This is a genomic window from Arenimonas sp. (assembly GCF_036275555.1).
Lineage (GTDB): Bacteria > Pseudomonadota > Gammaproteobacteria > Xanthomonadales > Xanthomonadaceae > Arenimonas.
In genome coordinates this window covers 1-46,488 of the sequence record NZ_DASUDO010000042.1, presented here as the reverse complement: position 1 = coordinate 46,488, position 46,488 = coordinate 1, and the positions used below count along the sequence as shown (strand labels likewise).

General features: G+C 70.5%; 49 protein-coding genes and 4 tRNA genes. 41 read left to right on the top strand and 12 right to left on the bottom strand.

Features of this window, described 5'->3' with window-relative positions; genetic code table 11:
- A partial coding sequence (locus VFV21_RS11435) for a GDSL-type esterase/lipase family protein (RefSeq protein ID WP_329669547.1) occupies window positions 1-269 on the bottom strand: 269 nt, incomplete at its 3' end.
- A gap of 38 nt (window positions 270-307) precedes the next feature.
- Between VFV21_RS11435 and VFV21_RS11430 the strand changes: the two genes are divergently transcribed.
- Both VFV21_RS11430 and VFV21_RS11425 read left to right on the top strand, forming a co-directional pair.
- Window positions 308-1,027: an ABC transporter ATP-binding protein gene (locus tag VFV21_RS11430; protein ID WP_329669546.1), complete on the top strand. Its 720-nt coding sequence runs from the start codon at window positions 308-310 to the stop codon at window positions 1,025-1,027.
- Complete coding sequence (locus tag VFV21_RS11425; RefSeq protein WP_329669545.1) at window positions 1,024-3,522, top strand: ABC transporter permease; 2,499 nt, start codon at window positions 1,024-1,026, stop codon at window positions 3,520-3,522. Before VFV21_RS11430 ends, VFV21_RS11425 begins: the two co-directional genes overlap by 4 nt.
- Window positions 3,523-3,526: 4 nt before the next feature.
- On the opposite strand, the gene VFV21_RS11420 is transcribed toward VFV21_RS11425, so the two are convergent.
- Together VFV21_RS11420 and VFV21_RS11415 are read right to left on the bottom strand one after the other, a co-directional pair.
- Window positions 3,527-4,015 (bottom strand): DUF456 domain-containing protein, encoded by a 489-nt coding sequence (locus VFV21_RS11420; protein ID WP_329669544.1) that lies wholly within the window; start codon window positions 4,013-4,015, stop codon window positions 3,527-3,529.
- Between the two features lie 292 nt (window positions 4,016-4,307).
- Window positions 4,308-4,817: a fasciclin domain-containing protein gene (locus tag VFV21_RS11415; RefSeq protein WP_329669543.1), complete on the bottom strand. Its 510-nt coding sequence runs from the start codon at window positions 4,815-4,817 to the stop codon at window positions 4,308-4,310.
- A 206-nt stretch (window positions 4,818-5,023) separates the two neighbouring features.
- Between VFV21_RS11415 and VFV21_RS11410 the strand changes: the two genes are divergently transcribed.
- Window positions 5,024-5,860, top strand: a complete 837-nt coding sequence (locus VFV21_RS11410) for an alpha/beta fold hydrolase (protein WP_329669542.1) — start codon at window positions 5,024-5,026, stop codon at window positions 5,858-5,860.
- Here the strand turns inward: VFV21_RS11410 and VFV21_RS11405 are convergent.
- Window positions 5,850-6,248 carry a hypothetical protein gene (locus tag VFV21_RS11405; protein ID WP_329669541.1) on the bottom strand — a complete coding sequence of 133 codons (399 nt, stop codon included), beginning with the start codon at window positions 6,246-6,248 and terminating at the stop codon, window positions 5,850-5,852. The genes VFV21_RS11410 and VFV21_RS11405 overlap by 11 nt on opposite strands.
- 60 nt (window positions 6,249-6,308) lie before the next feature.
- Window positions 6,309-6,779 (bottom strand): glycine zipper 2TM domain-containing protein, encoded by a 471-nt coding sequence (locus VFV21_RS11400; protein ID WP_329669540.1) that lies wholly within the window; start codon window positions 6,777-6,779, stop codon window positions 6,309-6,311.
- Window positions 6,780-6,902: 123 nt separating this feature from the next.
- On the opposite strand from VFV21_RS11400, the gene VFV21_RS11395 reads away from it, so the two are divergent.
- Complete coding sequence (locus VFV21_RS11395) at window positions 6,903-7,697, top strand: tRNA threonylcarbamoyladenosine dehydratase (protein ID WP_329669539.1); 795 nt, start codon at window positions 6,903-6,905, stop codon at window positions 7,695-7,697.
- Here the strand turns inward: VFV21_RS11395 and VFV21_RS11390 are convergent.
- On the bottom strand, window positions 7,675-8,454 hold the full coding sequence (locus VFV21_RS11390) for a TatD family hydrolase (RefSeq protein WP_329669538.1): 780 nt from the start codon (window positions 8,452-8,454) through the stop codon (window positions 7,675-7,677). The genes VFV21_RS11395 and VFV21_RS11390 overlap by 23 nt on opposite strands.
- Window positions 8,451-8,684, bottom strand: coding sequence for a DUF6116 family protein (locus VFV21_RS11385; protein WP_329669537.1), 234 nt, complete (start codon window positions 8,682-8,684; stop codon window positions 8,451-8,453). Before VFV21_RS11385 ends, VFV21_RS11390 begins: the two co-directional genes overlap by 4 nt.
- 139 nt (window positions 8,685-8,823) lie before the next feature.
- On the opposite strand from VFV21_RS11385, the gene VFV21_RS11380 reads away from it, so the two are divergent.
- The 4 genes from VFV21_RS11380 (at window position 8,824) to VFV21_RS11365 (ending at window position 14,037) form a co-directional block, all read left to right on the top strand.
- On the top strand, window positions 8,824-9,507 hold the full coding sequence (locus VFV21_RS11380; RefSeq protein WP_329669536.1) for a glycine zipper 2TM domain-containing protein: 684 nt from the start codon (window positions 8,824-8,826) through the stop codon (window positions 9,505-9,507).
- Window positions 9,508-9,630: 123 nt separating this feature from the next.
- Window positions 9,631-10,794, top strand: coding sequence for an acyl-CoA dehydrogenase family protein (locus VFV21_RS11375; RefSeq protein WP_329669535.1), 1,164 nt, complete (start codon window positions 9,631-9,633; stop codon window positions 10,792-10,794).
- 22 nt (window positions 10,795-10,816) lie between these two features.
- Window positions 10,817-13,084 (top strand): thiamine pyrophosphate-dependent enzyme, encoded by a 2,268-nt coding sequence (locus tag VFV21_RS11370; RefSeq protein WP_329669534.1) that lies wholly within the window; start codon window positions 10,817-10,819, stop codon window positions 13,082-13,084.
- A gap of 56 nt (window positions 13,085-13,140) precedes the next feature.
- Window positions 13,141-14,037, top strand: a complete 897-nt coding sequence (locus tag VFV21_RS11365; protein ID WP_329669533.1) for an adenylate/guanylate cyclase domain-containing protein — start codon at window positions 13,141-13,143, stop codon at window positions 14,035-14,037.
- A 110-nt stretch (window positions 14,038-14,147) separates the two neighbouring features.
- Here the strand turns inward: VFV21_RS11365 and VFV21_RS11360 are convergent, their stop codons facing one another.
- The gene (locus tag VFV21_RS11360) at window positions 14,148-15,029 is read right to left on the bottom strand and encodes a phosphate/phosphite/phosphonate ABC transporter substrate-binding protein (RefSeq protein ID WP_329669532.1); all 882 of its coding nucleotides are present in this window, start codon (window positions 15,027-15,029) and stop codon (window positions 14,148-14,150) included.
- 67 nt (window positions 15,030-15,096) lie between these two features.
- Entirely contained in the window at window positions 15,097-15,912 is an 816-nt protein-coding gene (locus VFV21_RS11355; RefSeq protein ID WP_329669531.1) for a folate-binding protein, read from the bottom strand.
- 81 nt (window positions 15,913-15,993) lie between these two features.
- Between VFV21_RS11355 and VFV21_RS11350 the strand changes: the two genes are divergently transcribed.
- The 25 genes from VFV21_RS11350 (at window position 15,994) to VFV21_RS11230 (ending at window position 36,526) form a co-directional block, all read left to right on the top strand.
- A complete protein-coding gene (locus tag VFV21_RS11350; protein ID WP_329669530.1) occupies window positions 15,994-16,173 on the top strand; it encodes a DUF1674 domain-containing protein in 180 nt (59 codons plus the stop codon).
- Window positions 16,174-16,231: 58 nt separating this feature from the next.
- The gene (sdhC, locus tag VFV21_RS11345) at window positions 16,232-16,627 is read left to right on the top strand and encodes a succinate dehydrogenase, cytochrome b556 subunit (RefSeq protein WP_329669529.1); all 396 of its coding nucleotides are present in this window, start codon (window positions 16,232-16,234) and stop codon (window positions 16,625-16,627) included.
- The gene (sdhD, locus tag VFV21_RS11340; protein WP_329669528.1) at window positions 16,624-17,001 is read left to right on the top strand and encodes a succinate dehydrogenase, hydrophobic membrane anchor protein; all 378 of its coding nucleotides are present in this window, start codon (window positions 16,624-16,626) and stop codon (window positions 16,999-17,001) included. Before sdhC ends, sdhD begins: the two co-directional genes overlap by 4 nt.
- A 7-nt stretch (window positions 17,002-17,008) precedes the next feature.
- A complete protein-coding gene (gene sdhA, locus VFV21_RS11335) occupies window positions 17,009-18,799 on the top strand; it encodes a succinate dehydrogenase flavoprotein subunit (protein ID WP_329669527.1) in 1,791 nt (596 codons plus the stop codon).
- Window positions 18,800-18,895: 96 nt separating this feature from the next.
- On the top strand, window positions 18,896-19,678 hold the full coding sequence (locus VFV21_RS11330; RefSeq protein ID WP_329669526.1) for a succinate dehydrogenase iron-sulfur subunit: 783 nt from the start codon (window positions 18,896-18,898) through the stop codon (window positions 19,676-19,678).
- 74 nt (window positions 19,679-19,752) lie between these two features.
- Window positions 19,753-19,950, top strand: coding sequence for a succinate dehydrogenase assembly factor 2 (locus tag VFV21_RS11325; protein ID WP_052575178.1), 198 nt, complete (start codon window positions 19,753-19,755; stop codon window positions 19,948-19,950).
- On the top strand, window positions 19,913-20,356 hold the full coding sequence (locus tag VFV21_RS11320; RefSeq protein WP_329669525.1) for a hypothetical protein: 444 nt from the start codon (window positions 19,913-19,915) through the stop codon (window positions 20,354-20,356). Before VFV21_RS11325 ends, VFV21_RS11320 begins: the two co-directional genes overlap by 38 nt.
- Before the next feature lie 6 nt (window positions 20,357-20,362).
- The gene (locus tag VFV21_RS11315) at window positions 20,363-21,607 is read left to right on the top strand and encodes a lipoprotein-releasing ABC transporter permease subunit (RefSeq protein ID WP_329669524.1); all 1,245 of its coding nucleotides are present in this window, start codon (window positions 20,363-20,365) and stop codon (window positions 21,605-21,607) included.
- The gene (gene lolD / locus VFV21_RS11310) at window positions 21,600-22,313 is read left to right on the top strand and encodes a lipoprotein-releasing ABC transporter ATP-binding protein LolD (protein WP_034211320.1); all 714 of its coding nucleotides are present in this window, start codon (window positions 21,600-21,602) and stop codon (window positions 22,311-22,313) included. Before VFV21_RS11315 ends, lolD begins: the two co-directional genes overlap by 8 nt.
- Before the next feature lie 55 nt (window positions 22,314-22,368).
- Window positions 22,369-24,768 (top strand): DNA internalization-related competence protein ComEC/Rec2, encoded by a 2,400-nt coding sequence (locus tag VFV21_RS11305; protein WP_329669523.1) that lies wholly within the window; start codon window positions 22,369-22,371, stop codon window positions 24,766-24,768.
- A 3-nt stretch (window positions 24,769-24,771) separates the two neighbouring features.
- Window positions 24,772-25,422 carry a MotA/TolQ/ExbB proton channel family protein gene (locus VFV21_RS11300; protein WP_329669522.1) on the top strand — a complete coding sequence of 217 codons (651 nt, stop codon included), beginning with the start codon at window positions 24,772-24,774 and terminating at the stop codon, window positions 25,420-25,422.
- On the top strand, window positions 25,419-25,841 hold the full coding sequence (locus VFV21_RS11295) for a biopolymer transporter ExbD (protein WP_329669521.1): 423 nt from the start codon (window positions 25,419-25,421) through the stop codon (window positions 25,839-25,841). The genes VFV21_RS11300 and VFV21_RS11295 overlap by 4 nt, the downstream gene beginning before the upstream one ends.
- Entirely contained in the window at window positions 25,838-27,595 is a 1,758-nt protein-coding gene (gene msbA / locus VFV21_RS11290) for a lipid A export permease/ATP-binding protein MsbA (RefSeq protein ID WP_329669520.1), read from the top strand. Before VFV21_RS11295 ends, msbA begins: the two co-directional genes overlap by 4 nt.
- A complete protein-coding gene (gene lpxK / locus VFV21_RS11285) occupies window positions 27,592-28,590 on the top strand; it encodes a tetraacyldisaccharide 4'-kinase (protein ID WP_414638565.1) in 999 nt (332 codons plus the stop codon). The genes msbA and lpxK overlap by 4 nt, the downstream gene beginning before the upstream one ends.
- Window positions 28,577-29,350 carry a 3-deoxy-manno-octulosonate cytidylyltransferase gene (gene kdsB, locus VFV21_RS11280; protein ID WP_329669519.1) on the top strand — a complete coding sequence of 258 codons (774 nt, stop codon included), beginning with the start codon at window positions 28,577-28,579 and terminating at the stop codon, window positions 29,348-29,350. The genes lpxK and kdsB overlap by 14 nt, the downstream gene beginning before the upstream one ends.
- A 17-nt stretch (window positions 29,351-29,367) precedes the next feature.
- Window positions 29,368-29,835, top strand: a complete 468-nt coding sequence (locus tag VFV21_RS11275; protein WP_329669518.1) for a low molecular weight protein-tyrosine-phosphatase — start codon at window positions 29,368-29,370, stop codon at window positions 29,833-29,835.
- A 27-nt stretch (window positions 29,836-29,862) separates the two neighbouring features.
- Complete coding sequence (locus VFV21_RS11270; RefSeq protein ID WP_329669517.1) at window positions 29,863-31,287, top strand: redoxin domain-containing protein; 1,425 nt, start codon at window positions 29,863-29,865, stop codon at window positions 31,285-31,287.
- Window positions 31,284-33,152, top strand: a complete 1,869-nt coding sequence (gene uvrC, locus VFV21_RS11265) for an excinuclease ABC subunit UvrC (protein ID WP_329669516.1) — start codon at window positions 31,284-31,286, stop codon at window positions 33,150-33,152. Before VFV21_RS11270 ends, uvrC begins: the two co-directional genes overlap by 4 nt.
- 10 nt (window positions 33,153-33,162) lie before the next feature.
- Window positions 33,163-33,723 (top strand): CDP-diacylglycerol--glycerol-3-phosphate 3-phosphatidyltransferase, encoded by a 561-nt coding sequence (gene pgsA, locus VFV21_RS11260; RefSeq protein ID WP_034211306.1) that lies wholly within the window; start codon window positions 33,163-33,165, stop codon window positions 33,721-33,723.
- A gap of 54 nt (window positions 33,724-33,777) precedes the next feature.
- Window positions 33,778-33,853 (top strand) — tRNA-Gly (locus tag VFV21_RS11255).
- A 90-nt stretch (window positions 33,854-33,943) separates the two neighbouring features.
- Window positions 33,944-34,017, top strand: a tRNA-Cys gene (locus VFV21_RS11250).
- 324 nt (window positions 34,018-34,341) lie between these two features.
- Window positions 34,342-34,428 (top strand) — tRNA-Leu (locus tag VFV21_RS11245).
- A 24-nt stretch (window positions 34,429-34,452) separates the two neighbouring features.
- Window positions 34,453-34,755, top strand: coding sequence for a hypothetical protein (locus VFV21_RS11240; protein WP_329669515.1), 303 nt, complete (start codon window positions 34,453-34,455; stop codon window positions 34,753-34,755).
- A 14-nt stretch (window positions 34,756-34,769) separates the two neighbouring features.
- On the top strand, window positions 34,770-36,398 hold the full coding sequence (locus VFV21_RS11235) for an FMN-binding glutamate synthase family protein (protein ID WP_329669514.1): 1,629 nt from the start codon (window positions 34,770-34,772) through the stop codon (window positions 36,396-36,398).
- 53 nt (window positions 36,399-36,451) lie between these two features.
- A tRNA-Val gene (locus VFV21_RS11230) sits at window positions 36,452-36,526 on the top strand.
- A gap of 71 nt (window positions 36,527-36,597) precedes the next feature.
- On the opposite strand, the gene VFV21_RS11225 is transcribed toward VFV21_RS11230, so the two are convergent.
- Window positions 36,598-37,110: a YegJ family protein gene (locus VFV21_RS11225; protein WP_329669513.1), complete on the bottom strand. Its 513-nt coding sequence runs from the start codon at window positions 37,108-37,110 to the stop codon at window positions 36,598-36,600.
- A 26-nt stretch (window positions 37,111-37,136) separates the two neighbouring features.
- Window positions 37,137-37,994, bottom strand: coding sequence for a hypothetical protein (locus VFV21_RS11220; protein WP_329669512.1), 858 nt, complete (start codon window positions 37,992-37,994; stop codon window positions 37,137-37,139).
- Window positions 37,995-38,130: 136 nt separating this feature from the next.
- Here VFV21_RS11220 and VFV21_RS11215 point away from each other — a divergent pair, with 136 nt between their 5' ends.
- Window positions 38,131-38,439: a hypothetical protein gene (locus tag VFV21_RS11215; protein WP_329669511.1), complete on the top strand. Its 309-nt coding sequence runs from the start codon at window positions 38,131-38,133 to the stop codon at window positions 38,437-38,439.
- Window positions 38,440-38,574: 135 nt separating this feature from the next.
- Here the strand turns inward: VFV21_RS11215 and VFV21_RS11210 are convergent, their stop codons facing one another.
- Window positions 38,575-38,868, bottom strand: coding sequence for a DUF1244 domain-containing protein (locus VFV21_RS11210; RefSeq protein ID WP_329669510.1), 294 nt, complete (start codon window positions 38,866-38,868; stop codon window positions 38,575-38,577).
- Between the two features lie 95 nt (window positions 38,869-38,963).
- On the opposite strand from VFV21_RS11210, the gene folD reads away from it, so the two are divergent.
- The 7 genes from folD to guaA form a co-directional block, all read left to right on the top strand.
- Window positions 38,964-39,836, top strand: coding sequence for a bifunctional methylenetetrahydrofolate dehydrogenase/methenyltetrahydrofolate cyclohydrolase FolD (folD, locus tag VFV21_RS11205; protein ID WP_034211292.1), 873 nt, complete (start codon window positions 38,964-38,966; stop codon window positions 39,834-39,836).
- A gap of 28 nt (window positions 39,837-39,864) precedes the next feature.
- Window positions 39,865-40,740: a TRAP transporter TatT component family protein gene (locus VFV21_RS11200; RefSeq protein WP_329669509.1), complete on the top strand. Its 876-nt coding sequence runs from the start codon at window positions 39,865-39,867 to the stop codon at window positions 40,738-40,740.
- 10 nt (window positions 40,741-40,750) lie between these two features.
- Window positions 40,751-41,752, top strand: a complete 1,002-nt coding sequence (gene dctP / locus VFV21_RS11195) for a TRAP transporter substrate-binding protein DctP (protein WP_329669508.1) — start codon at window positions 40,751-40,753, stop codon at window positions 41,750-41,752.
- The gene (locus VFV21_RS11190) at window positions 41,752-42,246 is read left to right on the top strand and encodes a TRAP transporter small permease (RefSeq protein ID WP_329669507.1); all 495 of its coding nucleotides are present in this window, start codon (window positions 41,752-41,754) and stop codon (window positions 42,244-42,246) included. Before dctP ends, VFV21_RS11190 begins: the two co-directional genes overlap by 1 nt.
- Entirely contained in the window at window positions 42,243-43,523 is a 1,281-nt protein-coding gene (locus VFV21_RS11185) for a TRAP transporter large permease subunit (protein ID WP_329669506.1), read from the top strand. Before VFV21_RS11190 ends, VFV21_RS11185 begins: the two co-directional genes overlap by 4 nt.
- A 141-nt stretch (window positions 43,524-43,664) precedes the next feature.
- The gene (guaB, locus tag VFV21_RS11180; RefSeq protein WP_329669505.1) at window positions 43,665-45,122 is read left to right on the top strand and encodes an IMP dehydrogenase; all 1,458 of its coding nucleotides are present in this window, start codon (window positions 43,665-43,667) and stop codon (window positions 45,120-45,122) included.
- A gap of 115 nt (window positions 45,123-45,237) precedes the next feature.
- On the top strand, window positions 45,238-46,488 hold a 1,251-nt coding region (guaA, locus tag VFV21_RS11175; RefSeq protein ID WP_329669504.1), incomplete at its 3' end, for a glutamine-hydrolyzing GMP synthase.

Below are 46,488 nucleotides of genomic sequence, written 5' to 3'. Positions count from 1 at the left end.
CCGCGCAGGGCGTCGTTGGCCCCGAGCGCGATCAGCACGACGTCGGGGCGGTGGCGCTTCAGGTCCTCGGGCAGGCGCCGCAGGCCCCCCGCCGTGGTCTCGCCCGAGATGCTTGCGTTCACGACGCGCCAGCCGTGGCTGCGGGCGCGCTCGCCGAGCAGGTGCACCCATCCCTGGTTGGTGGAAAGGCCGTAGGCGGCCGAGAGGCTGTCGCCGAAGACGAGCAGCGTGCGCGCGGCGAAGGCCGGCGCCGCGAGCACCAGCAGCACGGCAGGCAAAACGCAGCGAAGGAAGCGAAGAAGACGAGATGAACGCACTGAGGGATTCAAGGCAGGAGCAGGCGGATTCGAGCCCGGCAAGCCCCATTGTGCGGGCAGAGGCGCTCACCAAACAAGTCGCCACGCCGGACCACGAGCTCACGATCCTCAAGGCCGCCACCTTCGAGGTGCGCGCGGGCGAGGCGGTGGCGATCCTCGGGCCTTCCGGCTCGGGCAAGTCCACGCTGCTGGGGCTGCTCGCGGGGCTGGATTCGCCCAGCTCGGGCAGCGTGCGGATCGGCGGCCAGGACCTCTTCTCGCTCTCCGAGGACGGGCGCGCGAAGCTGCGCGGGCAGATGGTGGGCTTCGTGTTCCAGTCCTTCCAGCTCATGCCGGCGCTCACCGCGCTGGAGAACGTGATGCTGCCGCTCGAGCTCGCGGGCGGCGCCGGCGCCCGCGCCCGCGCGCGCGCCGTGCTGGAGCGCGTGGGCCTCGCCGAGCGCCTCGGCCACTACCCGCGCCAGCTCTCCGGCGGCGAGCAGCAGCGCGTGGCGCTGGCCCGCGCGTTCGTCACGCGCCCGGCGGTGCTGTTCGCCGACGAACCCACGGGCAACCTCGACACCACCACCGGCCAGGCCATCGTCGAACTGCTGTTCAAGCTCAACCGCGATTCCGGCACCACCCTGGTCCTGGTCACCCACGACGAGCGCCTGGCCGCGCGCTGCGGCCGCATCCTGCGCCTGGACGGCGGCCGGCTGGTGACGGCATGAACCGGATCGCACTGGCCTGGCGCCAGCTCCGCCGCGACCTGGCCTCGGGCGACGTCCGCATCCTGCTGGCCGCGCTGGTGCTGGCGGTGATGGCCGTGACCTCGGTGAGCTTCATCACCGACCGCGCCGAACGTGCGCTGGCGCTCGAGGCGAACCGGCTCCTGGGTGGCGACGCCGTCGTGCGCAGCGATTCGCCGATCGAGGGCGACCTGCGGGACGCCGCCGCCGCGCCCGGCCTCACGCTGACCGAGACGCTCAGCTTTCCCAGCATGGTGCGCGCCGGCGACGCCCTGCGCCTGGGCGAAATGAAGGCGCTGGGCGAGGGCTTCCCGCTGCGCGGGACGTTCCGCCTGCTGGATCCCGCGACGGGCGGTGAGCGCGACGCCGAAGGCATTCCCGCGCCCGGTACGCTGTGGCTGAGCCGCGCCGGCGCCGACCAGCTCGGGGCGAAGGTGGGCGACACCATCGGCGTGGGCAACAGCGAACTGACGCTGGCGGCCCTGGTCGTGCAGGAACCCGACGCCGCGCTGGACTATTTCAATACCGCGCCGCGCGTGTTCCTCAATCTGTCCGATGTGCCCGCCACCGGCCTGGTGCAGGAGGGCAGCCGCATCGGCTACCGCCTGGTCGTGGCGGGTGACTCCGGCGCGGTCGAGAAGTTCACCAACTTCGCGCGCGACAACCTGGGCCGCGGCCAGCGGCTGGAAACCGCCGGCGACGCGCGGCCGGAGATACGCCGCGCGCTGGATCGCGCCGATCGCTTCCTGGGACTGGCGGCGCTGGTGTCGGTGGTGCTCGCCGCGGTGGCGGTGGCCATGGCGGCGCGCCGCCACAGCGCGCGCCACCTGCAGGGTTCGGCCGTCATGCGCTGCCTCGGCGCCAGCCAGGGCACGCTGGTGGCGATCCACGCCGGCGAGCTGCTGCTGCTCGGGATGATGGGTTGCGCGCTAGGCGTGGCGCTGGCGTTCGGCCTGCAGTGGGTGGTGGCCGACTGGCTGATGGCGGCGCTCAAACTCTCGATTCCGGGCGCCGGCTGGCGGCCGGTGCTGGAAGGCTTCGGCGTCGGCCTGACCGTGCTGCTGGCCTTCGGCGTGCCGCCGGTGCTGGCCCTGCGCCGCGTGCCGGCCCTGCGCGTGCTGCGCCGCGACCTCGACCCGACCGAGCCCAGCGCCGTGCTGGTGGCGCTGGCCGGCCTGGGCGGGCTGGCGCTGCTGCTCTGGTGGAAGGCCGGCTCGGCCGAAGTGGGTACCGCGATGCTGCTTGGCATCCTCGGCACGCTGGCGGTGCTGGCGGGCCTGGCCTGGACGCTGATCGCCGTGCTCAAGCGCGTGCGCTCGCGCCTGCGCGGGCCCTGGCGCTACGGCCTGGCCAACGTCAGCCGGCGCGCCGGCGCAAGCATCGCGCAGGTGTCGGCGCTGGGACTGGGCCTGATGGCGCTGCTGCTGCTGACCTTCGTGCGCACCGACCTGCTCGACCGCTGGCGCAACGCGCTGCCGGCCGATGCGCCCAACCGCTTCATCGTCAACGTGCAGCCCGACCAGGTCGCGCCGGTGCGCGAGTTCCTGGCCGCGCAGGGCGTGGTCGATCCGGTGCTGTACCCGATGATCCGCGCCCGCCTGCTGGAGGTGAATGGCAAGGCGGTGACCGGCGACAGCTTCCCCGAGGAGCAGGGCCGCGCCCGGCGCATGGCCGAGCGCGAGTTCAACCTCTCGCAGGTCGATTCGCTGCGCGCCGACAACGAAGTGACCGCCGGCCAGTTCTGGACCGGCGTACCGGCCTCGCCCGAGCTTTCGGTGGAGGAGGAGTTCGCGCAGACGCTGGGCTGGAAGCTCGGCGACGAGGTCAGCTTCGACATCGCCGGCTCGCGCTTCAGCGGCCGCGTGACCAGCCTGCGCAAGGTGGACTGGGAGAGCTTCCGCCCGAACTTCTTCGTGGTGGCCTCGCCGGGCTCGCTCGATGGTTTCTCGGGCAGCCACATCACGGCGGTGAAAGTGCCGGCCGAGCGCACCCGCTTCACCGCCGAGCTGGTCGCGGCGTATCCGAACCTGTCGGTGGTGGACGTGGACGCGGTGCTGGACCAGGTGCGCGGCACGGTGGAACAGGTCTCGACGGTGGTCGAGGCGGTGTTCTATTTCTCGCTGGCGGCCGGCGTGCTGGTGCTGCTGGCGGCGGTGAGCGCCAGCCAGGACGAGCGCCTGCTCGAGGGCGGGGTGATGCGGGTGCTCGGCGGCAGCCGGCGCCAGCTGCGCTGGGCCCAGGTCTCGGAATTCAGCGCGATCGGCCTGCTGTCGGGGCTGGTGGCGGCGATCGCGGCGACGGTGCTGGCCGGCGTCATCGCCGACCTGGCCTTCGACCTGCCGTGGACGGCGAACCCGAGGCTGGCGGCCACGGGCGCGATCATCGGCACGCTGGCGGCGCTGGCCGCCGGCCTGTTCGCCACCCGCGGCGTGGTCAACACGCCGCCGTCGGTGACGCTGCGGGAGCTGCAGGGCTAACCGGTCAGTCGAGCCAGAGCGCCAGGCCGAAGACGCCGAGCATCGTGAACGCGAGCGCCACCTTCAGGGCGGCGCCCAGCGCCAGCCCGACCCAGGTGCCGAAGCCGACCCGGGAGGCATCGCGCCATTCCTTGCCGTTTGACATCTCGCCCATCGCCGCGCCCAGGAAGGGCCCGGCGACCAGGCCCGGCAAGCCGAAGAAGATGCCGACCACGCCGCCCAGGCCTGCGCCCCACAGCGCCTTGTTCGAGGCGCCCACGCGTTTGGCGCCGACCACGCTGGACAGCAGGTCCACGGCGATCGACAGCACCACCAGCACGCCCAGCACCACCAGCGTAAGCACGCCGATGCGCTGGAAGTCGTCCGTCCAGGCCGCGAGCAGCATGCCGGCGAACATCACCGGCAATCCCGGCAATACCGGCAGCACCGTGCCCAGCAGCCCGATCAGGATCAGCGCGCCGGCAACGAGGTAGTACGCAGTCTGGGTATCCATGCGCGGAGCATACCGCGTGGCGGGGTTTCCTGTGGCAAATGCGTTTTGAACGCGGATCAGAGCGGATGGGCGCGGATAAACGCGGATAGGGCAGAAACAATTAAGGGGTTGGTCACGCGAGTAGCTTTTGTCCGGCGAGAAGACTCACAAAATTTTCTTCCGCTCTATCCGCACTTATCCGCGTTGATCCGCTCTGATCCGCGTTCATAGCGTTTCAACTTGTTTCCCGCATGCCCCAAAAGAAACGACCCGCCACGGGGGCGGGTCGTTGGGCTGCCGTTGGAGGGAGGGATTACTCCGGCAGGATGACGGTGTCGATGACGTGGATGACGCCGTTGCTGGCGCCGATGTCGGTCGCGGTGACGGTGGCCTCGTCGATCTTGACGGTGCTGCCGGCCACGGTGACGTCGGCGGCGGCGCCGTTGACGGTGGTGGCGGTGTCGAGCTTGACCACGTCGGCCGCGGTCACCTTGCCGGCGACCACGTGGTAGGTGAGGATCGCGACCAGCTGGTCCTTGTTCTCGGGCTTGAGCAGGTTCTCGAGCGTGCCCGCCGGCAGCTTGGCGAAGGCGTCATCGGTCGGCGCGAACACGGTGAACGGACCTTCGCCGCTCAGGGTCTCGACCAGGCCCGCGGCCTTGACGGCGGCGACCAGGGTCTCGAAGTCCGCGTTCGACGCGGCGACGTCAACGATGGTGCCGGCCGGCTTGGCCTTGCCTTCGCTGTGGTGGCCCGCGAAAGCGGGGGTGGCAACGACGGCGGTCATCATCGCGACGAGCAGGCTCTTGCGGAAAATATTCATCGTGGGCTCCATGGAATGGGGTGGGGTGCCTGGGGCACGGGGCCACGATGCAACGCGGGCCGTCGCGACGGCGTGCGCGGCGCGTCAATGGCGCGTTGTTTCCACGTGCAGGGGAAGTGATTGCCGCCGGGCGGTGGCGGGTTCGGCCCTGCCAGCCGCGGGGCTCAGCCGATATGCTTCGCGCGGCGACAACAAAGGTGGATGGAATGCAGATCGAAGAACGCCGGATCGCGGCCAGCGACGGCCACGTTGCGCACCTGCGCGTGCACCACGCCCGGGCCGGCGCGCCCGGGCTGCTGTGGTTGCCCGCGCTGGGCGTGCCGGCCAACAAGTACGACGCGTTCGGCCAGGCGTTGGCGCGGCGCGGCATCCGCTGCGCCGTGCACGAATGGCGCGGCAACGGCAGCAGCTCGCTGCGCGCCGGGCGGGGCAGCGACTGGGGCTATCGCGAACTGCTGCAGCACGACCTGCCCGCCAGCATCGCGGCACTGGAGCCGGGCGAGTGGCGTTTCGGCGGCCACAGCCTGGGCGGGCAACTGGCGGCGATGGCGGCGGCGCGACAGCCGTCGGCTTGCCGCGGACTGGTGCTGGCCGCCACGGGCGTGCCGGACACCCGCACCTTCCGCGGCCGGCAGCGCCTGGGCATATCGCTGTTCGCGCGCAGCATTCCGCTGGTCACCGCCCTGGCGGGCTATTACCCGGGCCATCGCCTCCGGTTCGCCGGCCAGGAGGCCGGGCGCCTGATGCGGGACTGGGCCGCCACCGTGCGCAGCGGCCGCTACGCGGATTACGGCGACGGCGAAGCGATGGACGCGATGCTGGCGCGGCTGGCGCTGCCGACGCTGGGCCTGCGCTTCAGCGACGACTGGCTGGTGCCGGACGCCTCGCTGCGCGCCCTGGTCGCCAAGCTTGGCGAGGGCGAGCACCGTGATGAAGTGTTCGACGCGGCGCGGCTGGGCGAGAGGCCCGACCACTTCCGCTGGATGCGGCAGCCCGAGGCCCCGGCGGCCGCCATCGCCGACTGGATTGGCCTCAGCCCTTGAAGTCGCGGTGGCAGGCCTGGCAGCCCGAACCCACGCGGTCGATCACGACGCGGGCGGCGGCACAGTCCGCCGGCGGCGCCGCCAGCGCGGCATCGAGCGCCGCGCGCAGCTCGCTGGCGTGGCCGATGAAACGATCGTCATCGGCCGTCGGCAGGAAGGCGGGTTCGAGGTCATTGCCCAGGAAGCGCAGCGTCTGCAGGCGCGGCGTGAGGTCGGCGCTGGTGCAGCGGTTCTGCTTGAGCGACTGGTCCAGGCCCTTCATCTGGGCGGACATCACGGCCATCACGCCGTTGGGGTAGGCGGTGCCCTGGCGCAGGGCATTGAGCAGGATCAGGGTGCACAGGGCGCCGACCAGCAGGCCGATGACGCCGACGATCAGGGAACGCATGGGCTGCTCCGGAAGTAAGCCGCCGCGAAGATATCACGGCGACTTACCCGGGCAAGCCGGTCAGCGCAGGGCGGAGATGCGGTTGCCGTCGACGCGGACGTAGGCGCCTTCACGGATGTCGGCCGGCAGGCGGTTGGTGTTGATGACGACGCGGCGGCCGTCGTCCATGCGCACGTGCACGTCGAAGGTTTCCTCGTTCACCTTGTTCTCGATGGCATTGCCGGCGACGGCGCCGGCGACTGCGCCGGCCACGGTGGCGGTGTTCCGCTTGCCGTCGCTGCCGTGCTTGGGGATCTCCCGGGCGGCGACGGCGCCGACCAGGCCGCCGAGCACGGCGCCGGTGCGGCTGTTCTCGCGCACGCCGTAGACCTGCTCGATGCGCTCGACGCGGCCGCAGTCGTAGCAGCGCTGCGGCTGGGAGTAACCGTAGCCGCGGTCGTTGTAGCCATAGCCGCTGTTGCGCGGGGCCGTGGAGCAGGCCGCCAGGCCGGCGGTGGCGAGGGTGGCGACGATCAACAGGTGGCTCTTCATGGCGATTTCCTCGGGTGGGACACTCGGGGCCGACGCTAGCCCCGGCCGCCTGAACGGCCCCCGACCCGGACCGCCGGGGCTGAAGCGCGGTTCATCGGTGCGGCCGTGCCCTAAAATGCCGGCATGACACAAACCTCCCAGCGATTCGCCGGCATCGACCGGCTGTACGGACGCGGCGCCGCCGAGCGGCTGGCTGCGGCCCAGGCCTGCGTCGTCGGGCTGGGCGGGGTCGGCTCCTGGGCAGTGGAGGCACTGGCGCGCAGCGGCGTCGGCCGGCTGGTGCTGATCGACGCCGACGAGGTCTGCGTCAGCAACACCAACCGCCAGCTGCACGCGCTCGACGGCCAGTTCGGCCGCGGCAAGGGCGAGGTGCTGGCCGAGCGCTGCCGGGCCATCAACCCGGATATCCGGGTCGAGGTGGTGCAGGAATTCCTGTTGCCCGCCAACCTCGAGGCGCTGCTCGACCGCGGCCATGACGTGGTGCTCGACGCCTGCGACAGCTTCCGCAGCAAGCTCGAGATGATCGCCTGGTGCCGGCGCCGCAAGCTCCCGATCGTGGTGTGCGGCTCCGCGGGCGGGCGCACCGATCCGACCCTGGTGCGCGTGCGCGACCTTTCGCGCACCGAGCAGGACGCGCTGCTCGCGCTGGTGCGCAAGCAGCTGCGCGCCGGCTTCAAGTTCCCGCGCAACCCCGATCGCTACTTCGGCGTGCCGGCGGTGTACTCGCTGGAGAACGTGAAGTACCCGCAGTTCGACGGCAGCGTCTGCGGCGTGCGGCCGAAGTTGGGCGCCGACGAATCGCTCAAGCTCGACTGCGGCGCCGGGCTCGGCGCGGCCACCCACGTCACCGGCAGCTTCGGCTTCGCGATGGCGGGCAAGGCGATCGAGCTGCTGCTCAAGCCGCGGCCGGCCGCCTGACGAACAGCTTGCGCGCGTTGGCGGTGGTCGCCGCGGCGATGGCCTCCGGCGATCCACCGCGCAGCTGCGCCACCACCGCCAGCACCTCCGGCAGGTAGGCCGGCTCGTTGCGCTCGCCGCGGTGGCCGGCGCCGGGCTGGTCGGGTGCATCGGTCTCCAGCAGCAGGAACTCGATCGGCATGCTGGCCACCGTGCGCCGCAGCCGCTGGGCGCGTTCGAAGGTGACCGGGCCGCCGATGCCGAGATGGAAGCCAAGGTCGAACAGCTGCCGCGCCTGCTCCTCGCTGCCCGACCAGCTGTGCACCACGCCGCGCAGGCCGCCGGTCCGGTGCAGGCGGGTGATCACCTCGTCCACGGCGCGGCGCGCGTGCAGCACCACCGGCAGGTCGAATTCGCGGGCCAGGTCCAGCTGGGCCTGGAAGAAATGGCGCTGGCGCTCCGGATCCAGCCCTTCGACGAAGTAATCCAGCCCGCACTCGCCGACGGCGGCCGGGCGCTCGGTCGCGAGCCAGTCGGCCAGTTCATCGAGGTGTTCGTCGCGGTGCTGGTCCAGGTACATCGGATGCAGGCCGTAGGCGGGCAGCAGCCCCGGGTCCAGGGCGCAGGCATCGCGCAGGGCGGGCCAGGCCGCGCGGGACACGGCGGGCACCAGCTGCCACTGCACGCCGGCCGCGCGGGCCCGCGCCACCACCGCCGGCCGGTCCGGATCGAACTCCGGGGCGTCGAGGTGGCAGTGGCTGTCGTAAAGCGCGCTCATTCCCGGCGCGATTCGCCTTCGATCGGTTCGCGCGGGGTCGGCGGCGGCTCGCTGCGTTTCCAGTTCGCCAGCACCAGGGTCGCGAGCGCGGTGATGACCTCGTCCATGAAAGGCACGGGATCGGGCAGCAGCCAGCTCAGCACCATCAGCGCCAGCGTCACCTTGAACAGGGTAGGGAAGCGCAACCGGCTGGCGAAGCCGACCACGGGTCCGGTCATGGGGTGCGGCATGCTGGCCTCCTTTGACGATCCTTGCCGCGAAATTAACACGGCGCGGTGGGTAATCTTGGCTTGTGCCGCCGTTCAGGCTGGGGCGACCAACCTTGGGCCCGAGCGACGGACCCTGCCGCCGCCGAGAGAGGACATGACCATGAACAAGACCGTATTGGCTGCCGTGGCCGGCATGCTGGCCGCCGGTGGCGCCATCGCCGCCTACCAGACCTTCGCGACGCCTTATGCGGACGTCGTGTCGTCCACCCCCATCATCGAGAAGGAGCCGATCTACGGCGACGTGGTGTCCAGCACCGCCGTCACCGAGATGCGCACCGGCTCGCGCCAGGTCTGCGAGGACGTGGCGGTCGAGAAGCGCCGCGAGGAGCGCTTCGGCGACAAGGACGGCATGGTGGTGGGCGCCGTGGTCGGCGGCCTGCTGGGCAACCAGGTGGGCGGCGGCGACGGCAAGAAGCTGGCCACCGTCGCCGGTGCCGTGGGCGGCGCCTTCGCCGGCCGCGAGATCGACCGCCGCCACACCGGCGGCCAGAGGTACACCGAGGTTGAGCAGCAGTGCCGCACCGTCACCGAGCCGCGCGAGGAAGTGATCGGCTACGACGTGCAGTATCGCCGCGACGGCGAGGTGGCCACGACCCGCGTCGACGAGAAGCCGGGCGCCCAGATCCTGCTCGGCGAGCGCGACAAGGTCGTCGGCTACGACGTCACCTGGGAGTACGAGGGCCAGACCGGCAGCCTCGTGATGGACGAGGACCCGGGCAAGCGCCTGCCGATCAAGGACGGCGTGATCGCGGTCCGCTCGGCCGATACGCCGCCGCAGGGTTGATTCCTTCACCCCGATGAACCCCGGAAGGGCCGGCCATGCCGGCCCTTCCGCGTTGACGGGCTGCCTTATGGCCGCCGGGCGGGCTAAAATGCCGGACTTTCCCCGCCGACCGCAGACCGCCCCATGGCCCTGAATCCGACCGACCTGTTCGACATCCGCAGCCTGCTCTCCGAAGAGGAGCGCATGATCCAGGACAGCGTCGCCCGCTTCACCGACGAGCGCGTGCTGCCGATCATCGGCGACTGCTTCGACCAGGGCCGCTTCCCGTCCGAGCTGGTACCCGAGATCGCGGCCATGGGCCTGTTCGGCTCCTCCCTGCCCGAGAAGTACGGCTGCGCCGGCCTCAACGCCGTCAGCTACGGCCTGATCTGCCAGGAACTCGAGCGCGGCGACAGCGGCATCCGCAGCTTCGTCTCGGTGCAGAGCTCGCTGTGCATGTACCCGATCTACGCCTACGGCTCGGAAGAGCAGCGCCAGCAGTACCTGCCGGGCATGGCCCGCGGCGAGATCATCGGCTGCTTCGGCCTGACCGAGCCGCACGGCGGCTCCGACCCGGGCAACATGAAGACCACCGCCAAGCGCGACGGCGGCGACTGGATCATCAACGGCGCCAAGATGTGGATCACCAACGGCTCCATCGCCGACATCGCGATCGTCTGGGCGATGACCGACGAGGGCATCCAGGGCTTCATCGTCCCGAAGGGCACCAAGGGCTTCGACACCCAGGTCGTGCACAAGAAGATGAGCCTGCGCGCCTCGGTCACCTCGGCGCTGTTCTTCGACGGCGTGCGCGTGCCCGACAGCCAGCGCCTGCCGAACGTGAAGGGCCTCAAGGGCCCGCTGGGCTGCCTGAGCCAGGCCCGCTACGGCATCACCTGGGGCCCGATCGGCGCCGCCATCGCCAGCTACACCTCGGCGCTGGAGTACTCCAAGACCCGCATCCTGTTCAATCGCCCGATCGCGGCCACCCAGGCGGTGCAGCTCAAGCTCGCCGACATGGCCCGCCGCATCACGCTGGCGCAGCTGCTCAGCCTGCAGCTCGGCCGCCTGAAGGATTCGGGCAACCTGCAGCATTCGCAGGTGTCGCTGGCCAAGTGGAACAACTGCCGCATGGCGCTCGACATCTCGCGCGAGGCGCGCGACATCCTCGGCGGCGCCGGCATCACCACCGAGCACCCGCCGATCCGCCACGCCCTAAACCTCGAGTCGGTCATTACCTACGAAGGCACCGAGACCGTGCACCAGCTGGTGATCGGCCGCGAAGTCACCGGCATCAACGCGTTCTGACCCGCGAACTTCCGAGCCCTTCATGTCCGCAGCCACCCCGCTGATCCCCGCCCGCCACAAGGACGTCAATCGCGCGAAAGTCTGCGATGACAACTTCATCGAGTTCGTGTCGGGCTGGAGCGGGCGGCCGGAGCCGCGCCCGGCGCCGCACGAGCCGGTGCTGGAGGGCAGCGCCTGCACGGCGGAGGATTTCCTGGCGCTGTTCGACTCGCAGCTGGTCTCGCGCCACCTCGACCTGATGGCGCGCGTGCTGCGCGTGCAGCAGAAGGTGTTCTACACCATCGGTTCCTCGGGCCACGAGGGCAATGCCATGGTCGCGCGGCTGACGCGCCACACCGATCCCGCCTTCCTGCACTACCGTTCCGGCGGCTTCATGGCCGAGCGCTTCCGCAAGCTGCCGGGCATGGACCCGATCATGGATTCGGCGCTGAGCTTCGCGGCCAGCAGCGAGGACCCGATTTCCGGTGGCCGGCACAAGGTCTGGGGCAGCAAGCCGCTGTGGGTGCTGCCGCAGACGTCCACGATCGCCTCGCACCTGCCCAAGGCGCTGGGCACGGCGATCGCCATCGAGCAGGCGCGCCGCATGGGCCACGCGCTGCCGATCCCCGAAGACTCGATCACGATCTGCTCCTTCGGCGACGCTTCCAGCAACCACGCCAGCGCCCAGACCGCGTTCAACACCGCGCAGTGGACCGCCTACCAGAAGCTGCCGGCGCCGGTGCTGTACGTGTGCGAGGACAACGGCATCGGCATCTCGGTGAAGACGCCGGGCGGCTGGATCGCCAACGCCTTCCGGAACCGCGAAGGCCTGGACTACTTCTACGCCGACGGCCTCGACATCGCCGAAGGCTATGGCCAGGTGCAGGCCGCGGTGGAGCACTGCCGCCGCACGCGCCGCCCGACCTTCCTGCACCTGCGCACCACCCGCATCATGGGCCACGCTGGCACCGACTTCGAGATCGAGTGGCGCAGCTTCGAGGAGCTGATGGCGGTGGAAGCCACCGACCCGCTGCTGCGCTCGGCGGAAATCGCGCTGCAGTCGGGCCTGATGTCGAAGGACGAGGTGCTGACCAAGTACGAGGACACCCGCAAGCGCTGCTTCGCCGCCGCCGAGGAGGCCGACCGCCGGCCCAAGCTCGACGACCTGGCCGAAGTGATGCGGCCGCTGGCACCGTTCACGCCGGACAGGGTGATGGCCGAGGCCACCCGCGACGACTTCGCCGACAAGCGCCTGGCCGTGTTCGGCAGCGAGGCCAAGCTGCCCGAGAACCAGCCGCCGCGCCACCTGGCGATCCAGATCAACAACGCGCTGCACGACCTGTTCTGCAAGTACCCCGAGGCCCTGCTGTTCGGCGAGGACGTGGCGCAGAAGGGCGGCGTGTACACGGTCACCAAGGGCCTGCACAAGGCGTTCAAGAACGCCCGCGTGTTCAACACGCTGCTGGACGAAACCATGATCCTGGGCCTGGCCCAGGGCTATGCCAACGTCGGCATGCTGCCGATGCCCGAGATCCAGTACCTGGCCTATTTCCACAACGCCTGCGACCAGATCCGCGGCGAGGCCTGCTCGCTGCAGTTCTTCTCCAACGGCCAGTACCGCAACCCGATGGTGATGCGCATCGCCTCGCTGGGCTACCAGCGCGGCTTCGGCGGCCACTTCCACAACGACAACTCGATCACGGCCCTGCGCGACATCCCGGGCCTGGTGGTCGGCTGCCCCAGTCGCGGCGACGACGCCGTGGCCATGCTGCGCACGATGATGGCGCTGGCCAAGGTGGACGGCCGCGTCTGCGCCTACCTCGAGCCGATCGCGCTGTACATGACCAAGGACCTCTACGAGGCCGGCGACGGCCAGTGGCTCACCAGCTATCCGCCGAACGGCGAGGCGATGGTGCTGGGCGAGGAGCGCGTGTATTTCCCCGAGGCCCGCGACCTGGTGATCTTCAGCTTCGGCAATGGCCTGCCGATGAGCCTGCGCGCCGCGCGGGACATCGAAAAGAACCACGGCTGGAAGGTGAGGGTGGTGGACCTGCGCTGGCTGCAGCCGCTCAACGCGGAGGCGATCGCGCGCCACGCCGGCGAGTGCGCCCGCATCCTGGTCGTCGACGAGGGCCGCAAGTCGGCCGGCGTGGGCGAGGGCGTGATCACCGCGGTGGTCGAGTCCGGCCACGGCGCCAAGCCACTGCGCCGGGTGGTGGGTGCCGACACCTACACGCCGCTGGCGGGCGCCGCCTTCCTGGTCATTCCGAGCGAAGCCGACATCGTGGCGATGGCCGCCGAACTGGCCTGAGCCCGTTAAACCGGGGCATGAATGACGCCCCCGTTGGCTTCGCCTAGACTCGCCGCATGAGCCCGTCCCGGCCCCAGACCATCCTGTTCGCCGACGTCAGCGGCAGCACGCGGCTGTTCGAGAACAAGGGCGACCAGGAGGCGCGGCGCCTGATCGCCGCGGTGCTCGAGGCGCTGACCCAGGTCTGCCGGCAGCACGGCGGCCGGGTCATCAAGACCATCGGCGACGAGATCATGTGCACCTTCCCGGCGGCGCTCAACGGCGTGCTGGCGGCCTGCGACATGCAGCGCCGGATGGGCCGCGACATCGACTTCGTGCGCGACAACCTCGCGGTGCGCATCGGCCTGCACCACGGCGACGCGCTGGAGGAAGAGGACGGCGACGTCTATGGCGACGCCGTGAACACCGCGGCGCGGATGGCCTCGCTGGCCAAACGCGAGCAGATCGTCACCACCGCGGCGACGTACGACAGCCTGTCGGGCAAGGTCCCGGAAGCGCGCGGCCTGGGCAAGGCGCGGGTCAGCGGCAAGCTGCTGCCGATCTCGATCGTGGACCTGGTCTGGCAGGAAGACACCTCCGGCATGACCATGGTGCAGTCGGCGGTGCGCGGCGGCGACGCGGCGCAGGCCGGCGAGGTGCTGCGGCTGCGGCATCGCGGCCAGGTGGTCGAGCTGCGGCCCGATTCCGAGCCCTTCAGCATGGGCCGCGAGCCCGCCAACCACCTGCAGGTCGAGGCCGACTGGGTCAGCCGCACGCACGCGATGATCGAGTACAAGCGCGGCCATTTCATGCTTGCCGACCGCTCCACCAACGGCACCTACGTGCGCATCGGCGACGACGACGAGCTCAAGGTCCACCGCGACGAGCTGCACCTGCGCAAGTCCGGCACGATCAGCCTGGGGCAGGCGGTCGCCGTGAACACCGGCGACATCATCCACTACGAAACCGCCTGAGCGCCGGCCACCGGACGCGCCAAAAAAATGTAGGAGGGGCTTCAGCCCCGAAGCTTTCCGGCGAAAAGCTTCGGGGCTGAAGCCCCTCCTACAGGTTCCGCAGCCCGCGCTCAGTCGTCGGCTTCGACCTGGATGCCGCCGGTGATCTCGGGCTCCACGTCTTCCTCGACCGCCGGTTCGGCGGCCCGCGGCATCGGCTTGTAACCGAACACGCCGCGCAGCAGGTTCTCGCTGCCCGCGTATTCGGCGGCGTTGGTGGCGACGAACTGGCTGGCGCCGAGCTCGACCAGCACCTCGTACAGGGTGTCGTCCTCGTGCAGCTTCAGCATCGCGTCGGCCACCGCCTGGCGCACGTCGGACGGCACGGTGCCGCCGGCGCTGAGGGCTCGGCCGGTGAACTCGCGCGAATCGGACACCGACACCAGGTTCGGATACAGCTGGGCGATGTAGTTGGGCACCATCGCGGCTTCGGTTTCCTGCGAGAACACCATCTCGACGCCGTCGCGCCAGTTCGCCGCCACCGACATGATCTCGGGCTGGGCGATCGGGTTCTTGTACAGGTCGCCCAGCAGCAGGTAGCCCATGCTCGGCGCCGGCATGCTGACCACGCGGTAGCCGATCAGGCCGCGCGAGCCACCCTCGGCGACCGAGGCGTCGGCCATCAGCGAATAGCGCGTGCTTTCAGCCACCCGCACCAGCGGCGTGAAACCGAGGCGGTTGACGCGGTAGTCGGTGAAGTGGGCTTCCTCGAACGCGAAGTCGGTCTTCGAGCCCGAGCGCAGGTCGCGCCAGTAAACGTGGTAATTGGTGGCGGCCTTGAGGCGGAAGGTGTGGCCGGTGCTCTTGGAGAGGTAATCAAGCAGCGGCTTGTAGACCTGCTCGGCCTGGGCCGGCGGGTAGTTGGGTTCGACCGCGAGGATGTAGTCGGCGGCGAGCGCCGGCATCGCGGCCAGTGAAAAAACGAAGGCGGCAAGGCCCTTTTTAAGCATCATGTGGTGTTCCTCCCTGTGCCCGCGGTATAGCAGACATCCCGGGCTTTGGCCAATGCTGGCGCGGGTTTCAGGGCTGCCGCGCAAGGCCTTCGTTCAGCCCCGTGAGCTGGCACGGGCGGCCTTCGACGGTCAGCGGCGGGTGCTCACCGGCGGTGAGCACCGCCAGGCCTTCACGGCCGTCCGCGGTGGTGCACACGACGGTGCCGACGGCCGCCTCGGCGGCCTTCACGGCCTGCCCGGACGCCAGGCCCTCGCCGAGGATGCGAACCAGTTCACGCTTTGCCTGGCCGAGGTAGTGGGTGCGGGCGACGATTTCCTGCCCCGGGTAGCAGCCTTTCCTGAGGCTGAAAGCGGCCAGTCGTCCCAGCGACAGCATCTGCGGGGTCCACGCTTCGCGCTGGTCTTCAGGCAGGCGGGGCAGGCCGTAGGCGAGATCGGTGGCTCGCCAGCGCTGTTCCAGCGCCACGTCGGCGGGGGCCAGCGCCGGATCGCCCTGCGGGAGCAGCCACAGCGTGCGCGGCTGCGCCGGATCCCCGAGGTCCAGCGCCAGCGGCGGCGTGGGCCCCCCGTCGAAACGATCCGGGGCCGGAGTGGCATGGTGCGGGCCCGCGGCTACGACCCAGCCCGGCGCGTCATCTAGCACCAGCTTGCTGCGGAAGAGGAAGCGCTGCAGCGCCGCTTTCAGTGCGTCGACCGGATGGTCGGGCACCAGCAGCAGGAACCGGTCTTCATCCAGCCTGAGCACCGCCATCACCGCGATCACGCGGCCTTTCGGGGTCAGCCAGCCGCTCCAGTGCCACTGGCCCGGCGCGAGCGCGGCGACGTCGCTCATCAGCTGCGCCTGCAGGAACTTGCCGGCGTCCGGGCCGGAAACGGCGATCACGCCGAAGCCAGGGAGGGCAGGGCAGGACACCGCGGGCAGATTTGTCTTGAACGCCATGGGGGTGGGACTTAACATTGCCGGATGCCAGACGAGCCTCGAATCATAGGCGAAACCGCGGGTCCCGCCGCACCGGACGCCACCCCGTCCGAACCCGCGGGGACCGCGGCGGCGCCGATGCCCACCGAGGTCGGCGGGCGCGACGGACCCGAGCCCACCCGCTTCGGCGACTGGGAAAAGAACGGCCGCTGCATCGATTTCTGACGCCGCGAACACAGCGCGGCAAGCACACTCCCTTTCATAACCCAGACGAGCGCAGCCCATGGCCACGCCAAAACGACCGCTGTCCCCCTTCATGATCGGCCCGTACTACCGGCCGCAGCTGACCAGCATGATGTCCATCGCCCACCGCGCCACCGGCGTGATCCTGGCGCTGGGCTCGCTGGTGCTGGCGGCCTGGCTGGTGGCCGCCTCCGAGAACGCCATGATCTACGGCGGCTTCAACTCGCTGCTGGGCTCGCTTCCGGGCAAGGTCGCGCTGTTTGCCTTCTCGGCCAGCCTGGTCTACCACTTCCTCAACGGCATCCGGCACCTGTTCTGGGACGCCGGCCACGGCTTCTCGATCCCCAAGGCCTATGCGAGCGGCTATGCCGTGCTGGCGCTGTCGGTGGTAATCACCGCCGTGCTCTGGTGGTTCGGCCTGGGAGGCGTGGCATGAGCCTGCGCAATCCGCTTGCCCGCGCCAAGGGCCTGGGTTCCGCGAAGGACGGCACCTCGCACTGGTGGCACCAGCGCCTGACCGCGATCGCGCTGGCCCTGCTGACCCCCTGGTTCGTGATGTTCGCCGTGAGCCTGCTCGGCGCCAGCCACCTGGCCGTGCGCGGCGCCATCGCCCATCCGGTCACCGCGACCCTGCTGGCCGCCTTCGTGCTTTCGCTGTTCTGGCATGCGCGCCTCGGCCTGCAGGTCGTGGTCGAGGACTACGTCCACGGCTGGCTCGAGGTTGCGCTGCAGGTCGCCATCAAGTTCGTCTTCGCGCTGGCGGCCATCGCCTCCCTGCTGGCCATCGGCCGCATCGTCTTCACTGCCTGAGCCCGCCATGACTTCTGCCTACAAGATCCACGAGCACACCTACGACATGGTGGTCGTCGGCGCCGGCGGCGCCGGCCTGCGCGCCACCTTCGGCCTGGCCCAGAAGGGCCTGCGCACCGCCTGCATTTCCAAGGTGTTCCCGACCCGCTCGCACACCGTGGCGGCGCAGGGCGGCATCTCGGCCGCGCTGGGCAACATGGGCGAGGACGACTGGCGCTTCCACTTCTACGACACCATCAAGGGCTCGGACTGGCTGGGCGACCAGGACGCCATCGAATACATGTGCCGAGAGGCCATCCCGGCCATCATCGAGCTTGAGCACCAGGGCGTGCCGTTCTCGCGCACCGAGGACGGCCGCATCTACCAGCGCCCTTTCGGCGGCATGACCACGCACTACGGCCAGGGCACCGCCCAGCGCACCTGCGCGGCGGCCGACCGCACCGGCCACGCCATCCTGCACACGCTGTACCAGCAGTCGCTGGCGCACCAGGCCGAGTTCTTCATCGAGTACTTCGCGCTCGACCTGATCATGGACGAGGAGGGCGCCTGCCGCGGCGTGCTCGCGCTCGACATGGCCTCGGGCGAGCTGCACCTGTTCCGCGCCCAGGGCACCGTGCTGGCCACCGGCGGCTACGGCCGCGCCTACTTCAGCGCCACCTCGGCCCACACCTGCACCGGCGACGGCGGCGGCATGGCGCTGCGCGCGGGCCTGCCGCTGCAGGACATGGAGTTCGTGCAGTTCCATCCCACCGGCGTCTACGGCGCCGGCTGCCTGATCACCGAGGGCGTGCGCGGCGAAGGCGGCATCCTGCGCAACTCGGCCGGCGAGCGTTTCATGGAGCGCTACGCGCCCAACGCCAAGGACCTGGCCTCGCGCGACGTGGTGTCGCGATCGATGACCATCGAGATCCGCGAAGGCCGCGGCGTGGGCCCGAAGAAGGACCACATCCACCTCGACCTGACCCACCTCAACCCGGCCGACATCCACGAGAAGCTGCCGGGCATCGCCGAGACCGCCAAGATCTTCGCCGGCGTCGACGTCACCAAGCAGCCGATCCCGGTGCTGCCGACCGTGCACTACAACATGGGCGGCCTGCAGACCAACTACCACGGTGAAGTGGTCACGCTGAAGAACGGCAACCCGGACTCCGTGGTGCCGGGCCTGTACGCGATCGGCGAAGCGGCCTGCGTGTCGGTGCACGGCGCCAACCGCCTGGGCTCGAACTCGCTGCTCGACCTGGTGGTGTTCGGCCGCGCGGTGGCCAACCGCTGCGCCGAGACCATCAAGCCGGGCGCGCCGCACAAGACGCTGCCGGCCTCGGCCTGCGACAAGTCGCTGGCCAACCTCGACAAGCTGCGCCACGCCAACGGCGGCACGCCGACCGCGCAGATCCGCGACGCGATGCAGCAGACGATGCAGAACGACGCGGCGGTGTTCCGCACCGGCGAGACGCTCAAGCACGGCGTCGACAAGATCCGCGAAGTGGTGGCCTCGTTCGCCGACGTGCGCGTGTCCGACCGGTCGCTGGTGTGGAACTCCGACCTGGTCGAGACCCTGGAGCTGCAGAACCTGCTCGGCCAGGCCGTCGCCACCCTGGTGTCGGCCGAGAACCGCAAGGAATCGCGCGGCGCCCACGCCCGCGAGGACTTCAAGGACCGCGACGACGTCAACTGGCACAAGCACACGCTGTGCTGGGTCGACGACGCGGGCAGGACCACCATCGACTACCGCCCGGTGCACATGTACACGCTGAGCAAGGACGTCGACGTGGTGCCCCTCAAGGCCCGCACCTACTGATCTGTAGGAGGGCCTTCAGGCCCGAAGCTTCTCGCCGAAGGGCTTCGGGCCTGAAGGCCCTCCTACGAAAAACGACATCGCGCAGGAACCAAGCAAATGGCTGAGTTCACTCTCCCGAAGAATTCGAAGGTCACCAAGGGCAAGCACTTCGCCGCCACCGGCGCGAAGAACGTGCGGACCTTCAAGATCTACCGCTGGAACCCGGACGACAGCGCCAACCCGCGTACCGACACGTACGAAGTGGACCTGGACAGCTGCGGCCCGATGGTCCTGGACGCGCTGATCAAGATCAAGAACGAGATCGACCCGACGCTGACGTTCCGGCGCAGCTGCCGCGAGGGCATCTGCGGCTCGTGCGCGATGAACATCGACGGCACCAATACCCTGGCCTGCACCAAGGGCATCGACGAGTGCGGCAAGTCGGAAGTGCCGATCTACCCGCTGCCGCACATGCCGGTGATCAAGGACCTGGTGCCGGACCTGAGCCACTTCTACGCCCAGTACGCCTCGATCAAGCCCTGGCTGCGCACGCAGAGCCCGGCGCCGGCCAAGGAGCGCCTGCAGTCGAAGGAAGACCGCGCCAAGCTCGACGGCCTGTACGAGTGCATCCTGTGCGCCTGCTGCTCGACCAGCTGCCCGAGCTACTGGTGGAACGGCGAGCGCTACCTCGGCCCGGCCGTGCTGCTGCAGGCCTACCGCTGGATCATCGACTCGCGCGACGAGGACACCGGTGCGCGCCTCGATGACCTCGAGGATCCGTTCAAGCTCTACCGCTGCCACACGATCATGAATTGCGCCCGCACCTGCCCGAAGGGCCTGAACCCGGCCAAGGCGATCGGCGAGATCAAGAAGCTGATGCTGCAGCGTCGCGGCGCCTGAGGCCCGTGGAGGCGCGCGACCCGGAACGCGAGGCCGCCGAGCTGCGGCGGCTTCGCTGGCGCTGCCGGCGCGGCATGCGCGAGCTCGACCAGCTGATGCTGCGCTATCTCGACGCCCGCTGGCCGTCGGCTTCCGACGAAGAACGGGCGGTTTTCCTGCAGCTGCTCGACACCGAGGACGATAAGCTCTGGCGATGGTTCATGGGCCGGGAACGGCCGGAGGACGCTTCGCTCGATGGCCTCGTCGCCCGCATCCTCGATCTTCCGCCTTGACTGGCGGCCCTCGCGCGTCCTCGGCCTCGCGCTGGTGATGCTGGGGCTGCTGGCTTCGGCGTCGGTCCTCGCCAGTCGCCTGCCGCCCCTCCTGAAGTTCCCCGCCGCCACGCTGGCGCTGGCCCATGCACTGCATCTGGCCCGGCGGGAAGCGGGCAGGGCGCCCTGCGCGCTGGCCTGGGCGGGCGGCCACGGCCCGCTCCGCGCCGGCGACCAGGGGCTGGTCGCGCCACGATTGCACCTGCGCGGACCCATCGCGGTGCTGGTCGCGCGTGACGTTCATGGAAGGTTGCAGCGTTTTTGCTGGTGGCCGGATACCCTGTCGCCTGGCCTGCGTCGCCAGCTCGCGCTGGCGGCCTCGGCCGGCCCCCTCACCGGACACCCGCTGGCCGCCTGGCCCGCCTAGGACCCCATGTTCCAGCCCCTGCCATTCTCGATCGGCCTTCGCTACCTGCGCGCCAAGCGGCGCAACGGGTTCATCTCCTTCATCTCGATGGCGTCCATCCTGGGCATCATCATCGGCGTGATCGCGCTGATCACGACCATCTCGGTGATGAGCGGCTTCCAGCAGGAACTGCGCGACCGCATCCTTGGCATGGTGGCGCACGCCACGGTGGCGGGCGTGGACGGGCCGCTGCAGGACTGGCCGCGCGCCGTGGCGCTGGCCGATGCCGACCCGCGCGTGGTGGGCGCCGCGCCCTACATCGAAACCGAGGCCCTGCTGCAGGGCCGCCAGCGACGCGGCGCCATCGTCCGCGGCGTGCTGCCCTCGCATGAGCCCAAGGTCTCCGAGATCGCCGGCATGATGAAGCAGGGCTCGCTCGACCAGCTCCAGCCGGGCGAGTTCAACATCATCCTGGGTCGCGAGCTGGCCATCCTGCTCGGCGTCGGCCCGGGCGATGCGGTCAACGTCTTCATCTCCGAATCCACCGTGACGCCGCTGGGCGCGCTGCCGCGGGCCAAGCGCTTCAACGTGGTCGGCATCTTCGAGGCCGGTGCGCAGGAATACGACCTCGGCATGGCCCTGGTGCACCTGCAGGACGCGCAGCGGCTGGGCCGGATGGGCGAGGGCGTCACCGGCGTGCGCCTGAAGCTGGCCGACCTGTGGGAAGCCTGGCCGGTGGCGCGCGACCTGTCCGACAAGATGGACGGCTATTACCGCGTGCGCGACTGGATGCGCGACAACGCCAACTTCTTCCGGGCGCTGAAGATGGAGAAGACGGTGATGTTCATCCTGCTCACCCTGGTCATCGCCATCGCGGCCTTCAACCTGGTGTCGTCGCTGGTGATGCTGGTGCAGGACAAGCAGTCCGACATCGCCATCCTGCGCACGCTGGGCATGTCGCCCGCGGCGGTGATGCGGGTCTTCATCGTGCAGGGGCTGGTGATCGGCGTCGTTGGCATCGCGGTGGGCACCATCGGCGGAGTGCTGCTGGCCAGCAACCTCTCGCACGTGGTGCGCTTCTTCGAGGGCCTGCTGGGCGCCGAGCTGATGCCATCCGACGTGTACTACATCAGCGGCGTGCCGACCCTGGTGCAGGCTTCGGACGTGGCGATGGTGGTGGCGGTGGCCTTCGTGCTCTGCCTGCTGGCCACGATCTACCCGGCCTGGCGCGCCTCGCGCACCGACCCGGCCACGGCGCTTCGCTATGAATAAGGATCCCGGCATGGACGTCGTCATCCGCTGCTCGAAGCTGGGCAAGACCTACGAAGAGGGCGACCTGAAGACGCCGGTCTTCGACGGCCTCGACCTCGAGGTGCGCCGCGGCGAGACCGTCGCCATCGTCGGCGCCTCGGGCGCCGGCAAGAGCACCCTGCTGCACTTGCTCGGCGGCCTGGACCACGCCACCTCGGGCGAGGTCCACGTCGCCGGCGAATCGATGTTCACGCTGGGCGAGCGCCAGCGCGGCGAGCTGCGCAACCGGACGCTGGGCTTCGTGTACCAGTTCCACCACCTGCTTCCGGAATTCACCGCGCTCGAGAACGTGATGATGCCGCTGCTGATCCGCGGCGATTCGGTCGAGGCCGCGCGCGAGCCCGCCCAGCGGCTGCTCGGGCGCGTCGGCCTGGGCCATCGCCTCGGCCACAAGCCGGGCGAGCTCTCCGGCGGCGAACGCCAGCGCGCCGCGGTCGCGCGCGCGCTGGTCACGCGTCCGGCCTGCGTGCTCGGCGACGAGCCCACCGGCAACCTCGACGAGAAGACCGCCGCCTCGGTCTTCGACCTGATGCTGGAATTGAACCGCGACCTCGGCACCGCCCTGGTCATGGTCACCCACGATCGCCGCCTGGCGCGACGACTGGATCGGACCCTGGAACTGACCCGGGGACGACTGCAGCCGCTCGGGGACGATGCCATCGCCTGATTCCCTGTTGGCGGCGCGCGCCCGCGGCTGAGCCGCGGTGCGCGGCGGAGCGCGCTTGCCGCCGGGGCAGCCCGGCACACCGCCGTCGCAGCCCGGCACCACGCCGTCGCGCTTCGGCCCGGCGGTCGCGGCTGGCCTGCTGGCCGGCGTGCTGGTCGTGCAGGTGTTCCCGCGGCTCCCGGGCTTCGAGGCGTCGGTGGCCTTGCTGGTCCTGGCCCTGTTGGCCTGGTGGCGCCCGGGGTGGCCGCGCGTGGCGGGCGCGCTGTTGGCCGGCGTCGCGCTGGCCTTCCTGCAGGGTCGCGCGACGCTGGCGTCGCAGTGGCTGGCGGCGCGTTCGGGCGAAGCGGTGCTCGTCGTCGGCCAGGTGCTCGGACTGCCCGTGGTCGCCGCCGACGCGGTGCGCTTCGAGTTCATCGTCGAGCGTGGCCCCGCGGGGCTCGCAGCCGGCAGCAAACTGCGGCTGGGCTGGTACGCACGTGCGGGCGACGATCCGCTGCCCCGGGTCGAGCCGGGCAGCCGCTGGCAACTGCCGCTCCGGCTGCGGGCACCCCGCGGCCTGCTCAATCCCGGCGGCTTCGACTTCGAGCGCCGCGCCATCGAGCAGCGCATCGTGGCCACCGGCTACGTCACGGCGCCCGAAGACGCGCGGCCCCTCGGTCCCGCCGCCGGCGCGGGCGCGCGACTGGACCGGCTGCGCGCTGCACTGTCGGCGCGCATCGCCACGGCGGTGCCCGGACCCGCGGCGCGTTTCGTCGCGGCGCTGGCGTTGGGCGATACGCGCGGCCTCGACGACCACGACTGGGAGGTGCTGCGCGCCACCGGCCTGACCCACCTGATCGCGATCTCGGGTTTCCACGTCGGCCTCGTGGCGGGCTTCGGCGCCGTGCTGGGCCGCTTGCCGTATGCGCTGTTCCCCGCACTGGGGCGCCGCTGGCCGCGCCCGCAGGGCAGTGCCGCGGCCGCGCTGCTGCTGGCCGCCGCGTACACCGCGCTGGCCGGTTTCGCGCTGCCCACCGTGCGCACCCTGCTGATGATCGCGGCAGTGGTGCTGGCCCGCCTGGCGCGCCGCCCGCAGACGCTGGCGCAGTCGCTGGCCCTGGCCACGATCTGCGTGCTGCTGTGGGATCCGGCCAGCGTGCTGGCGCCGGGTTTCTGGCTCAGCTTCGTCGGCGTCGCCTGGCTGGCCTGGTGCCTGCCGTACCGCCCCGGTGAAGGCTGGCTGCGGCCGTTCCTGGCCTCGCAGGCGGTGGCGATGTTGGGGCTGCTGCCGCTGAGCGTGTGGTTCTTCAGCCAGGCCTCGCTGCCGGGCCCGCTGGTGAACCTGGTCGGCATCCCGTGGATCAGCCTCGTGGTGGTGCCGCTGGCCTTGCTCGGGCTGGCGTTCGAGCCCTTCCTGCCCGCCGCCGCCGACCTGTGCTGGCAGCTGGCCGCCGACCTGATGCAATGGCTGTGGTGGGCGCTGGAATGGGTCGCCGCCTGGCCGCCGGCGCTGGCCTGGTTGCCCGAGCCCACGCTGTTCGCCACGGGGCTGGCCCTGCTCGGCGTGTTCTGGCTGATGCTGCCGCGCACGATTCCCGGCAAGCCGCTGGCCGCATTGCTGCTGCTGCCGCTGCTGTGGCCCGCGCTCGACCGGCCCGCGCGGGGCGAAGTGGACCTGCACCTGCTCGACGTTGGCCAGGGCCTGGCGCTGCTCGTGCGCACGCGCCACCACGCACTGCTGTACGACGCCGGCCCGGCGCCGCCGCACGGCCTCGACCTGGGCGAGGCCGTGGTGGTTCCGGCGCTGCGCGCGCTGGGCGTGTCGCGGCTCGACCGGCTGGTGCTTAGCCACGGCGACAACGACCACGCGGGCGGGGCCGGCGCGGTCCGGCGCGCCTTGGCACCGCCCGTGGTGATGGCGCCCGAGGGCTGGGCCGCCGCCGGCATGCGGGCCTGCGTGGCCGGGCAACGTTGGCGCTGGGACGGCGTGGACTTCGAGGTGCTGCATCCGACGCCGCACTTCCCTTATCTCCGGAACGACAGCTCCTGCGTGCTGAGCGTCCGCGCCGGTGCCCGCCACGCCCTGCTGGCCGGCGACATCGGCCGGCACGTCGAGGCGAGGCTGGCCAAGCTGCCGCCCGCGCAGATCCGCGCCGACCTGCTGCTGGTGCCGCACCACGGCAGCGACACCTCCTCGAGCCTGGATTTCCTGGCGGCGGTCCGCCCGTCCGTCGGCCTCGTGGCGGTGGGCGAGGGCAACCGCTTCGGCCTGCCAACGCCGCGGGTGCTGGACCGCTACGATCGCTATTCGGTGGCGCTGCACGACAGCGCCGGCAGTGGCGCCATCGCGCTGCGGCTCGATGCGGACGGGGTGCAGCTGCGTGAACGGCGGCGCCAGGACCAGCCGCGCTACTGGCGCCATGCCGGCCCCGGCGGGGCAGGCTATGCTATCGGCAGGCAAGAACCCGAAAGGTGAGGCGTGCTGGAACTGATCAAAGCGGGCGGCTGGGTGATGCTGCCGATCATCCTCCTGGCGGTGTTGGCCCTGGCCATCATCCTGGAGCGATTCTGGAGCCTGCGTCGCAAGGAAGTGCTGCCGCCCGGCCTGGGCGAGGAAGTCCGCGAATGGGCCCGGGGCCGCGTGCTGGATCCCAAGCACATCGACGTGCTGCGCCGGAACTCCCCGCTGGGCGAGCTGCTGGCCGCCGGCCTGGACGTCCGCCACCGCCCGCGCGAGCTGATCAAGGAGCGCATCGAGGACGTCGGCCGCCACGTCGCGCACCGGATGGAGCGTTTCCTGAACACGCTCGGCACCATCGCCGCGGTCACCCCGCTGCTGGGCCTGCTGGGCACGGTGTTCGGCATGATCGAGATGTTCCTAGACATCCTCACCGCCGGCGTCGGTGACGCCAACCGCCTCGCCGGCGGCATCGGCCAGGCCCTGATCAGCACCGCGGCGGGCCTTTGCGTGGCGATCCCGGCCGTGATGTTCCACCGCTACCTGCGCGGCCGGGTGACCGGCTACGTGGTGGACATGGAGAAGCAGGCCACCGCGCTGCTGGACGCGCTCGACGAGGGCGCCGCGCCGCCGCCGGCCAAGGCCCCGCGCGCCAAGCGGAGCGAAGCATGAGGCTGAGTACCGGCCGGGTGCCGGACGAGCCGGAGATCAACCTGGTCTCCCTGATCGACGTCGTCTTCTGCCTGATCATCTTCCTGGTGGTCACCACCACTTTCGACCAGCGCTCGGCGCTGAAGCTGGTGCTGCCGCAGTCGCAGGCCAACTCCGAGGTCGACCCGGGCGAACCCCTGACGATCCTGGTGGATGCCGAGGGCCGCTTCTTCATCGGCAATGACGAAGTGCTCAAGCGCGACGTCGGCTCGCTGCGCGAAGCCATCACCCGCGTCGCCGGCGAGGACCGCGAGCGGCCGGTGGTGCTGCGCGCCGACGCCCGCACGCCGCACCAGTCGGTGGTGACGGCGATGGATGCGTTGGGCCAGGCGGGTTTCCGCAAGATCTCGATCGCCACCACGCCCGAGGCGACGCCTTGAGCCAGCCGGAAACCTCGGCCTGGGCCGTCTACCGCCGCCTGCTGGGACGGGCGAAGAAGTATTCGTTCTTCCTCGGCGCCGCCGGCGTCGGCATGGTGTTCGAGGCCGGCGCGGCCTCGGCCTTCACCTGGCTGATGGAGCCGATGATCAACGGCACCTTCGTCGACCGCGACCCCGAAGTGCGCTGGTCGCTGCCGCTGATCATCATCGGGCTGTTCGTGCTGCGCGGACTGGCCACCTTCTGCACCGACTACGGCATGGCCCGCGCCGGCCGCAGCGTGGTGCGCGACCTGCGCGGCGAGGTGCTGGAGAAATACCTGCGCCTGCCCAGCTCGCGCTTCGACGCCGAGCCGGTGCCCTCGATGGTCTCGCGCCTGAACTACGACACCGAGCAGGTGACCCAAGCCAGCTCCGACGCCATCAAGGTCATCCTCACCGACAGCCTCACCATCGTCGGCCTGCTGGGCGTGATGTTCTGGTACAGCCCGCGCGTGACCCTGGTGATGCTGGTGGTGGCGCCGCTGATCGCGGGCATCTCCGGCGTGGTCGGCCGCCGCTACCGGCAGATCAACCGCGGCATCCAGGACGGCGTGGCCAACATGGCGCAATCGGCCGAGCAGGCGCTGTCGGCCCAGCAGGAAGTGAAGGTGTACGGCGCCCAGGCGTCCGAGCTGGCGCGCTACACCGCGCTGATCAACCGCAACCTGGGCCTGAGCATCAAGGTCGAGTCCACCCGCGCCGCGGCGTCCTCGGTGGTGCAGGTGCTGGCCGCCACGGCGCTGGCCGTGATCCTGCTGGTGGCCGGCAGCGAGGCGGCGAAGGGGCGGATGGACGCCGGCAGCTTCGTCGCCATGCTCACCGCGATGATGGCGATGCTGCCTTCTCTCAAGCGCATCACCAACGTGCAGAGCCTGGTCCAGCGCGGCGTGGCCGCGGCCGACCGGCTGTTCGCCATCCTCGACGAGCCGGACGAGCCCGACCGCGGCACGATGCCGCTGGTGCACGCCCGCGGCGAGATCGAGTTCCGCGACGTCTCCGTCCGCTACCCGGGCCAGGAGGCGCCGGCGCTGGCCGGCATCTCGTTCACCGCGAAGCCGGGCACGGTCACCGCGATCGTCGGACGCTCGGGCAGCGGAAAGTCCACCCTGATCCGGCTGCTGCCGCGCTTCTACGAGCCCAGCGGCGGCGCCGTGCTGGTCGACGGCGTGCCGGTGGCGGACTACCGCCTGGCCGACCTGCGCCGGCAGATCGCCATCGTCGGGCAGCGCGTCATGCTGTTCGACGACAGCATCGCCGCCAACATCGCCTACGGCCAGTCCGCGGGCGGGGATCCGGCCCGCGTGCGCGCCGCGGCCGAAGCCGCCAACGCCGCCGAATTCATCGATCGCCTGCCGGGCGGCATGGACGCGCGCATCGGCGAGAACGGCGGCCTGCTCTCGGGCGGCCAGCGCCAGCGCCTCGCCATCGCCCGCGCCATCCTCAAGGACGCGCCGATCCTGATCCTGGACGAAGCCACCGCCGCGCTCGACACCGAGTCCGAGCGGCTGGTGCAGGACGCGCTCAACCGCCTGATCCCCGAACACACCACGCTGGTGATCGCGCACCGCCTGTCCACGGTCGAGCATGCCGACCAGGTGCTGGTGCTCGACGCGGGCCGGCTGGTGGAGCAGGGCACCCACGCCGAACTGCTGGCGCGCGGCGGCCTGTACGCCCACCTGCACCGCATGCAGTTCCGCGAGACGGAGGCCGGGTGAAGGCCGCGCTGGCGCACTGGCTGCTGCGGCGCTGGTATGGCGGCGTGGCGCCGGGCCCCGGCCTGCGCGCGCTGGCGGCGGTTTACGGCGGCCTGGTGGCGCTGCGCCGCTGGCTTTACCGGCGGGGCTGGAAGCCCACGCACCGGCTGCCGGTGCCGGTGATCGTGGTGGGCAACCTGGTGGCCGGCGGCAGCGGCAAGACGCCGCTGACCATTGCACTGGCGCGCGGCCTGGCCGAGCGCGGCTGGCGTCCCGGCGTCGTCAGCCGGGGCTATGGCCGCGACTCGGGCACGCCGGTGCGGGTGGCGCCCGGCATGGCGGCGTCCGAATGCGGCGACGAACCGCTGCTGATTGCGCGGCAGACCGGGCTACCCGTGTGGGTGGATGCCGATCGCGTCGCGGGCGCAAGGCGCCTGGTGGCCGAAGGTTGCAACCTCGTGATCGCCGACGACGGCCTGCAGCACCTGCGCCTGGGCCGGGATATCGAAATCGAAGTGGTGGACGGCGAACGGCGCCACGGCAACGGTCGGCTCCTCCCGGCCGGGCCGCTGCGCGAGCCTGCCGGCCGCCGCGTCGACCATCGCGTCGTCAACGGCGGCGAGGCCACCGCGGGCGAATGGCCGATGCGGCTGGTGCTGGCCGAGGCCGTGCCCTTGGGCGGCGGCGCATCGCGCCCGCTGGCCGACTTTGCCGGCCAAACCGTGCACGCGATCGCCGGCATCGGCCACCCCGCGCGCTTCTTCGAGGCGCTGCGTGCCGCCGGGCTAGCGCCGATCGAGCATCCGTTCCCGGACCACCACGCCTTCACCGCGTCCGAGCTGGACCTGGCACCGCCCGGCCCGCGGCTGATGACCGAGAAAGACGCGGTGAAGTGCGCCGCGTTCGACCTGCCTGACGCCTGGGCGGTGCCGGTCCGCGCAGCGCTTCCCGATGCCCTGTTCACGGCCCTGCAGCAGCGCCTGGCCGATTGGAGCCCGCCCCATGACCCCGCCTGAATTCATCGTCGCCATCCCGGCCCGCTACGGCGCCAGCCGCCTGCCGGGCAAGCCGCTGCGCCTGATCGCCGGCGTGCCGATGGTGGTGCACGTGGCGCGCCGCGCGCTGGCCGCCGGTGCGCGCGAGGTGGTCGTCGCCACCGATGACACCCGCATCGCGCAGGCCCTGGCCGGCGAACCGCTGCGGGTGTGCATGACCCGCGCCGACCACGCCTCCGGCACCGACCGCCTGGCCGAATGCGCCGACCAGCTCGGCTGGGGCGACGACCAGATCGTGGTGAACCTGCAGGGCGACGAGCCGTTCGCGCCGCCCGAGGGCATCCGTGCCGTGGCCGAGACCCTGGCCGCGTCCGCCGCCGAGATGGCGACGCTGGCCACCCCGGTCGAAGACAGCAAGACGCTGTTCGACCCCAATGCCGTGAAGCTGGTGCGGGATGCCAATGGGCTCGCGCTCTACTTCAGCCGCGCCCCGATCCCGTGGCAGCGCGACCAGTTCGCCCGCGACCGGCTGGGCGCCGATGCGTCGGCGGCGCTGCGCCACATCGGGATCTACGCCTACCGCGCCGGTTTCCTGCGCCGTTTCGCCGCGCTGCCGCCCGGCCGGCTGGAGCAGTGGGAGGCGCTGGAGCAGCTGCGCGTGCTCGAGGCCGGCCACCGCATCGCCGTGGGCCTCACCCCGGTGCCGTTCCCGCCGGGGGTGGACACGGAAGCCGACCTGGCGCGCGCGGAGCGCCGCGCGCTTGGCGACAAACTAGATTAGATATAGACGCTATCCCATTGAATATATTGTTCGTTTGCATGGGGAACATCTGCCGCTCGCCGCTGCTGGAGGGCTGGGCGCGCCACGTCCTCACGGACGCCGGGCACGGCCACCGCGTCCGCCTCGATTCCGCGGGCACGGGCGGCTGGCATGCCGGTGAGCCACCGGATCCGCGCGCCATCGCCGCCGCCGCGCGCCACGGCATCGACATCCGCGAGCAGCGGGCGCGCGCGGTCACGGAAGCGGACTTCCACGCCTTCGACCTGATCCTGGCCGCCGACCGCGACAACCTGCGCTGGCTGCGCCAGCACGCGCCACCCGGCGCCCGCGCGGAAATCCACCTCGCCCTGGCCTGGTGCGGGGTCGCCGACGACGAGGACGTGCCCGATCCCTACTACGGCAACGCCGCCGGTTTCGACGCCACCTGCCACCTCGCGCGCGCGGCCGCCCACGGCCTGCTGCGCAAACTCCCGCCGCAGGCATAATGCCGCGACCCCCGGAAGGACGCCCCCATGTCGCAGGCCCAGCAAGCCGCTCCCGAACTGTCGCCGAGCCTGCAGTGGCTCAACGCCGACCGCCAGTCGGTGGCCGCGCAGCAGGGACACGTGCTGGCGCTGGTGTTCTGGAACGCGGCCTCGACCTACTGCCACAACCTGCTCGATGAGCTGATGCGCCTGCAGGCGCGCTACCCGGTGGCGTTGTCGGTGCTGGGCATCCACCAGCCCAAGTTCGACTCCGAGCTCGACGGGCGCCTGGTGCTCAAGACCGCCAACCGCCTCGGCCTGACCTTCCCGGTCGCCAACGACCGCAGCTGGAGCACCTGGCAGCACTACGGCATCCAGGCCTGGCCGTCGGTGGCGCTGGTGGACACCCGCGGCCGCCTGCGCCAGGTGCTGGCCGGCGACCACCAGGGCCCGGCCCTGGATGCCGCCATCGCCGGCCTGATCGACGAAGTGGGCGGCGCCGTGCGCCCGGTCCAGCCGCCGCGCCGCACGGGCGGCGAATCGCGACTGCCGCTGGCCTTCCCGGCGGGCCTGGCGGTGGGCGAGAGCCATCTCTACGTCGCCGACACCGGCCACCACCGCATCCTCGAGTGCACCCACTCGGGCCGCGTGCTGCGCGAATTCGGCACCGGCCACGGCGACTACCTCGACGGCCCGGCCGACATCGCCGCCTTCCGCTATCCGCGCGGCATGTGCCTGGTGCGCGAATCGCTGTATGTCGCCGACACCGGCAACCACGCCCTGCGCCGCATCCGGTTGCTCGACGGCGCGGTCGAGACCGTGCTGGGCAACGGCCGCCCCGGGGCCGTGCGCGAAGGCCAGCAGGTCGGCGACGCGACCCTGCCTTTGAACCAACCCTGCGACGTCACCGGCACCCTGGACCGCCTCTACCTGGCGATGGCCGGCAGCAACCAGATCTGGGAGTACGACCTCGCCCAGGCCCGGCTGCGCCTGCTGGCCGGCACCGGCGAGCTGGGCATCGTCGACGGCCCGGCGCGCAGCGCGATGTTCGCGCATCCGACCGGGCTGGCCCTCGTGCAGCAGACGCTGTACGTCGCCGATTCGGCCACCTCCGCCATCCGCGCCATCCAGGTCGCGCAGGGCCAGGTGCAGACGCTGGTGGGGCAGGGCCTGTATGAATTCGGCGAGCACGACGGCCAGCGCCGCGACGCCCGCATGCAGCTGCCGATGGCGCTGGCGCTCGACCCCGGCTCGCCGGTGCTGTGGGTTGCCGACAGCTACAACGGCAGCCTGCGCAAGCTGCGCCTCGGCGGCGGCGAAATGAGCACGCACGACCTGCCGCAGCCGCTGGACCAGCCGGCCGCGCTGGCCGCCGGCGCCGGCTCGCTGTGGATCGCGAACACGGGCGCGCACGAGGTGCTGCGCTTCGACCTGGCCAGCGGCACGCTCGGCCGCCTGCCGATCGGCGAATGACGGCCCAGGCCTCCCCGCCCGCCGGCGACGCGCCGGCCCCGTTCGACGGCAAGGCCTTCGTCCGCGACCTGACCCCGGCGCCCGGGGTCTACCGCATGTACGGCGCCGACGGGCAGGTGCTCTACATCGGCAAGGCGCTTTCGCTGAAGAAGCGCGTCGGCAGCTATTTCCTGAAGGAACTGCCGTCGCGGCGGATCGCGCTGATGGTCGCGCAGATCGCCCGCATCGAAGTGACGGTGACGCGCACCGAGAGCGAGGCGCTGATCCTCGAGAACCAGCTGATCAAGTCGCTGCGCCCGCGCTACAACGTGCTGCTGCGCGACGACAAGAGTTATCCGCACATCCTGCTCACCGACGAGACCTGGCCGAAGCTGGGCTACCACCGCGGGCCGCGGGCGATGGCGGGGCGCTACTTCGGGCCGTACCCGAGCTCCGGCGCGGTGCGCGAGACGCTGGACCTGATGTTCAAGCTGTTCAAGCTGCGCAGCTGCGAGGACAGCGTATTCCGCAACCGCAGCCGGCCCTGCCTGCAGCACCAGATCGGCCGCTGCAGCGCGCCCTGCGTCGGCCTGGTGCCGACCCGCGAGTACGACGCCACGGTGCGGCGCGCGGTGCTGTTCCTCGAAGGCCGCAGCACCGAGCTGGTGGACGAACTCGGCAAGGCCATGGACGAGGCCAGCCAGCGGCTAGAGTTCGAGCAGGCCGCCGTGCTGCGCGACCAGATCGCCGGCATCCGCAAGATCCAGGCCCGCCAGTACGTCGAGGGCGAGCAGGTCGAGATGGACGTGCTGGCGCTGGCGATGGACCAGGGCGCGGCCTGCGTGCTCTTGATGGCCTTCCGCAACGGGCTGAACCAGGGCACGCGCAGCTTCTTCCCGCGGCCCAACGGCGCCGAGAGCCCGGAGGAGGTGCTGGGCGCGTTCGTGGCGCAGTACTACCTCGAGCAGCGCCCGCCGCGCGAGATCGTGCTCAGCCACGCGATCGCCGACGAGGCGCTGCTGCAGGAGGTGTTCAGCGCGCAGGCCGGGCGCAAGGTCGAGCTCAAGTCTTCGGTGCGCGGCGAGCGTGCGCGCTACCTCGAGATCGCCCGCCAGAACGCGGCGCTGGCCCTGGCCACCGAGGCCGCCAGCAGCGCCAGCCAGCGCGCGCGGCTGCTGTCGCTGCAGGAGATGCTGGGCCTGGGCGAACCGCCCGCGCGCATCGAGTGCTTCGACATCAGCCACACGATGGGCGAAGCGACCGTGGCCTCGTGCGTGGTGTTCGACGGCGAGGGCCCGGTGCGCGGCCAGTACCGGCGCTACAACATCACCGGCATCGAACCGGGCGATGACTACGCGGCGATGCACCAGGCACTGGAGCGCCGGTTCCGGCGCGGGGTGGAGGAGGGCGTGCTGCCCGACCTGCTGCTGATCGACGGCGGCGCCGGGCAGCTTGCCCAGGCCCGCGCGGTGTTGGACGAACTGGGCGTGCAGGGCGTGGCGATGGTCGGCGTGGCCAAGGGTGAGGCCCGCCGCGCCGGGCACGAGGCCCTGGTGCTGCCCGATGGCCGCGAGCTGCGCCCGGGGGCGGCGTCGCCGGGCCTGCAGCTGGTGCAGCAGGTGCGCGACGAGGCACACCGTTTCGCCATCACCGGCCACCGCGGCAAGCGCCAGAAAACGCGCGAGACCAGCCGGCTCGAGGACATCCCCGGCATCGGGCCGCGCCGCCGCGCGAGCCTGCTCAAGCACTTCGGTGGCCTGGCCGGGCTCAAGGCCGCGGGTGCCGAGGAAATCGCCCGCGTCGAGGGCGTCAACGACGCGCTGGCCCAGCGCATCTACGCCGCGCTCCACGGTCTTGAGGCACAATCGCCCCGGAACGAAGCCTGAGCAGGACGCCGTGACCCTCACCATCCCCACCATGCTGACGCTGATGCGGATCCTGCTGATCCCGGTGATGGTGGTCGTTTTCTACCTGCCCTACGGCTGGACCAACCTCGCGGTCGCCGGCATCTTCATCTTCGGCGCGCTCACCGACTGGCTCGACGGCTGGATCGCGCGTCGCTACGGCATGTATTCGGCCTTCGGCGCCTTCCTCGACCCGGTGGCCGACAAGCTGACGGTGGCCTTCGCGCTGCTGCTGGTGGTGGAGCGCCACGACACCCCGTGGATGGCCCTGCTCAGCGCCGTGATCATCGGCCGCGAGATCACCATTTCGGCCCTGCGCGAGTGGATGGCGCAGATGGGTGCGCACGGCCTGGTCAAGGTGGCGGGGCTGGGCAAGCTCAAGACCATCGTCCAGATGACCGCCATCAGCTGCCTGCTGTTCCAGGAAGACTTGCTGGGCCTGCCGGTGTTCCGGATCGGCGAATGGCTGCTGGCGATCGCGGCGGCCCTGACCCTGTGGTCCGGCTTCGACTACCTGCACGCGGCCTGGCCGACGATGCGGAAGAAGGGCTGATTTGAAAAAGGGTGTTGACACCCTCGGGGGCTTCCCCCAAAATGCGCGTCTCTTGCGGGAATAGCTCAGTTGGTAGAGCACGACCTTGCCAAGGTCGGGGTCGCGAGTTCGAGTCTCGTTTCCCGCTCCAGTTCCAGACAAAACCCCGCCCGCCGGGGTTTTGTTTTTTAAGGCGGTGGCAACCGCCGCTGGACGCGCTAAGCTTCCGGCAACGCTATCCGGCCGGGTGGCAGAGTGGTTATGCAGCGGACTGCAAATCCGCGTACGCCGGTTCAATTCCGACCTCGGCCTCCAGTGTTGAAGCCCCGCTCCGGCGGGGTTTTTTTTGGCCTGGGCCTTGGCGTTGGCGTGGGGCTGGCTTCGGATGGGGGTTCACCATTCGAACGCGGATCAGAGCGGATTCACGCGGATAAGAGCGGATCAAGCTTGGAGGGGGCCGAGGCCACCCGATCGAGCCAAGCCAAGCCATTCCTATCTCCACCAGCCCAACTCCAAGCTTTGCTGCATCCGCCTTCATCCGCGGGAATCCGCTCTGATCCGCGTTCGATCATTTGAACCCCCACTACCGCGAACCACAGCGCTGGCGACGCACGGCGGGTTGCGGCACCATCGTGGCAAGCCCGGGTGGCGAAACTGGTAGACGCATGGGACTTAAAATCCCCCGGCCGCAAGGCCATGTGGGTTCGACCCCCACCCCGGGCACCACGCACGCAGGGGAGTAGCGACGCGATGTCGATGTGGCTGGTGGGGTTCCTTTATTTCGCGGTGGACCTGGCGGCGGTGCTGCTGCTGGCGGCGTGCTGGCAGCGCACGCGCATCCTGGGGTTCGCGATCGTGGCCGCCAGCTTCGTCGTTGGCATCCTCGCCCGCTGGGCGGTGCCGTGGATATACGACGCCGTGGACATGGGCGACGGCGACATGGCCTGGGCCGCGAGCATGATCGTGCAGTTGGTCTACCTGGTGATCGCGGGCATCGCCGTCGCCGGGTTCTGGGACATCTACCGCGTGCTCAAGGCGCGCCCCGCCGCCTGAGCCGGGAGCCGAGCATGCTGCCTGCCCGTTACTGGCCCTTCGCCACCTGCCTGCTGCTGACGCTGGCGTTCGGCTATGCGGTCACGCTGACGCCCGTCGCCGGCTGGGGCCTGGCCGTGTTCGGCGGACTGTCGCTACTGGGCACCTGGGACCTCGTGCAGCGCAAGCAGGCGCTTCGCCGCAATTTCCCGGTCACGGCGCATTTCCGCTACGCGCTCGAGTCGATCGGGCCGGAGATCCGGCAGTACTTCATCGAGTCCGACACCGTCGAGCTGCCGTTTTCGCGGCAGCAGCGCGCCATCGTCTACCAGCGCGCGAAGAACGTGCTGGACAAGCGTCCGTTCGGCACCCAGCGCGACGTCTACGGCGACAAATACGAGTGGATGAACCATTCGCTGCAGCCGGCGAAGATCGACTCGCACGATTTCCGCATCACCCTCGGCGAGGGACGCGCGCAGCCGTATTCGGCCAGCGTGTTCAACATCTCGGCGATGAGCTTTGGCTCGCTGTCGGCCAACGCCATCCGCGCGCTGAACCAGGGCGCGAAGCTCGGCGGCTTCTACCACGACACCGGCGAAGGCTCGATCTCGCGCTACCACCGCGAGCACGGCGGCGACCTGGTGTGGGAAATCGGCTCGGGCTACTTCGGCTGCCGCAACGCCGAAGGCGGCTTCGACGAGGAGAAGTTCCGCATCAATGCCTGCGACCCGCAGGTGAAGATGATCGAGCTCAAGCTCAGCCAGGGCGCCAAGCCGGGGCAGGGCGGCATCCTGCCGGCGGCGAAGGTCAGCGCCGAGATCGCCGAGGCGCGCGGCGTGCCGCAGGGCGTGGAGTGCCACTCGCCGGCGGCGCATTCCGCCTTCTCGACGCCGATCGAGCTGCTGCAGTTCATCGACCGGCTGCGCACGCTCTCGGGCGGCAAGCCGACCGGCTTCAAGCTGGCCATCGGCCACCCCTGGGAGTGGTTCGCGATCGCCAAGGCGATGAAGCAGACCGGGATCCTGCCGGATTTCATCGTGGTGGACGGCGGCGAAGGTGGCACCGGTGCCGCCCCGCTGGAGTTCACTGACCACGTCGGGGCGCCGATGCGCGAGGCGCTGCTGCTGGTGCACAACACGCTGGTGGGCTTGGACCTGCGGTCGAAGATCCGGATCGGCGCGGCCGGCAAGATCGTCACCGCCTTCGACATCGCCCGCACGCTGGCGTTGGGCGCGGACTGGGTTAACGCCGCGCGCGGCTTCATGTTCGCGCTGGGCTGCATCCAGAGCCAGAGCTGCCACACCGACCGCTGCCCGACCGGCATCGCCACCCAGGACCCGAACCGGCAGGCGGCGCTGGACCCCGACGGCAAGGCGGTGCGCGTGGCCAACTTCCACCGCAACACGCTGGTGGCGCTGAAGGAGCTGCTGGCCGCGGCCGGCCTGCGCCATCCGCTGGAAATCGGGCCGGAGCACATCATCCGCCGGGTCTCGTCCACCGAGGTGCGTTCGCTGGCCAAGCTGCACCACTTCGTGCCGCAGGGGCAGCTGCTGGAGGCGGTGCCGGAGCACCCGGTGTTCCAGGTGTTCTGGGACCAGGCCCGGGCCGAGACCTTCTCGCCCCCGGCCAAGGCCGCGGAAATGCAGGCCAGCAAGCAGCAGTGAGCCGCGTTCTTGACCACCCGGGGGGCGGCCACGTAAGATTCGCGCTGTCTTCCGGGCGGTTAGCTCAGCGGTAGAGCATCGCTTTCACACGGCGAGGGTCACAGGTTCAAGCCCTGTACCGCCCACCAGTTCCAGGGAATGGCCACCTTCGGGTGGCCATTTTTTTGGCTATGTTGGGGCGGCGCAGCACGCTTGCTGCCTACCAGAGGCCATCGCACTGAAGGCCATACTGACGCTTGAGCTCCGTGCGCTCCGCGACAGGCGAGTTTTCAAGCATCGCGCAAGCCGTATGGTTGCCTACCACGGCCTCGCCCTGAAAGTACATCCAGTCCACGATCTCGGCCTTCGAGAACGAGATCTCGCTCCCCAGGCTTACCAGCCGGACCATGGTTGGCTCGTTGCTGACTGTGCCGATGAACCTCCCTGCCTCTTCGCGAAAGGGCGTGATCCAGAAGTACTCCGTGTCCTCGCCTTCAGACACCCCTACCTTGACCGCGAATCCCGAGGAGTCCGGCGGCGGGCTGCGCCAAGTCTCGAGGAAGCGGTCCCGGCCTTCGCGGGCGCGCACGTAGGCTCGCTCCATTGCAGGATTGCCCTGCTCAACCCGGTACACATCACCCAATTCACCGTTCGGCCCGACGGCAGGCGCTTCGCAACCGGACAAGGTGGCCAGGACCAATAATGCGGCGAGGTAGATCGATCGTTTCGGCATGCTCGGTTCCGATGGGTGGGTTGGAATCACTCCAACTGCGCCTTCGCCAGTTCAGCGTCGAGCTTTTCCATCGCGTCCTTGGGCTTGAGCTTGCCGGCCTTCTCGTAGGCGGTGGCGGCGGCGTCTTCCTTCTTGTCGCCGTGCAGGAGCAGCAGGAGGTTGCCGTGCTCGAAGTGGGCGATGGGGGAATCGGGCGTCAGTTTCAGCGCGGTGGCCAGGTGCTTCTCGGCCTCGCTGGCCTTGGCGCCGTAGGTCATGCCGCCCACCAGCGCGCCGATCTTGCTGATGATCTCGGCGTGGTAGAGGCCCAGCGCGGTGTGCGCCTCCGCGTGCTTGGGCGCGAGTTCGAGCGTCGCTTCGAGCGCTTTCCTGACCTTCGTGGCGAGGCCCATCTTCAGCGCCTTGGCGATCGAGATGCCCTGGCTGTAGCGGCCCATGGCGTGGGCGTAGCGGTAGTGGCTGTTGGCTTCGTCGGGCAGCGCGGCGATGGCGGCTTCGGCCAGCTTGCCGGCCTGCTCGTAGCGCGCGAGCTGCTCGTCCTCGTCATCGACCAGGTGCGTGGCGTGGATGGCCAGCGCTTTGCAGGCGACGGACGCGCCCACCGGGCCGAGGGCCGAGCCCGCCTCGAAGGCCTGCTGGAAGTCACCGCGGTGGAAGGCGCGCCAGGCCTCCTGCAGCGCCTCGGCCAGCGCCGCGGCGTCCAGGCCCTTCGGCGCGGCCTTGCCGGCGGCCTTGATCAGCGCGGCGGCGCGCTTGTCGTCGGGAAAGGGTTCGCAGTCGCCGGCGTGCAGCGACGGCCACGCCTTTTTCAGCTTGTCGCCGGACTGGTCGAAGGCCTTGGCCTCGTGCGGGAACTTGGCCCAGGTCGATTTCTTCGCAGCCATGGCGGGTCTCCGTGCAGGGGAGGCCAGCATGTCGCGGGGCCCGGCGGGCCGCAAGCGCGGCTAGTGTGATTGCTCGGGTGCGGCGGCACAGACTCGGGCGCGAACGGCCATCCCGGCCATCGCCACGAGGTGTCCCATGACCCGCTCGAACCCGACCCGCCGCCGCAGCCCCGCCCGCAAGACCGAGATCAGCCCGCGCGCCGTCATCCTGGCCGGCATCGGCGCGGTCTCGCTGGGCCGCAAGCAGGCCCAGGCCAAGCTTGGCCAGGCCGAAGCCATCGCCCGCCAGACCCGCGACCAGGCCGAATCCTTCGTCCGCCAGGCCCGCGCCCAGGTCGAAACCGCGCTGGCCCCGGTGCTGGTGAAGCTGGGCGTGAAGCGCGCCCCGGCCAAGCGCAAGGCCCGCGCCAAGCGCACGACCGCGCGTTCGCGCAAGCGCGCCTGAACCGAGATCTCTCTCCCGTCAGTGGGATTTACCGCCCCGGTCGATTGGCCGGGGCTTTTTTTTGTGGGAGGGACTTCAGTCCCGATGCCTTTGGGCGAAAGGCATCGGGACTGAAGTCCCTCCCACAGGGTGTCGTCAGGGGTGGGCGCGGCGGGCGGCTTCGAAGGCGGCGAGCTGCTCGGGCGTGGCTTCCGGCTGGTACTTCGCCTTCCACTCGGGGAAGGGCATGCCATAGATGGCCTCGCGGGCGGCATCCTTGCCGATCGGGGTGCCGGCGGCCGCGGCGGCTTCCTCGTACCAGGTGGACAGGCAGTTGCGGCAGAAGCCGGCCTGGATCATCAGGTCGATGTTCTGCACGTCGGTGCGCTGCCGCAGGTGGGCGACCAGCCGGCGGAAGGCGGCGGCTTCGAAGGCGATGGTGTCGGTCATTTTCCGGTAGCCGGGCAGGGAAGGGTTCGGGGATAATCGCATTTCGCGACCCGGACCCGCCCGCGCGGGGCCGCCCCCACTGTACCCGGAGCGCCATGACCGCCCGCATCCTCGACGGCAAAGGCATCGCCGACGCCCTGCTCGACGACCTCGCCCGCCGGGTGCAGGCCCGCATCGCAGCCGGCAAGCCCGCGCCTGGCCTCGCCGTGGTGCTGGTGGGCCAGGACCCGGCCTCCGCCGTCTACGTGCGCAACAAGCGCCGCGCCGCCAAGAAGGTGGGCATCCGCGCCATCGACTACGACCTGCCGGCGGAAACCACCGACGCCGAGCTGGCCGCGCTGATCGACCGCCTCAACGCCGACCCGGCGATCCACGGCATCCTGGTGCAGCTGCCGCTGCCCGGGAACCGCGACGCCACCTGGCTCATCCACCGCATCGACCCGCGCAAGGATGTGGACGGCTTCCATCCCGAGAACGTCGGCCACCTGGCGCTGCGCCAGTTCGGCCTGCGGCCGTGCACGCCGCGCGGCATCACCACGCTGCTGGCCTACACCGACCGGCCCGTGCGCGGGCAGAGCGCCACCATCGTCGGCGTCAGCAACCACGTTGGCCGGCCCATGGCGCTGGAGCTGCTGATCGCCGGCTGCACCACCACCAGCTGCCACAAGTTCACCCCGCGCGAGGTGCTGGAACGACACGTGCGCGAGGCCGACATCCTGGTGGTCGCGGTCGGCCGCCCGGGCCTGGTGCCGGGCGAATGGGTCAAGCCGGGCGCGGTCGTGATCGACGTCGGCATCAACCGCCTCGACGATGGCCGCCTGGTCGGCGACGTCGGCTTCGACGCCGCCTTCGAGCGCGCCTCCTGGATCACCCCGGTGCCGGGCGGGGTGGGGCCGATGACCGTGGCCACCCTGATGCAGAACACGCTGGAGGCCGCGGACGCCTCCGATGCCACCGTCGCGTCATGATGACGCCGGAGCATCAACACTCATGGCCATGACCCGACGCCTCGCGCCCCGCCTCCTGCTGATCGCGGCCATGCTGCCGCTGGCCGGCTGCGCGACGCTGGTCGGCCGCGCCAGCGACCAGCTGGCCGCGCAGCTGGGCAGCGCCATCACCAACAGCAACGACCCCGCCACCGTGCGCGACGGCCTGCCGGCCTACCTGCTGCTGATCGACGGCCTGGTGGAAGGGCAGAAGCCCGGCGATCGCCGCAACGCCGGCCTGCTGTTCGCCGCGGCCGAACTCAATGGCGCCTACGCCGGCAACTTCACCGGCGACGACAAGGCGCGTTCGCGCCGGCTGGCCGCCAAGGCGATGGACTACGCCCGCCGCGGCACCTGCGCGCAGGATGCGCGCCTCTGCGACGCGCTCGACGCCGACATCGAGACCTTCAACGCCGCGCTCGCGGCCGCGCCGGCGAAGGACGTCGCCGGCCACTACGCGCTGGCCGCGGCCTGGGTGGGCTTCCTGCAGGCCAACAGCGAGGACTGGGGCGCCATCGCCGACCTGCCCAAGGTGCAGGCGCTGCTCGAGAAAGTGGTCGCCACCGACGCCGCCCACGCGCGGGGCATGCCGCACGTCTACCTCGGCGTGCTGCACTCGCTGCGCCCCGAGGCCATCGGCGGCCAGCCCGCGCGCGGCCGCGCCCACTTCGAGCAGGCGCAGGCGCTGTCCGGTGGCCGCAACCTCTACGCCAAGACGCTGATGGCCGAGTACTACGCGCGCCTGCTGTTCGACCAGGCACTGCACGACCGCCTGCTGGCCGAGGTGCTGGCCGCCGACCCCGCCGAACCCGGCTTTACGTTGATGAATGTGCTGGCCCAGCAGCGCGCCGCGGCGCTGGTGGAAAGCGGCAAGGACTATTTCTGAGGATGCGCCCGTGACGTCGACCCGCTTCGCCCGCTGCCTGTTCGCCTTCGGCCTGGCGCTGGTGCTGTCCGCACCCGCGGCGGCGCAGGCCATCAAGATCGCCACGCTGGCGCCGGACGGCTCGGCCTGGATGCGCGAACTGCGCGCCGCCGCCGCCGAAGTGAAGGCGGGCACCGACGGCCGCGTGGACGTGAAGTTCTATCCCGGCGGCGTGATGGGCAACGACGCGGTGGTGCTGCGCAAGATGCGCCTGGGCCAGCTGCAGGGCGGCATCCTGACCTCGAGCGAACTGTCGCTGGTGTACCCCGACGCGCCGATCTACAGCCTGCCGTTCCTGATGTCCTCGTGGGAGGAGGTGGACCGCGTGCGCGCGGCCGTCGACCCCCTGCTCGCCAAGGGCTTCGAGGAGCGCGGCATCCGCATGCTCGGCGTTTCCGGCCTCGGCTTCGCCTACCTCATGGGCGACAAGCCGCTGGGCACCGCCGCCGACATGGCCGGCCGCAAGCTCTGGGTCCCGCAGAACGACGCCGTCGCCGCGCGCATCTTCGAGATGGGCGGCGTCAGCACCATCCCGCTGCCGATCGGCGACGTGTTCACCAGCCTGCAGACCGGCCTGGTGGACACCGTGGTGAACACGCCCAGCGGCGCGGTGGTGCTGCAGTGGCACGGCAAGATGAAGCACATGGTCGACCTGCCGCTGACCTTCGTGGTCGGGTTCCTGGTGGTGGACGACAAGGCCTGGAAGCGGCTTTCGCCGGCCGACCAGGCGGTGCTCGCCAAGGCCTTCGCCGAGGCCGGCAAGCGCATGGACGCCAACACGCGCCGCGACGATGCGGCGGCGCTGGAAGCCATGAGGAAGCAGGGCCTGAAGGTGTCGCCGATGGATCCGGCCGAGGCCCGCCGCTGGCAGGCACTGGGCCGCCAGCTGATCGGCGAGATGGAGGCGCAGCGCAAGATCTCGCCCGAACTGCTCGCCGCCGTGCGCCAGGCGCTGGCCCAGAAGACGCCCTGATGCTCGAGCGCTGGCTGGGCCGCCTGCACCGGGTCGAGGACGCGCTGCTGGCGAGCCTGCTCGGCGCGCTGCTGCTGCTTTCGGTGGCGCAAATCGCGCTGCGCCTGCTGTTCGATTCCGGGCTGGACTGGGCCGAGCCGGTGAGCCGCGCCGGCGTGCTGTGGCTGGCGCTGCTGGGGGCGCTGGGCGCCACCCGCACCGGCAAGCACATCGCCATTGATGCACTTCCGCGCGCGCTGCCCGCCGGGGCGCAGCGGGTGCTCTGGGCCGTGGCGCAGCTGGCGGCCGCGGTCATCGCGCTGTGGCTGGCGTGGCTGGGCGTGGGCCTGGTCGGGCTGGAGCGCGAGGCGCCGGTGCCCTTCGTGGCCGGCATCCCGAGCTGGGTGCCGATGCTGGCGCTGCCGGCCGGCTTTGGGCTGATGGGCCTGCGCTTCCTCGTGGCCGCCGCGCTGCCGCCGCCGGTGCATGCGGTGATGGGCGAGGGCAGTCCGTGAGCCTCGGCGTCGGGCTGGCCGTCATCCTGGGGCTGGCCGCGCTGGGCATGCCGCTGTTCGCGGTGATCGCGGCGATCGCGCTGCTGGGCTTCCACCTGGCCGGCTACGACCTGATCGCGGTGGCCGTCGAGTTCTACCGGCTCGGGGACATGCCCGGGCTGATCGCGATCCCGCTGTTCACGCTGGCCGGCTACCTGCTGGGGGAAAGCCAGGCCCCGAAGCGGCTGGTGCGGCTGTCGAACGCGCTGCTGGGCTGGCTGCCAGGCGGGCTGGCGATCGTGGCCATCGTCGCCAGCGCCTTCTTCACCGCGTTCACCGGCGCCTCGGGCGTGACCATCGTGGCGCTGGGCGCGCTTCTGTACCCGGCGCTGCGGCAGGCCGGCTACGGCGAGCGCTACAGCCTGGGCCTGGTGACGGCGGCCGGCAGCCTGGGCCTGCTGTTCGCGCCCTCGCTGCCGCTGATCCTCTATGGGTTCGTGGCCGGGCAGATGGGCTCGGACCCGCCGGTGACCATCCCCGACCTGTTCCTGGCCGGCCTGCTGCCGGGCCTGCTGATGGTGGCCCTGCTGTCCCTGCATGCGATGTGGGTGGGGAAGGGCATCGCACAGCCCCGGCACCGGTTCGACACCGCCGAGCTGGCGCGGGCCCTGCGCGAGACCGCCTGGGAGCTGCCGCTGCCGGTGATCGTGCTGGGCGGCATCTACACCGGCGCGCTGGCGGCGAGCGAGGCCGCAGCTGTTACGGCACTTTATGTATTGATCGTAACTGTATTGGTTAAAAAGGAAATAAGTTTCCGGAAACTGCCCGGGGTCATGGCGGAATCGATGCGCCTGGTCGGCGCCATCCTGCTGATCCTCGGCGCCGCGCTGGCGCTCTCGAACTGGCTCGTGGACCAGGAGGTCCCGGCCACCCTGTTCGCCGCGCTCAGCGAACACGTCGACAGCCCCTGGGTGTTCCTGCTGCTGCTCAACCTGTTCCTGCTGGTGGTGGGCATGCTGCTCGACATCTTCTCGGCGGTGGTGATCCTGACCCCGCTGCTGTTGCCGGTGGCCGCGGGCTTCGGCATCCACCCGGTGCACCTGGGCATCGTGATGCTGGCCAACCTGCAGCTGGGCTACTTCACCCCGCCGGTGGGCATGAACCTGTTCATCGCCGCCTACCGCTTCGGCCAGCCGGTGCTGGTGCTGGTGCGGGCCTGCGTGCCGTTCTTCCTGGTGCTGGCGGCGGCCGTGGCCCTGATCACCTGGTGGCCCGCGCTTTCCCTGGACCTCCTGTAACCACGCCCCCTGTGGGAGGGACTTCCGGCCCGAAGCCTTTCGCCGAAAAGCTTCGGGCCTGAAGGCCCTCCTACAGTGTTCTGTCCGGGGGAGGGGCGACCCGGCTATAATTGCGCGCTTCCCAATCCCCGGAGCCGCTCCATGCTGCGCATCCAGGCCGAAGCGCTGACCTTCGACGACGTATCCCTCGTTCCCGCGCACTCGGCCGTCCTGCCCAAGGACGTCAGCCTGGGCACCCAGCTCACCCGCGGCATCTCGCTGAACCTGCCGATCGTGTCCGCCGCCATGGACACCGTCACCGAGGCGCGCCTGGCCATCGCGATGGCCCAGCTCGGCGGCATCGGCATCATCCACAAGAACATGTCGGTGCAGCAGCAGGCCGCGCACGTCGCCCAGGTCAAGAACTTCGAGGCCGGCGTCATCCGCGAGCCTTTCACCGTCGGCCCCGACACCACCATCGGCGAAGTGATCCGCCTCACCCGCGCCCGCAACATCTCCGGCGTGCCGGTGGTGGACGGCGGCCAGCTCGTGGGCCTGGTGACCAGCCGCGACATGCGCTTCGAGAAGAAGCTGGACGATCCGGTCCGCCACATCATGACCAAGAAGGACAAGCTCGTGACGGTGCGCGAAGGCGCCAGTGACGACGAAGTCCTGCAGCTGATGCACAAGTTCCGCATCGAAAAAGTGCTGGTGGTGGACGACAGCTTCGCGCTGCGCGGCCTGATCACCGTCAAGGACATCCAGAAGGCGCGCGACAACCCCAACGCCGCCAAGGACGCCGACGAGCAGCTGCTGGTCGGCGCCGCGGTCGGCGTCGGCGGCGACACCGAGGCGCGCATCGCCGCGCTGGCGGCGGCCGGCGTGGACGTGGTGGTGGTCGACACCGCCCACGGCCACTCGCAGGGCGTCATCGACCGCGTCGCGTGGGTCAAGAAAACCTTCCCGAACCTGCAGGTCATCGGCGGCAACATCGTCACCGGCGACGCCGCGCTGGCGCTGTTCGACGCCGGCGCCGACGCGGTGAAGGTCGGCGTGGGCCCGGGCTCGATCTGCACCACGCGCATCGTCGCGGGCGTGGGCGTGCCGCAGATCACTGCGGTGGGCATGGTGGCCGAGGCGCTCAAGGGCCGCATCCCGCTGATCGCCGACGGCGGCATCCGCTACTCGGGCGACATCGCCAAGGCCCTGGTGGCCGGCGCCAGCACCATCATGATCGGCGGCCTGTTCGCCGGCACCGAGGAAGCCCCGGGCGAGGTCGAACTGTTCCAGGGCCGCAGCTACAAGAGCTACCGCGGCATGGGCTCGCTGGGCGCGATGGAGCAGGGCAGCAAGGACCGTTATTTCCAGGACGCCTCCGACGCCGACAAGCTGGTTCCGGAAGGCATCGAGGGCCGCGTTCCCTACCGCGGCCTGCTGCGCAACATCGTGCACCAGCTGGCGGGCGGCGTGCGCGCCTCCATGGGCTACGTCGGCTGCGCCACCATCGAGGAGATGCGCACGCGACCGAAGTTCGTGCGCGTCACCAACGCGGGCACGCGCGAGGCGCATGTGCATGATGTGCAGATTACGAAGGAACCGCCGAACTATCGGATGGGCTGAAGGGCAGGAGTTAGTGGATAGGAGTCAGGAGTTAGTGAGGGCCCAACTCGCCCCGATCCACCATCGCGCGCCGCCCCCGCTTCCACTACCTCCTAACTTCTAATCACTAACTCCTATGCATTCCGATATCCACAGCGACAAGATCCTGATCCTCGACTTCGGCGCGCAGTACACGCAGCTGATCGCCCGCCGGATCCGCGAGTTCGGCGTCTACTGCGAGATCTGGGCCTGGGACCACGACCCGGCCGAGATCGCGAAGTACGCGCCCAAGGGCATCATCCTTTCCGGTGGCCCGGAGTCGACCGTCGAGGACGGCTCGCCCCGCGCGCCCAAGGAAGTGTTCGACGCCGGCGTGCCGATCCTCGGCATCTGCTATGGCATGCAGACCATGGCGATGCAGCTCGGCGGCCGGGTCGAGGCGGGCCACCACCGCGAGTTCGGCTATGCCGAGGTCGAGGTCGTGGCCGAGTGCGGCCTGCTCGACGACCTCAAGGACCACGCCGGCAGCCCGCCGCGGCTGGACGTGTGGATGAGCCACGGCGATCGCGTCACCGCGATCCCGCCGGGCTTCCAGGTCACCGCCCGCACCGCCGCGGTGCCGATCATCGCCATGGGCGACGACGCGCGCCGCTGGTACGGCGTGCAGTTCCACCCCGAGGTCACCCACACCAAGTCCGGCGAGCAGATGCTGCGCCGCTTCGCGGTGGACATCTGCGGCTGCGCCACGCTGTGGACCGCCGCGAACATCATCGACGACCAGATCGAGCGCGTACGCGCGCAGGTCGGCGAGGACGAGGTGCTGCTGGGCCTGTCCGGCGGCGTCGACTCCTCGGTGGTCGCGGCGCTGCTGCACAAGGCCATCGGCGAGCGCCTGACCTGCGTGTTCGTGGACACCGGCCTGCTGCGCTGGCAGGAAGGCGACCAGGTGATGGCGATGTTCGCCGAGCACATGGGCGTCAAGGTCATCCGCGTGAACGCGGCCGACCGCTATTTCGCCGCGCTCAAGGGCGTGGACGAGCCCGAGGCCAAGCGCAAGATCATTGGCCGCCTGTTCGTCGAGATCTTCGAGGAAGAGTCGGCCAAGCTGCGCAACGTGAAGTGGCTGGCCCAGGGCACCATCTACCCCGACGTGATCGAGTCCGGTGGCGCCAAGACCAAGAAGGCCACCACCATCAAGAGCCACCACAACGTCGGTGGCCTGCCCGAGCAGCTCGGCCTGAAGCTGCTCGAACCCCTGCGCGAACTGTTCAAGGACGAGGTGCGCGAACTGGGCGTGGCGCTGGGCCTGCCGGCCGAAATGGTCTACCGCCACCCCTTCCCGGGCCCGGGCTTGGGCGTGCGCATCCTGGGCGAGGTGAAGAAGGAG

Bases quoted from the DNA above. Each gene is read 5' to 3' on its own strand.
- VFV21_RS11430 (WP_329669546.1), top strand. From the start codon at position 308: ATGAACGCACTGAGGGATTCAAGGCAGGAGCAGGCGGATTCGAGCCCG.
- VFV21_RS11425 (WP_329669545.1), top strand. From the start codon at position 1,024: ATGAACCGGATCGCACTGGCCTGGCGCCAGCTCCGCCGCGACCTGGCC.
- VFV21_RS11420 (WP_329669544.1), bottom strand. From the start codon at position 4,015: ATGGATACCCAGACTGCGTACTACCTCGTTGCCGGCGCGCTGATCCTG.
- VFV21_RS11415 (WP_329669543.1), bottom strand. From the start codon at position 4,817: ATGAATATTTTCCGCAAGAGCCTGCTCGTCGCGATGATGACCGCCGTC.
- VFV21_RS11410 (WP_329669542.1), top strand. From the start codon at position 5,024: ATGCAGATCGAAGAACGCCGGATCGCGGCCAGCGACGGCCACGTTGCG.
- VFV21_RS11405 (WP_329669541.1), bottom strand. From the start codon at position 6,248: ATGCGTTCCCTGATCGTCGGCGTCATCGGCCTGCTGGTCGGCGCCCTG.
- VFV21_RS11400 (WP_329669540.1), bottom strand. From the start codon at position 6,779: ATGAAGAGCCACCTGTTGATCGTCGCCACCCTCGCCACCGCCGGCCTG.
- VFV21_RS11395 (WP_329669539.1), top strand. From the start codon at position 6,903: ATGACACAAACCTCCCAGCGATTCGCCGGCATCGACCGGCTGTACGGA.
- VFV21_RS11390 (WP_329669538.1), bottom strand. From the start codon at position 8,454: ATGAGCGCGCTTTACGACAGCCACTGCCACCTCGACGCCCCGGAGTTC.
- VFV21_RS11385 (WP_329669537.1), bottom strand. From the start codon at position 8,684: ATGCCGCACCCCATGACCGGACCCGTGGTCGGCTTCGCCAGCCGGTTG.
- VFV21_RS11380 (WP_329669536.1), top strand. From the start codon at position 8,824: ATGAACAAGACCGTATTGGCTGCCGTGGCCGGCATGCTGGCCGCCGGT.
- VFV21_RS11375 (WP_329669535.1), top strand. From the start codon at position 9,631: ATGGCCCTGAATCCGACCGACCTGTTCGACATCCGCAGCCTGCTCTCC.
- VFV21_RS11370 (WP_329669534.1), top strand. From the start codon at position 10,817: ATGTCCGCAGCCACCCCGCTGATCCCCGCCCGCCACAAGGACGTCAAT.
- VFV21_RS11365 (WP_329669533.1), top strand. From the start codon at position 13,141: ATGAGCCCGTCCCGGCCCCAGACCATCCTGTTCGCCGACGTCAGCGGC.
- VFV21_RS11360 (WP_329669532.1), bottom strand. From the start codon at position 15,029: ATGATGCTTAAAAAGGGCCTTGCCGCCTTCGTTTTTTCACTGGCCGCG.
- VFV21_RS11350 (WP_329669530.1), top strand. From the start codon at position 15,994: ATGCCAGACGAGCCTCGAATCATAGGCGAAACCGCGGGTCCCGCCGCA.
- sdhC (WP_329669529.1), top strand. From the start codon at position 16,232: ATGGCCACGCCAAAACGACCGCTGTCCCCCTTCATGATCGGCCCGTAC.
- sdhD (WP_329669528.1), top strand. From the start codon at position 16,624: ATGAGCCTGCGCAATCCGCTTGCCCGCGCCAAGGGCCTGGGTTCCGCG.
- sdhA (WP_329669527.1), top strand. From the start codon at position 17,009: ATGACTTCTGCCTACAAGATCCACGAGCACACCTACGACATGGTGGTC.
- VFV21_RS11330 (WP_329669526.1), top strand. From the start codon at position 18,896: ATGGCTGAGTTCACTCTCCCGAAGAATTCGAAGGTCACCAAGGGCAAG.
- VFV21_RS11325 (WP_052575178.1), top strand. From the start codon at position 19,753: ATGCGCGAGCTCGACCAGCTGATGCTGCGCTATCTCGACGCCCGCTGG.
- VFV21_RS11320 (WP_329669525.1), top strand. From the start codon at position 19,913: ATGGCCTCGTCGCCCGCATCCTCGATCTTCCGCCTTGACTGGCGGCCC.
- VFV21_RS11315 (WP_329669524.1), top strand. From the start codon at position 20,363: ATGTTCCAGCCCCTGCCATTCTCGATCGGCCTTCGCTACCTGCGCGCC.
- lolD (WP_034211320.1), top strand. From the start codon at position 21,600: ATGAATAAGGATCCCGGCATGGACGTCGTCATCCGCTGCTCGAAGCTG.
- VFV21_RS11295 (WP_329669521.1), top strand. From the start codon at position 25,419: ATGAGGCTGAGTACCGGCCGGGTGCCGGACGAGCCGGAGATCAACCTG.
- kdsB (WP_329669519.1), top strand. From the start codon at position 28,577: ATGACCCCGCCTGAATTCATCGTCGCCATCCCGGCCCGCTACGGCGCC.
- VFV21_RS11270 (WP_329669517.1), top strand. From the start codon at position 29,863: ATGTCGCAGGCCCAGCAAGCCGCTCCCGAACTGTCGCCGAGCCTGCAG.
- uvrC (WP_329669516.1), top strand. From the start codon at position 31,284: ATGACGGCCCAGGCCTCCCCGCCCGCCGGCGACGCGCCGGCCCCGTTC.
- VFV21_RS11240 (WP_329669515.1), top strand. From the start codon at position 34,453: ATGTCGATGTGGCTGGTGGGGTTCCTTTATTTCGCGGTGGACCTGGCG.
- VFV21_RS11235 (WP_329669514.1), top strand. From the start codon at position 34,770: ATGCTGCCTGCCCGTTACTGGCCCTTCGCCACCTGCCTGCTGCTGACG.
- VFV21_RS11225 (WP_329669513.1), bottom strand. From the start codon at position 37,110: ATGCCGAAACGATCGATCTACCTCGCCGCATTATTGGTCCTGGCCACC.
- VFV21_RS11220 (WP_329669512.1), bottom strand. From the start codon at position 37,994: ATGGCTGCGAAGAAATCGACCTGGGCCAAGTTCCCGCACGAGGCCAAG.
- VFV21_RS11215 (WP_329669511.1), top strand. From the start codon at position 38,131: ATGACCCGCTCGAACCCGACCCGCCGCCGCAGCCCCGCCCGCAAGACC.
- VFV21_RS11210 (WP_329669510.1), bottom strand. From the start codon at position 38,868: ATGACCGACACCATCGCCTTCGAAGCCGCCGCCTTCCGCCGGCTGGTC.
- folD (WP_034211292.1), top strand. From the start codon at position 38,964: ATGACCGCCCGCATCCTCGACGGCAAAGGCATCGCCGACGCCCTGCTC.
- VFV21_RS11200 (WP_329669509.1), top strand. From the start codon at position 39,865: ATGACCCGACGCCTCGCGCCCCGCCTCCTGCTGATCGCGGCCATGCTG.
- VFV21_RS11190 (WP_329669507.1), top strand. From the start codon at position 41,752: ATGCTCGAGCGCTGGCTGGGCCGCCTGCACCGGGTCGAGGACGCGCTG.
- guaB (WP_329669505.1), top strand. From the start codon at position 43,665: ATGCTGCGCATCCAGGCCGAAGCGCTGACCTTCGACGACGTATCCCTC.